General features: G+C 40.9%; 42 protein-coding genes (1 of these 42 running past the window's edge). 18 read left to right on the top strand and 24 right to left on the bottom strand.

The features are described 5' to 3' along the window. Positions 1–930: the end of a hypothetical protein gene (locus tag SHAL_RS11445; protein WP_012277280.1), read on the top strand. 1,497 nt of this gene lie to the left of the window's left edge; the window shows 930 of its 2,427 coding nt (coding positions 1,498–2,427); its start codon lies beyond the left edge, outside the window; its stop codon occupies positions 928–930. Positions 931–1,031: 101 nt separating this feature from the next. Continuing rightward, complete coding sequence (locus tag SHAL_RS11440) at positions 1,032–1,475, top strand: hypothetical protein (RefSeq protein WP_012277279.1); 444 nt, start codon at positions 1,032–1,034, stop codon at positions 1,473–1,475. A gap of 112 nt (positions 1,476–1,587) precedes the next feature. On the opposite strand, the gene SHAL_RS11435 is transcribed toward SHAL_RS11440, so the two are convergent. Further along, complete coding sequence (locus SHAL_RS11435) at positions 1,588–2,778, bottom strand: ParB N-terminal domain-containing protein (RefSeq protein WP_012277278.1); 1,191 nt, start codon at positions 2,776–2,778, stop codon at positions 1,588–1,590. Positions 2,779–2,885: 107 nt separating this feature from the next. On the opposite strand from SHAL_RS11435, the gene SHAL_RS11430 reads away from it, so the two are divergent. Further along, positions 2,886–4,076, top strand: a complete 1,191-nt coding sequence (locus SHAL_RS11430) for a hypothetical protein (protein WP_012277277.1) — start codon at positions 2,886–2,888, stop codon at positions 4,074–4,076. A gap of 440 nt (positions 4,077–4,516) precedes the next feature. Here the strand turns inward: SHAL_RS11430 and SHAL_RS11420 are convergent, their stop codons facing one another. From SHAL_RS11420 to SHAL_RS11410, 3 genes are all read right to left on the bottom strand, one after another. Beyond that, the gene (locus SHAL_RS11420; protein WP_012277276.1) at positions 4,517–5,014 is read right to left on the bottom strand and encodes a hypothetical protein; all 498 of its coding nucleotides are present in this window, start codon (positions 5,012–5,014) and stop codon (positions 4,517–4,519) included. Between the two features lie 42 nt (positions 5,015–5,056). Then, the gene (locus SHAL_RS11415) at positions 5,057–5,755 is read right to left on the bottom strand and encodes an FRG domain-containing protein (protein WP_049763881.1); all 699 of its coding nucleotides are present in this window, start codon (positions 5,753–5,755) and stop codon (positions 5,057–5,059) included. A gap of 278 nt (positions 5,756–6,033) precedes the next feature. After that, positions 6,034–8,250: an AAA family ATPase gene (locus SHAL_RS11410; protein WP_012277274.1), complete on the bottom strand. Its 2,217-nt coding sequence runs from the start codon at positions 8,248–8,250 to the stop codon at positions 6,034–6,036. A gap of 343 nt (positions 8,251–8,593) precedes the next feature. On the opposite strand from SHAL_RS11410, the gene SHAL_RS11405 reads away from it, so the two are divergent. The 3 genes from SHAL_RS11405 (at position 8,594) to SHAL_RS11395 (ending at position 11,117) form a co-directional block, all read left to right on the top strand. Further along, a complete protein-coding gene (locus tag SHAL_RS11405) occupies positions 8,594–9,001 on the top strand; it encodes a LexA family protein (RefSeq protein ID WP_012277273.1) in 408 nt (135 codons plus the stop codon). Positions 9,002–9,003: 2 nt separating this feature from the next. Beyond that, the gene (locus SHAL_RS11400) at positions 9,004–10,257 is read left to right on the top strand and encodes a Y-family DNA polymerase (RefSeq protein ID WP_012277272.1); all 1,254 of its coding nucleotides are present in this window, start codon (positions 9,004–9,006) and stop codon (positions 10,255–10,257) included. Positions 10,258–10,364: 107 nt separating this feature from the next. After that, entirely contained in the window at positions 10,365–11,117 is a 753-nt protein-coding gene (locus SHAL_RS11395; RefSeq protein WP_012277271.1) for an endonuclease, read from the top strand. 305 nt (positions 11,118–11,422) lie between these two features. Here the strand turns inward: SHAL_RS11395 and SHAL_RS11390 are convergent, their stop codons facing one another. The 13 genes from SHAL_RS11390 to SHAL_RS11325 all read right to left on the bottom strand — a co-directional run bounded on the left by SHAL_RS11390 (position 11,423) and on the right by SHAL_RS11325 (position 28,380). Further along, on the bottom strand, positions 11,423–14,470 hold the full coding sequence (locus SHAL_RS11390) for a DEAD/DEAH box helicase (RefSeq protein WP_012277270.1): 3,048 nt from the start codon (positions 14,468–14,470) through the stop codon (positions 11,423–11,425). Positions 14,471–15,156: 686 nt separating this feature from the next. Then, positions 15,157–16,473, bottom strand: a complete 1,317-nt coding sequence (locus tag SHAL_RS11385) for a DUF6602 domain-containing protein (protein WP_012277269.1) — start codon at positions 16,471–16,473, stop codon at positions 15,157–15,159. Between the two features lie 102 nt (positions 16,474–16,575). Next, entirely contained in the window at positions 16,576–17,544 is a 969-nt protein-coding gene (locus SHAL_RS11380; protein WP_012277268.1) for an abortive infection family protein, read from the bottom strand. A 124-nt stretch (positions 17,545–17,668) separates the two neighbouring features. Continuing rightward, positions 17,669–18,418 (bottom strand): hypothetical protein, encoded by a 750-nt coding sequence (locus SHAL_RS11375; RefSeq protein WP_012277267.1) that lies wholly within the window; start codon positions 18,416–18,418, stop codon positions 17,669–17,671. Between the two features lie 59 nt (positions 18,419–18,477). Next, on the bottom strand, positions 18,478–19,158 hold the full coding sequence (locus SHAL_RS11370; protein WP_049763880.1) for a hypothetical protein: 681 nt from the start codon (positions 19,156–19,158) through the stop codon (positions 18,478–18,480). Positions 19,159–19,162: 4 nt separating this feature from the next. Then, the gene (locus tag SHAL_RS11365; protein ID WP_041415980.1) at positions 19,163–19,447 is read right to left on the bottom strand and encodes a 7(1) septoil knot domain-containing protein; all 285 of its coding nucleotides are present in this window, start codon (positions 19,445–19,447) and stop codon (positions 19,163–19,165) included. Between the two features lie 562 nt (positions 19,448–20,009). Next, on the bottom strand, positions 20,010–22,286 hold the full coding sequence (locus tag SHAL_RS11355; RefSeq protein WP_012277265.1) for a DEAD/DEAH box helicase: 2,277 nt from the start codon (positions 22,284–22,286) through the stop codon (positions 20,010–20,012). Further along, positions 22,280–22,990: a hypothetical protein gene (locus SHAL_RS11350; RefSeq protein WP_012277264.1), complete on the bottom strand. Its 711-nt coding sequence runs from the start codon at positions 22,988–22,990 to the stop codon at positions 22,280–22,282. Before SHAL_RS11350 ends, SHAL_RS11355 begins: the two co-directional genes overlap by 7 nt. Before the next feature lie 531 nt (positions 22,991–23,521). Continuing rightward, the gene (locus tag SHAL_RS11345) at positions 23,522–24,394 is read right to left on the bottom strand and encodes a hypothetical protein (protein WP_012277263.1); all 873 of its coding nucleotides are present in this window, start codon (positions 24,392–24,394) and stop codon (positions 23,522–23,524) included. 563 nt (positions 24,395–24,957) lie between these two features. After that, on the bottom strand, positions 24,958–25,173 hold the full coding sequence (locus SHAL_RS11340; protein ID WP_041415978.1) for a hypothetical protein: 216 nt from the start codon (positions 25,171–25,173) through the stop codon (positions 24,958–24,960). A gap of 624 nt (positions 25,174–25,797) precedes the next feature. After that, entirely contained in the window at positions 25,798–26,184 is a 387-nt protein-coding gene (locus SHAL_RS11335; protein ID WP_012277262.1) for a VOC family protein, read from the bottom strand. Between the two features lie 545 nt (positions 26,185–26,729). Further along, positions 26,730–26,933, bottom strand: coding sequence for a nuclear transport factor 2 family protein (locus SHAL_RS11330; RefSeq protein WP_012277261.1), 204 nt, complete (start codon positions 26,931–26,933; stop codon positions 26,730–26,732). 142 nt (positions 26,934–27,075) lie between these two features. Further along, positions 27,076–28,380, bottom strand: coding sequence for a GGDEF domain-containing protein (locus SHAL_RS11325; RefSeq protein ID WP_012277260.1), 1,305 nt, complete (start codon positions 28,378–28,380; stop codon positions 27,076–27,078). A 404-nt stretch (positions 28,381–28,784) separates the two neighbouring features. Here SHAL_RS11325 and SHAL_RS11320 point away from each other — a divergent pair, with 404 nt between their 5' ends. Continuing rightward, a complete protein-coding gene (locus SHAL_RS11320; RefSeq protein WP_012277259.1) occupies positions 28,785–29,192 on the top strand; it encodes a LexA family protein in 408 nt (135 codons plus the stop codon). Between the two features lie 2 nt (positions 29,193–29,194). Next, positions 29,195–30,448 (top strand): Y-family DNA polymerase, encoded by a 1,254-nt coding sequence (locus SHAL_RS11315; RefSeq protein WP_012277258.1) that lies wholly within the window; start codon positions 29,195–29,197, stop codon positions 30,446–30,448. A gap of 196 nt (positions 30,449–30,644) precedes the next feature. On the opposite strand, the gene SHAL_RS11310 is transcribed toward SHAL_RS11315, so the two are convergent. From SHAL_RS11310 to SHAL_RS11300, 3 genes are read right to left on the bottom strand one after another with little or no spacing between them, the layout of a single operon-like run. Then, positions 30,645–32,183, bottom strand: coding sequence for an efflux transporter outer membrane subunit (locus SHAL_RS11310; protein ID WP_012277257.1), 1,539 nt, complete (start codon positions 32,181–32,183; stop codon positions 30,645–30,647). Further along, positions 32,176–35,310, bottom strand: coding sequence for an efflux RND transporter permease subunit (locus SHAL_RS11305; protein ID WP_012277256.1), 3,135 nt, complete (start codon positions 35,308–35,310; stop codon positions 32,176–32,178). The genes SHAL_RS11310 and SHAL_RS11305 overlap by 8 nt, the downstream gene beginning before the upstream one ends. After that, positions 35,310–36,536, bottom strand: coding sequence for an efflux RND transporter periplasmic adaptor subunit (locus SHAL_RS11300; RefSeq protein WP_012277255.1), 1,227 nt, complete (start codon positions 36,534–36,536; stop codon positions 35,310–35,312). The genes SHAL_RS11305 and SHAL_RS11300 overlap by 1 nt, the downstream gene beginning before the upstream one ends. Before the next feature lie 297 nt (positions 36,537–36,833). On the opposite strand from SHAL_RS11300, the gene SHAL_RS22610 reads away from it, so the two are divergent. From SHAL_RS22610 to SHAL_RS11290, 3 genes are all read left to right on the top strand, one after another. After that, positions 36,834–36,932 (top strand): DUF4113 domain-containing protein, encoded by a 99-nt coding sequence (locus SHAL_RS22610; protein WP_083758339.1) that lies wholly within the window; start codon positions 36,834–36,836, stop codon positions 36,930–36,932. A gap of 206 nt (positions 36,933–37,138) precedes the next feature. Beyond that, positions 37,139–38,182: an HlyD family secretion protein gene (locus SHAL_RS11295; protein ID WP_012277253.1), complete on the top strand. Its 1,044-nt coding sequence runs from the start codon at positions 37,139–37,141 to the stop codon at positions 38,180–38,182. Between the two features lies 1 nt (position 38,183). Next, the gene (locus SHAL_RS11290; protein WP_012277252.1) at positions 38,184–39,725 is read left to right on the top strand and encodes an MDR family MFS transporter; all 1,542 of its coding nucleotides are present in this window, start codon (positions 38,184–38,186) and stop codon (positions 39,723–39,725) included. A 9-nt stretch (positions 39,726–39,734) separates the two neighbouring features. On the opposite strand, the gene SHAL_RS11285 is transcribed toward SHAL_RS11290, so the two are convergent. Beyond that, positions 39,735–40,085: a DUF4156 domain-containing protein gene (locus SHAL_RS11285; RefSeq protein WP_041415977.1), complete on the bottom strand. Its 351-nt coding sequence runs from the start codon at positions 40,083–40,085 to the stop codon at positions 39,735–39,737. Between the two features lie 392 nt (positions 40,086–40,477). Between SHAL_RS11285 and codB the strand changes: the two genes are divergently transcribed. Beyond that, positions 40,478–41,743: a cytosine permease gene (gene codB / locus SHAL_RS11280; protein WP_012277250.1), complete on the top strand. Its 1,266-nt coding sequence runs from the start codon at positions 40,478–40,480 to the stop codon at positions 41,741–41,743. Between the two features lie 10 nt (positions 41,744–41,753). Further along, the gene (locus SHAL_RS11275; RefSeq protein ID WP_012277249.1) at positions 41,754–43,049 is read left to right on the top strand and encodes a cytosine deaminase; all 1,296 of its coding nucleotides are present in this window, start codon (positions 41,754–41,756) and stop codon (positions 43,047–43,049) included. 282 nt (positions 43,050–43,331) lie between these two features. Here the strand turns inward: SHAL_RS11275 and SHAL_RS11270 are convergent, their stop codons facing one another. Next, positions 43,332–44,177 (bottom strand): MBL fold metallo-hydrolase, encoded by an 846-nt coding sequence (locus tag SHAL_RS11270; protein ID WP_012277248.1) that lies wholly within the window; start codon positions 44,175–44,177, stop codon positions 43,332–43,334. A gap of 664 nt (positions 44,178–44,841) precedes the next feature. Here SHAL_RS11270 and cmoM point away from each other — a divergent pair. Beyond that, positions 44,842–45,633, top strand: a complete 792-nt coding sequence (cmoM, locus tag SHAL_RS11265) for a tRNA uridine 5-oxyacetic acid(34) methyltransferase CmoM (RefSeq protein ID WP_041416393.1) — start codon at positions 44,842–44,844, stop codon at positions 45,631–45,633. 350 nt (positions 45,634–45,983) lie between these two features. Here the strand turns inward: cmoM and SHAL_RS11260 are convergent, their stop codons facing one another. Together SHAL_RS11260 and SHAL_RS11255 are read right to left on the bottom strand one after the other, a co-directional pair. Then, positions 45,984–46,622, bottom strand: coding sequence for a protein disulfide-isomerase (locus SHAL_RS11260; RefSeq protein ID WP_012277246.1), 639 nt, complete (start codon positions 46,620–46,622; stop codon positions 45,984–45,986). A 193-nt stretch (positions 46,623–46,815) separates the two neighbouring features. After that, positions 46,816–47,862, bottom strand: a complete 1,047-nt coding sequence (locus tag SHAL_RS11255; protein ID WP_012277245.1) for a hypothetical protein — start codon at positions 47,860–47,862, stop codon at positions 46,816–46,818. Between the two features lie 819 nt (positions 47,863–48,681). Here SHAL_RS11255 and SHAL_RS11250 point away from each other — a divergent pair. From SHAL_RS11250 to SHAL_RS11235, 4 genes are all read left to right on the top strand, one after another. Beyond that, positions 48,682–49,146, top strand: a complete 465-nt coding sequence (locus SHAL_RS11250) for a rhodanese-like domain-containing protein (protein ID WP_012277244.1) — start codon at positions 48,682–48,684, stop codon at positions 49,144–49,146. 384 nt (positions 49,147–49,530) lie between these two features. Next, complete coding sequence (locus SHAL_RS11245; protein WP_012277243.1) at positions 49,531–51,900, top strand: peptidase U32 family protein; 2,370 nt, start codon at positions 49,531–49,533, stop codon at positions 51,898–51,900. A gap of 293 nt (positions 51,901–52,193) precedes the next feature. Then, positions 52,194–54,833, top strand: coding sequence for a molybdopterin-dependent oxidoreductase (locus SHAL_RS11240; RefSeq protein WP_012277242.1), 2,640 nt, complete (start codon positions 52,194–52,196; stop codon positions 54,831–54,833). Between the two features lie 351 nt (positions 54,834–55,184). After that, complete coding sequence (locus SHAL_RS11235) at positions 55,185–57,569, top strand: ATP-binding protein (RefSeq protein WP_012277241.1); 2,385 nt, start codon at positions 55,185–55,187, stop codon at positions 57,567–57,569. Positions 57,570–57,671 lie beyond the last annotated feature (102 nt).

The following is a 57,671-nucleotide window of genomic DNA, read 5'->3' as shown; positions in this document are numbered from 1 at the left end:
ATTAACCGCAACACATCTATTTTTACTCGTTATAATCTAAAAACAAAAAATGGCGAATTCACCAAGATTAATACCCATATGCCCCGCCATAATAAAAACACCTTCTTAGCAATAGCAGATGTCTCTGAACATCTACAGGCTATGGTCATGGGTCGTGCTGACATCAAACAAAACGAAAGATACCAGCATCTTGCGATTGAAGAACTAGCATTAACTACGGACATAGTTTCTTACCATCAGGACAATTCCTGTACTGCTATCTCATTGAGTCCAACTGGCGTTGATCAGGTAAAAAACACTGGTATCATTGGCTTAAATCCTGACCTTAAACTTGAAAACGCGCTAGCGCAAAACCTACATACATTTACAACAGAGCGCGACAGAACTTCGTTCATCACTGATATGCTTGATGATATTGATCTGAATATCTTTGAAGAGTTTTCGGATGAACTTGCTGCATTTCAAAACGATAATGAGAAGAGGGATATTATTCGAGCACACTCAGACCTATCCCCATTGGCCTTCGGTAGCTGTATGCGCAAAATTTCTGTAATCGAGTGTCCCTTTAATATTATGTGTCAAGATGGTACCGCCTGCCCGTACCATACTCTAACAGGACGTGCTGATGAGGCTGACAAGGTAGCGTCTTTATTAAAGAGTATTGAATCCGAAATCGAGAAGATCAACTATTTAGAAATCATAGCACGCGACGAGGCGGACGAACTCCTAGAGGTTTTAAACGCTCGGAAAGAGAATGTTAAAATGCTGAGTGAACAAAGTCAGTCCTTTGAAGCTAAAAAAATACCAGTTAATCTACAGGAATATGATGCCAAAAAGAAACCAATTCGGTTAGCGACGTTATTTGCAGTTGAGCATCGAACTAATGAAAAAAGAGCTGTGTTAGAAAAGCTGTCAAAGCCTAGTGAGTAACTAAACTAACGACTAAACAGCAGAAGTAATCTTATATATTGTGTTAGGGAAACGTAGTATTTCCAACACAATTTACTGGAAATTAAAAATGAGGAACTTTTATGGCGGTGCTCCGTGGTAAAGCTCTAGACACTGAGATCGAAAGAGAATTGATTACAATGGTTGCCGAGGGCTATGACCGCAGTCCAATAACACCAACTGATGTCCATAGAAGGCTTGTAAATAAAGGCATTGTTCAAGGTAAGCTGAGCACTCTATCCACCTCAACCAGAAAAGAACTGATTGAGGTGTATAGAAATAAGCAATTTGATGATGTTGGTGGTGCTTATGCATCGAGCCTACGCAAAGGCTCAACGCAAAGTAAAGCAGCCATAATTTCAAAAAATGCACAATTAACCGAGCAAGTTAAGCAAGCTCAAGAGCAATTAGCAATGAACACTAAAGTGCTGTTATCTATAGTAACATCTTTAAAAAATAGTGGTACAGTTGCAAATGTTGAACGCTGTTTATCTCCATACCTAATCCGCGAATTAAAGGAAGATTGATGAGGAAAAAACATCAAGCGGACTCTCGACGTAGAGTTATTTAGGTGAATTCTCTCCAATGAAATTTGAAAAGCATTACTAGGAGAACTTAGAAAATTAGAGCTTACAACTTTCAAACGATTTGTAAATTAGATTGTTTACGAATTTTCGATGGTGTTGGCCCTTTTTTTGCGAATGGATAAGTAAATGCTTCATTAATATTACCGGCACTTTTAGCTGGCATACGGTTACCATCAGCATCTTTCTTGTATCTAGCAACACGACGTACCGCAATTTTGTTTCCTGCAATATCAATGTTATGGTAATGATTCCAACCTTTGAAAATACTACTTAATCGGCAAACGAGTGCATAAGAACTTGATTCCCCAACCTGTGTCTGTAAGAAGTTTCTCACTTGATATTCTATATCCTCCTCACTCTGTATGCCTATTCCTGATATCAATCGCAATAGATAATCCTCCGGTGTAATGGCTATAACGCCTTCATATTTAAGCATTTCCGATTTAATCAGATAATGAGCGAATGCATAAATATGAATTGCAGCTTGAATCTCACGCTTATGCCTCTTTGCTAATTCAGCGACAAAATTGACAGATAAGGCAAGCTCTTCCTTTGCTTCCACATACTCTAGAATTTCAGCTTGCTGGAATGACGTTCCTTGAGTACCACGAAAAGCATAAGGGTTTTTCGTCTGTTCAAAAGATTTCGCCAACATTGCCACTTTGGATAGAATACTTGCATCTACAGTCACTCCCGCCATTTCTAAAACCTGGGCTCTTGATCGAATTTTACCTACATCGATATGTGCGAATGATAAGTCATCTGTTACACCATAAATAATAACTGTGATAAAACCCTTAGATGAGTTTGCGGCTGACTCTAATCGAGTATGACCATTTAGCAATTCTCCATCATCACTAAATACAATTGGTTCACCAGTTAAACACCACCTTTCATCATTCATAGCAGTGGTATATCGTTTAACTTCAGCCTTGCTTATACGTCTATTTTTATTGTTTGGATTAATTACACCTCGACTTGAAAAACGCAAAATATCTCTTGCGACGGACGGTTGTATGTACACGACGTCATATCTAATTGATGTTTTAATTCTCTTTAGGCATGGATATTGCCCTGATTTTTCTTTAAAAATCTCATTCATGTCATCTCGTGAAAGAAACTCTTGAGACCCATCTTTTAGTTCTTTGGAACTACCTAGATATGCTCTTGATACTGGTTGGTACTTTTTTACTAAACCGCATACAAGATCTTCCTCAAACGAATTCACTTTGTCGTTTTCCATCTCACACCTCGAACACCAATTAAAAAACTTATATACTAGTATTGATCGGGGCGCTGCCCCGATCAAGAAAAGATATATAATTTATTTATAATCTGTATAAAATCTAAATGTTAATTCTGGAAAAACAATTGCTTAGTTCAGAGATTGAAGTATTGGGGTTATCGGCAGACCAGAAGTACGGAAATGGTAAATCTATTCTGTGTTTAATCCCTTCTACTGAGGTTCAAAATTACTTTTCTCCATTTGAAAGCCTACCAGAAGACCTCGAGCTTATTTTTTCAGAGTTACTTAATGCAACTAACCAATATAGAATCAAAAGGTTAGAAGAGGAAATTGTTCATGGGTTATGTTCGGAACAATTCAGTACTCCTTTATCACTTACTATTGCTGTAAGTGATGAGAGTTTGTTTTCTAAGCGAAAGGTCCCATTAGATTTAATAAGATACAAGCCTCAGGGAGCATTTCTGGTTGATGGGATTTTGACCTACTGTGCAATCATGAACCTCTTAGGTTATGAATTGAAATTTCCTAATTTCGTCGTAAATCAAAAACAAAAGGAAGTTGATCCCCGCGTAAGACAGATGCTTGCCGGTCATTATCTACATATTACAATTATTTTTGATGAAAAAAATAACTTAGAACAAAGTGATATTTTACGGTTGTGTAAAATATTTAATCAAAGAGAAGTTCAGCTACACTCGGTTAACCTCGCAAGAATAACTAGTGACTCACCCATTAAGGAATTAATTTATCAACTAGAGAAAGAACTTAGGCTAGATAAATTTGGGGGAATGTCTTCAAAAGCCACAAGAGTTACAAAAAGTGATCCGTTCATTACAACTGAATCAACTATGTTGCATATGATTCTAGCCGCGATTGGTGGAAGTAGCCTTAGAATGTCTACTAAAACCATCAATAAGCTATCCGATGGCAGCACCATAGATAGACCTAGACTAGAAAGAATTAAACCCGCCATCATTATTTTTTTCTCTGCGTGGCTAGAGTCTTGCCAAAAACAACTGAAATACAACCGTGACGGTTTTCACTACTCCACACAAATCTGGCAAGCACTTGGCTTGGTTATTCATGACCTAATCGATAATCAATATTCACTAGAAAATCTGAAAAGAGCTGGCAGCTTATTAGGGCAACTAGATTATTCTCGGGATGCAAAACACTGGCAGTATTGTAGCGCTATGATGATTGATATCAGGGGTAATCACTATAAGAATGCAACTAGTGGCGGAAGAACCTTTAGAGAAGGAATAGCCCGATATTTTATTGAAGTAGTCAGTTAGCGCAATAGTTAAAATTTAAGGTAAGACAATTATATTTAAGACTCATTAGAACAACTAACAAGATCAATTTTCTCAGTTTTTTATAACTGCCCTCTCCCGCAGATGAACCAAATAACGCACAGGCTCAGGGGGAGCGCAGCAAAAAAATTCCGCCCGAAAATAAGTCATTGTTATGTGTTAAGTTCTGAAACAGCAAAGACAGCTGATCACTTTTTGGGATAAACAATTCCCAGTAAGCAAATGGAAGTACAAACGAGCCAAGCGCAACTGAAATAATATCTTCTCGATCTAGTTTATAAGAAGTTCCCATATACGAAATAGGTACGCCTTAAATCGCTTCTGGACAAAAACACGTTAGAGCATTTGGTCTACCACAAGTGGCTTAGATAAGAAGAAATATCTCAAATTCGCTCCGAGCCCTTTATCCTTTTATGTGATTGTTAGGTATGCTCAATTACTTCTTGGATATGAATTATATCTGGTGTAATTATTACGATTGAAATATGCCCTTTATCCTCAACTTCATTTTTGTAAGACACAGCTTTTAAATTTCTCATTCTTAATTCATCGAGCAGTTTAGGATAGCCAATTTCATTTACTTTTATCGTTCTCTCTCTATTATCCATCCCAGAGCTTGGTAAATCTCTGAGTTCCTTCCATATTTCAACGAACTTTAAGTCACTGGGAAAATTTTCTTTGAGTGCCCTTGCTAATGATTGAGCTCTATTGGATAACCAGTCTTCGGTTAAAAATAAAATTTCATTTTCGTCAATAGTAATTGAACACTTATGAATAAATGAGGGAGATGAACTTTTATCTTCTTCAATCTTTTTCTTTTGTACCCGTTCTTTAGCCGACTCAAGGCTGCCAAAGTGGGAGAATGGCTCGAATGTATCGATTTTTTGTAACGAGCCATGAAACCAATATTTAATATTCATGAATATCCCTATGTATACCTAACGCCTAGTTGACTTGGTTTGTTATTTGCTCGTGTTCACGTGCGGCATAAACTTGCTCACGTTCATTTTTACTATGTCATATGACAAGCTGTCTAAGTCGTTAAACAAAAATGCCCGCCCTACGCCAATTTTACGTAGCTTCCAACGAATTGATGCCTTAGCTGTATGTGGAATATTGATTCGTTTAGTCACTCGGCTTAGATCTTCTTCATTTGGATTAGGCTGAATAGTAAAAAGTCCATTTTGGTTGCGATAACGAATGTGATCATGAGTTGGCACTACTTCCATTAACTCAGTTATTGCCAAAGGATCTCCCCACGCAGTCATGGTCTCATGGTTAATCAATCGGCTTTGATAAGAGCAATAGACAGCAGCATCAGCCTGAATGCTATTTTCTACTGCAAAAAATAGCGCTACTAGAGGATTAAATGTCCAATCTAGAAGTCGAGTAGGCAATCCATGGTGCTGGGCTAAGAACAGCCATTCAAAGTCATTCTTAGGCGCTGAGCGACTGTACAAAGGCGCACTTCTCTTGAAGTCTCTAAGAAGTTGTTTCTCAAAGCTGAGTTGCACTTGAGGATCTCCTATTCCGAAACGACCTGCCGCAGGTACTAACTTAAAATTAGCAACATCACCAATTCCACGATAAATCTCTGTTTCTTCAAGTGTATTAAATTGAGCCAAATACTGCTCTAATGTTTGAACTGTTACTTCTTGCATCTCAATTTGCCTTATTCCTCTGAGCACATAACGTCTTAGTATTTGTGTGTTGCGCTGTCTGCAAGGCACAAATCGCTTGTTGGACTTGGCCGATGCCACATCCATGTATTTGGTATGCTTTATGCTATAGGAGTTTGCTTTTCTGTGGTAGTCGTTTTTTGAACACCTGTAAGGTAATTGATTGGTCTTCTTTATTATTTTGATATTTCAATAGCACCTCTTTACTGCAAAGCATCATGATAAGTTAATAAGAAAACAAATGACGTGATTCCCTAGAGTTAGGCATAATATGCGTCATAGTGTGGCTTGTCGTTCGTTTCTAAGGCGTTTGTAATGATCTCCCATGCGTTAGTTAACTGCGGCTGCACAGCTTCGGGGAACTGAACGCCTAGCTCCATTGACTTAGCATGGCATTTTTCATTCATGTATTCATACAAAGTATTTGCTTTAACTTCCGCACCTTCAATATCTTTCAGTAGATTAGGTGCTATCTGGTCTTTACCGTTACCCCTGAACTCAGTCAGATTGAATCGGAACGAAAAGTACACTTCCAGTATCTTTCTTACGTACGACTGCACTGCAATAGAATCACAATTCTCTGGTCGTTCTACAGCTTCTTTAACCTTGCTGATCAAGTAAGCATACTCGGATCTGTGGTCTTTAAGTAGCTTAGGTAATGGGTCAATCTTAGATTGGTCGCCTGTACGATTAACTAAGAAGAACTGTGCTCTCTTTGCTGTGCCCGTCTTAGTTCTACTGAAATGGGACAACCACGTTTTTACTAAGTTGAAGAACTCAAAGTTATGCGTAGAAATGAAAAGCTGTTCTACGTGCTCATGACCTAGTTTACTTTTGATAATGCCAAGAACGTTATAAATGTGGTTTGAATCAAGGCTACAGATCGGATCATCCAAATACACGATAGGTTTGATCCCATTTAAGGATTCATCTTCTAACTGTGTAATGAAGTACGCAAATGCTATTGCAGTACGTTCACCATCAGATAAGTGCTTTGCCTCTCGATCTTCACGCATGAATTTATATGTAGCACCTACAGGCTTAATCTTTATATCAGTCTTACCGAAATACTGTCGCAAGTTGTCGTTTAGACTATGCGCTCCCTGTTTAGTGTTATTAAGTTCAGCCTTTATCGCATCGATACGTGCCTGATTAGCGTTGATCTCGTTTTGTGCGGTGACAGCAGCATCTTTAAACGCTTGTATATCAAGCTGTGCTTGCGGGTGATCGTAGTTCTGTGTTTCTTGGTACACATAGTGACGCTTGATTGCTTCAATAGCCTGACGTTGCTCTGTAGAGTGGTTAACAGCACGCTCATTGTGCGCAGTTATTGGTGCGTTGAACTGCTCCATCAAGTCTGTAACTAACGGTAAAGGATAGTCTGATGCGTTAAATGGAAGTACCTCAGACATGTGCTCTTTCTTGTCAGTAAGTAACTTAACCAGTGACGTTTTTAGTTCTTCGACAGAGTCATCGATTGGCTGGATTTGTATTCTTAATTCGTCAAAACCTTTCTGTAGATCTGGATAAAGTTGACTGGTATCTGGAATACTTGATGTGAATGCTTGTGATTGAACCGAAGCGATAGCAACATCAATCCTTTGGCTAAGGTCTTTGTACGCTTCCGAAAAATATGCATTTAACTCATCAATTCTTGCCTGACTAATCGTGTTGTGACAGAACTGGCAGGTGGTGTGTCCAGCGTTACGCTCTATCCCTTCTTCAACCCAACTTCTAAGGCTTTTATCTGCATCCAACTCTGCAATAGTTGTCTGTGTTACTGAGGTCGCCATGATTGATTCAATTTCACCCAAAATATCTTTCATTTCTGGGGTGCTAAGTTTAACTTTAGGTACGCTTGATACAGCACTGGCTCTCGCTGTATCAATGTAAGCACTCATTTGTTCTGGTGTTAGATCATGACTTGCTTCAGCAGATGCAAGCATGGTTCTTACGCTTGAAGCGTTGAATGTAGACCGACCTAGAATACTCAATACCGCAACGTTTCGACCTACTTCAGTTAAACGATTGTTTTTTTCTTTTTCTTTGCTTGCTGCGAATCCTGTGTTTTGATCTCGATTAACTTCCTTTGTAGGGATAACCTCTTCCAATCCTTGAAGTTCTGTTTCTAGTTCGATGTTACGTTCACCTACGATCAACACAGGGCTGACGCTTGATTCATCAAAATTAACGTTTTTAGCGATGTAATCTGAATTGAAAACACGTAGGTTTTCTACTTTTTGTAAGTTGTTACTCTTGATAGAGCTAGCTTCGTGACAATCGACTTCAAAAGATGCCCCTGTGAAGCCTTCTGGTATTTCACCAAGCTGCATTGCAAGGAAAACACGTGAAAGCGTGGTCTTTCCAGAATAATTAAAACCATAGAATAAGTTAAATTGATAGAAAGGTTGACCAGCGTTAGTGTTGGCATCCTTGAAGATACCGAAGTTTTTTATAGACTTTATGTTCTTAAACATGCACATACCCCAAATAGGTGACTCTTCATTCTACTATGCATTATCTAAGATTGGATGTGACTGCTATCAATTTAGTTGCTTAATTTAATAGGGCGTTTGAACTACCAACTGTGAAGCAGTTCTTCCTAGTTGCCAACGCGGAATGGGGCTTAAGTTAGTTAGCGTTGAGCTCCCTAACTCGAAAGTAGACAGACTTGGGCAAAATTTATTCTGAATGATTTTGTCAAAAACGTCTTATACGCCCGATTCCTGAATGTTTAGCCTGAGTTACCTGCAAACTTTATTGTGACTATCAACTAAAAAACGCTATACTGTATAAAAATACAGTGCCTGTTGTTTTTGAATGAATATTATCCCGATTTCCGCCAGTGCTGGTATCACAGGGTTTGAGTCCCCTGCTACCGACTATAGACAGCTTCCACTTAGTCTTGATGAATTATTGATTGAACACCCAAGCTCAACGTTCATTGGGCTCGCCAATGGTGACTCCATGGAAGGTGTTGGCATTTTTGATGGCGATATCTTGATTGTTGATAGGCATGTTGATGTTCGCAATCAAGACATTATCGTTGCTAACTACAATGGCTCATTTGTGTGCAAGATTATCGATAAAGTAAATCGATTGCTTTTGTCTGCTAACGAAGCACACATGAGCACGCCTATTCTCGAACACGATACATTTAGTGTAGAAGGCGTCGTTATACGCTCAATACGCTGTAATCGTAAAAGCCCTATTCTTGAGAATGATTAATCATGTATGCGCTTGTCGATGCCAATTCTTTCTATTGCAGTGCTGAACAGGTTTTTAGGCCTGAATGGCGTAACCGCCCTATTATCGTGTTGAGTAATAATGATGGTTGTATTGTTGCGGCCAACAGATTGGCGAAAGAAGCGGGAATTAAAAAGTTCGGTCCTTACTTTGAAGCCAAAAGGCTGTGTGAGCAAAAAGGTATTATCGCGTTGTCTTCAAACTATGAGCTTTACGGCTCTTTATCTGCATCTATGATGGAGGTGATTGGCCGCTTTGCCCCACAGCAGCATATCTACAGCATTGATGAGTCTTTTTTATCGTTTAAGCACTGTTACCCCGCTATACCATGCCTAACTGAGCACGCATTAAAACTTAGGCGCGCCGTTTGGAAAGAAACAAGGTTGCCTGTTTGTGTTGGAATTGGTGAGACACTGACCTTAGCCAAAGTCGCTAATCATGCTGCAAAAAAACTCCCTGGTTATAATGGCGTTTGTGCCATTACTAACAATGAGCAACGTTCAGCAATTTTAAAAACGATGAAAACCGATGATGTCTGGGGCGTCGGTGGCCGCATAGCCAAAAGGCTCGCAGCAATGAATATTCACAATGCCTATGCGTTGTCGCAAATGAAAGCCGGCATCGCCAGAAAGCAATTCAGTATTGAACTTGAACGAACTGTAAGAGAACTAAACGGTGAAGTGTGCAAGACTTGGGATGAAGCAAGAGCTGACAAGAAACAGATATTTTCAACTCGCAGTGTTGGCAACAGAGTGACTGATTTACCTTCATTATGCCAAGCATTAAGTAAACACGCTTCAACTGCAGCCGCTAAAGCAAGAATTCAAGGTTCACTGTGTAAAAGCATGCTGGTGTTTGCGTCAAACTCACCTTTTGATGAGCATCCAAGCGGGTTTAAGTATCTGCACCATTTTGCATACCCAACAAATGACACTTGCGAACTCATTGAAGCTGCAACTCAGGCTGCAATGGTTAGATTTAATCCCGCTATTCGTTATTACAAAATCGGCGTTGGACTCATTAACTTGTGTAGTGAAGCCAATCTGCAAGGAGATTTATTTGAAGGCGGTAGAAATCCAAGTAAAATGCTGGTCTTGGATAAAATCAACGCCAAGTACGGTACTGACACGTTGTTTCTCGCTGCCCAAGGTATATCGCAGAAATGGGGAATGCGCAGAGACATGCTGACTCCGCAATACACTACACGCTGGAAAGACATTCCTTTGATTAAATGCTAATCAATGTAGGTTCTGATTCATTAAGTTTAATTAAATCATGCTTATTTTTACTATAAAGCCTATGATAGTTAAGGCAAAATCAGCCAAACTATTTTAATCAGAACCTTATGAATATCCGCACACTCTCTATAGCCATTGCAGCACTGCTGCCCTTAACTACGTTTGCCCAGTCCGGCGAAGGCAATACAACCATAAAGTCGTTTAATAAAGCAAAGAAAACACTCGAACGTAAAGTTTATTACGACCATCGTGTAACGCTTTATTGTAATGCAGAGTTTGATAGCAAGAAAAACATCAAACTTTCTCGTGGATTTACAACTGATAAGCATGTTAAACGCGCCAAAAGAGTTGAATGGGAGCATGTTGTTCCCGCTGAAAACTTTGGTCGAACCTTTTCAGAGTGGCGTGATGGCCACCCAAGTTGCGTAAATAACAAAGGAAAAAGTTTCAAAGGCCGTAAGTGTGCCGAGAAAGTAAATCACGATTACCGTTTAATGCAATCTGATTTATATAACTTGTATCCAGCAGTAGGCGCAGTGAACGCTACAAGAGCTAATTACAACTTTGCAATGCTTCCCTCTTCTCGTTCGAGCTTTGGTAGTTGCGAAGTAAAGGTTCATGATAGAAAAGTAGAGCCGACAATTGGCTCAAGAGGCAGAATTGCAAGAACCTATTTGTATATGGAGCAAGCCTATCCACGATACAAAATGAGTAAACAGCAAAGACAGCTAATGACAGCTTGGGATAAGCAATTCCCGGTGAGCAAATGGGAGTGTAAACGAGCCGAGCGTATTGAGAAGATTCAAATGAACAGAAACAATATTGTTTACTCTCGATGTGAAGCTATGGGTTACAACTAGATTTTAAGACGTAGCCATATAATAGATGACTACGACTTAAATTGTTTTTGGACAATTGTGAGTTACGACCACCGACTTGTTTCTAGGTTTCAGATAACTCCTCGTATATCAAAACGTCAAATGCGGAGCAGTCCTCGGTGCAAATCAGGGAGTGAAGTGGATTATCTTTGGGTGCAATTTCACTCTTTTACTACAACTAAAACCAAACGCCCGTTACCAAGAGCCTGCCCGTTAAAATTATATTTTGTAAAATCTCTAGGCAATTTGACCACCTCTCATCATCTATTCCTTAGCTCTTGCCTTAACTATGGTGAAACAAAAACTTTCAACTCAATATCATTATCATGCACAGTCGCTAGCCAACTATTTAATAATTGAAAAGCTTGTAAGGTTTCGCCATTTGCCTCTGAACCTAACTTTAATTGTTGCTCAAAATGGGCAGCCGAAAAGCTATTGGCAGCAATAATCCAAATTTCCTTTTGAACTGCTGTTGAGCGTCTTCTCATTGCAACGGTATCCCACAGCTCATTTAGTTTTTCTAATCTTTCCTGCTCGTTTTGAGCCGTAAAAGTAGCACCTTTGAACACTCTAATTCTTTCAGCAATATTTTGAGCAGATTCTGGAGCAGGCCAAGCCGTATGAAGCCTATTCCAATTTGAAGGCTTCAGTTCAGTATCTCCACTAATTAGCATTTCAATATTTTTTATGGCTTGAGACCCTACTTCAGCAAGTGCTCCTGCTGATGAACGTGGGTTTATTGCACTACCACATTTAACATGAACGAATGCTAACTTGTTTTTTGACGATACAATAAAGTCAGCAGGTTCGGTTCCCATATCCGTGTTAATCAGCAAGTCAGCATCAGGTATGTAGGGAGCGAATGGACCTAGTTCGCTTTTTGTTGGGTTGGCTAAGCCATTAGCTTTTAATTGATCCACTAAATAGAAAATCGAATCACTGCTAAAGCCTCCTTCAACAACCTGATGAGCACCATTTTGATATCCTTTCTCATCTAAGTTTGCGCCAACAAGAGACTCTAGCCCGATAACAACATTGGCAAGGTTGGAAGCACCTAATTCAAAACTATCAGCCACTGGAAGCGTTAATTGATAGAACTTACAATTTGAATAATTTATCCCATTTGCTAAAAGAGCTTTATGTAAGTGCTCGTTGAGAAAATCAGTTATGTCTTGCTGTTCCCCATCTTCAAGTAAGTATGTTATTTCCGTTTCTGGTGCAATTTCTAGATAGGGTTCTTCTTGCTTAAAGTTTACTAAGATTTTACTTTCCTCAACACCATCAACAAGCAACGTACCGTTGTCATAAATTAAATACAAAAACGAATTGTCGAGTGTATATTGTTCCCCTGCTATGAAAATACTTATCGGAGACTCAAACTCTGTTAAATCAAAAATCAAACTGTGAGCTTCAAAATTTTCATCAACAGATATTGGCTTTGCATATGAATGTACTAAGGCATTCTTTATATTAATATTTGCTGATATGACATTATCAATATCTGTAAGCCAATCATTCAGATCACCCAAAGTAAACGATGACTCTTTTTGATCAGAGATTCGCCCAGAATCTGCACCTACATAATAACTACCTCTCTTTTTCTTGAATTGGTCATAGGTATCACAACGCATTGTGGCTAACCGGTATGAAGCATTAGCTTGCATGTCAGCCATTTGCTCTAAGTTTCGTCCTTTTACTGCAATGCTTTCAGGACGTTTTCTAGCAGAACTAATCGATTTACTACTCGCTTCTCTCGTTGAGGCTGATTCACCTAATGACATTACCTTAAGCAATTTATCGAGAGACACAGCAGAGCCGAGTTTCAAATCTTTCTCACCATTAAACCTGCGGCCTCGGCTATCATAAATTGCAACAACGTTATTCGAGAGTTGTTTATACAATGTTATTTCTAATGAAGGCTCAAAGAAAAACTGGTCCGTTAAAAATCGAGACTTATTGAACGCTATTGAGATAACACCATGAATACCAGATTTTGTAGAAAAGACTCTCGCGAGTTCACCAGCATTATTGCAGCGCCAGTATAGATGGTCTGATAAAAGCTGAATGCTGAACCCCTGCGACTGATTTAAAAAACAAATTGATGCCGTAGGGATATTAAGAGAGCGCTCAGGTTCAAACGTATTAAGGTTAAACTTACTAACAAAGCGGTTGCCGTAATAACTAACATCAGGAAATGCTTCTATGTAACGCTCAATCAACTTATTACTGTCCAATGATGCTATGAATCTTTTAACTGAATCAGCACTATCTAGTGAACGATCAAAATTTCTGTAGTTTTGCCACATTTGGCTATTTGCATCGTTTTCAATCTCCAAAATCTTAGGCTCAATATCACCGTACAGACGAACTACTCTCCCGATGGTTTGAACTAGTTCCCGACCACTATTAACTGCATAGGCTAAAACCAATAACTTCGCTTCTGGAATATCGACCCCTTCATCTAGTTTCCGCTGGTGAATAATGACTTGGTAATCAGAACCTTTAAGGTTTGCTGGCACGGAAACTTTTACATTGTCTCGTTCATCTTTAGTAAATCGTTCATGTATTGCTAATACCGAAAAGTCATCGTTTAGCAAATTGTAATAGCTTTTAATATCTTCGAACTTTTCACATTTGATAATGCACTTTGTGCCATCATTAGCCTCTAAGAAATCTGTGATTTTCCCGCTTAATTCAGCTAAAGTAATTGACTCAAAAGTTGGTTCTTTTAAAACACCATCTGCAAGTGCTCTTTCAAAGGTAAAAATATAACTAGCGTCTTCGGTAACGTCGAATTGATACAAGTCATTCCTGTATGGGGTCGCAGTTATAACGACTTTATGAGCATCAATACCGCGTACCAACGTGCTCCATACGGGAGAAGGTTCAGCGTGCCCCTCATCAATAATAATAAGATCAATATCTTGCTTTAACCGCTCAAGTTGAGCAATATCGAAAGTTTGTAGTTTCTGGAAGGTAGAAACATAAATGCCGGTTTTAGAGGTATCATTTACATCACTATAAACAGCCTTGCGCTTGATAACCTCACCTTCAACACGATCACTAAAGAACTTCCCATCTATTTCTTTAAAGAGTTGATCACACACAGCACGTCGATGACATAAAACGAGCACCCGCTTTTGGGTTGCTTTGTGAGAAACAATACTAATTACACCCGATTTACCTGCACCCGTTGGCAAGCTAATAAGGCAAGAGTTCGCGTTTTCATTTAACGGCTTTTTTAAGTAACTTAACGCCGTTTGAATACTTTCTTGCTGGCAGTGTCTTAGGCTTTGCCACAAATCTTCATTAACGATGAAACCACTTACATTCATTTAAACGTCCCTGTTATTCTTGTTTTGAGGCAAGAGCTATAGTTTGCTAGCAAAAGCTACGAAAAAGACCTATTTTATAATTAACACTTAACTCTAGGGAATCCCCAGATAATTTCTCTTATAATCAATATGTAAACACGCATAGTGCTTTTTGATCTAATCAATTTCGCCAGGAACAAACTAGAACAACACCATGCGCAATATTATCATACAGAATCAATCTATGGGGTCGCAATTCCTGACAATTCACAAATAACTTCTTATGTCTCAGATGGTTGTAACTAAGTTATTACTCGATGGCTATCAACTCTCTTTAACGTAACTAGGCCTTAACATTTAAGGCAATCTGGCAGCTATAAGCTCTGCATCAAGCGCCACTGATTTTCGCCCACTTTAGCATTACTAAAACTAAATATGTTGTCTGACATCTCAAACTTGTTATGGGCAAAAGTGTCTTAGAGCAATCACGCTAAGACATATCTGGACAGAAATTGGTTAGAGTCAAAGCTCTTAAAGAGATGACTCTTATTAGGAAAAGTATGGCGAGCTGATACACAGTAACGCCGCGTTCAGTAGTGAGCAACGCTACCACCTTACCTTAACCATTACACCGTAAACACAAAACCCAACGATGGAATGAAAAACGCTATGCGTTGGGAATCTGTCTTAAACGCTTTGTTGAACGTTTATACAAACGCAAATACTGAGATTACAAAGTCTTGGCCTCTCTCTTCCAGCCATAGTTCTAGCATTTGACGGTCTGTTGCAATGACACCACTATGATCATCGAATGAGGCTATATAACTTACTGTTTCAATAGGTCTGATTAAGCCGTTATCATCCATAAAATAACCTGAAGATAAAAGTTCTTCAGTTACTTCGTCAAAAGTTGCACCAAACTTTCCCTCTAACCAACCCGAACTTTCAGCAACATCAAATTGACCTCCACGGATTAACATTAGATTCGTCAACGTAATTGCAGCCTCACTCAGGAAGGAAGGCTCCCAGACAGTTTTAGCTTCGCGTTGTAACAATTTTTCTGATGGTTCATTAGTTCTATACCACCAACCTACTTGCTCGCCTTCTCTGCGACCACTCGCAGTTAATAGAGGAGAAAGGTTCTCTGTTTCTAACGTATCTTTCCATGGCATTGAAACATCAAAATACAATGAGATTTTTGACCAAATAATCTCTAGCATCATACATGCTGGGTTGTGACGAGTAGAAGATACCGCAACCCAATTACTCGCACCTTGTAGTGCCATATACGGAAAACCATTATTTTTCACAAGGCAATAATTGTTCGCTGTTACAAGTGTCGGAAATGACGGTATGCCAAAGCCTATACCATTGCTGTCTTTTTCTTCTGAAAGGATATTAACAAAAGCTTTTCTCAACCCTGATTCAGTTTTATATCCACCATATCCATGAATAATACTTGCAGGCGCATAGCACTCCTGAACAAGAGCATAGAAAAGGATGCCATCTTCGGGCTCTAAGTCATGGATATTATGATACTTCTCCGGTGCAGGTTTACCCGTAATTTGAGAGAACAGCTTTGAAGGTGCTGCTAAATTAGGCTCATAACCATCTTCTATTAGCTTTTTCTCAAAAAGCTGGGCAAATTTTTGTCGTATTTTATTTAGATGCTCAAAAGCATCTTTAAAGTCAGCTTTGTTTAGCGTTTTCTTTACTTCAAAAACACACAATACTAATTCGATATCATAAATATATTGCTCGGTTAAACCGTATTTTTCACCGTCGCCATGTACTAACATACAGTCAATTTGCTCAGTTAACATTTCACCAGCAACAGAAATAAAACCCGATACGACCTTAAGGTTAAGTCCCTTAGGAATAACAAAGTTACTATCTATCCCCTGCCTTGTAATTTCTTCATATGCACTACCTAATGTAGGCATGTGTGGCATCTTAATACCTTCAACTCGTAAGGACTCTGTTGCTATAAATTGTTCTAATATCTCTGATGCTTTTTCTATCATTAGTACTCCAAACTGACCGAAACGTATAACGCCGCCAAAAACAGCGTATAGGTTGGCGTTGTTTTTGGCGGCTTTTTGTTTTGACGAAAACAGTGACTGCTGTTATGCGTCTGCTTGTTTTGCCTTGTTAACTTTCTTTTCGCATTCGCCCAAAAAAACAATATTGGTTGCAGTTAGGTGCAATGTATAGCTAACCATGGTTTCCGATACGTTCTTTATTTCAGAACCTTGCCCATGACCACCTTCTTTATTTCTTACTGTTGGAACCCCACTTTCAAGCAAAGCTCGAAACTGGCTAAACTGCTCTTGCATGTAAACAGGAATAAGATTATTAGTGAGGCAAACATTTATTAATTTTTTTGCGGTGTCATTTTTACCAAACTGCCAGCCATGCTTCTCACATATTGCTTTCATGGTACTTTCAAACGATTTCAAGCAATCTACAAGAGCCTCTTTATAACGTTGACTTCGGTAATGGGAGTGAGCGGATAAGAACTCATCTCTTGCTCCATTAAAAATATTTTCACCTTGTAAAATTGACAGAGTAGGTTTTACTACCTCACTATGAATGAATTGAGAATCAATTCTAATAATCTCGCCAGAAAGGAACTCATAGCCAACGCCTGACTCTTTGAACCTCTGATTTAACTCGTCAATTGCGTCATTTGCTTCTTGTTTGGTTCCTTCTTCATGTGTAAATTGATATTGCTTTCCTTTGACGTGGAACTCAATGAATTTAAATGACAGCTCAATAATATCTAAGCATTCTTCGAAATCCTCAGAGTATAAAAAATAATCATAGACTGCTTCAAAGTGACTTATTCTATGCTTTTGGGATAATGAAAAAACACCGTATTCTTTGCATAAAATCTCGTGAATTTCACGATATACGACTTCAGAATATGTTTCTCCTCCATAGTGACTATTATTTACCCTAGTTCCAATTGTTGCTTTGATAATATGCACAATTTGAACTCTCAATTTATCTGGAATAGAGTCATACAGATAGACATCAGGCACGTCACCTCGGGCTTTTTTTTGCCTTGATGAAAATAAATCGAAAATCGCCATCTTTGTTCCTTGCGATAAAGTTTCACTGAAAGTTAACGCCCGCTTAAGCGGGCAAAAATTGTTAGCTATAATGTGATGCGAAGCGGAACTTAGCCAACTGTTTTAGTTCCGTTTAAAGCGCTTGTTAGCCTAATATTTTGTGTCTTAAGAGGCGGTTTGCAGTGCAGGAATCATAGTACGTAGCTAACTGATAAGATTTCTCTGTAGGGGTTGGAGCACCGAAACTGATAGGCTCTTTAAGAGAAATGATGAAACACAAAAACTCTACAGCACCAATAGTTTTGTAAAAGTTCATTGGTACACCATAATCAACGTCCTTGAATGAACCATGCAAAATTCCGTGCCTATTCGTTTTATCTTCGAAAGTGTACTTGGTTGAGCTAATGTAAAAATTATTTTTTAGGTAATGCTCAAATGCTTCTAAAGCTGGAACAATTTCTCCTACTGCCCCAAGCTCATTATCTATAACGTACTCTCTGCATTTCTTAGCTAAATCAGAAAACAGTGTTCTTGTGCCCTTGTTTTTGCCATTGCTGAACTTCCGCTCTATATCCCATTCTTCAACTAACTGGTTGCTGACTCCCTCAACCACTGGCATTAAGGTTGTCACGGCGGCGTAGTTTAATCCAAGAAAATGCGCTTCAATTGATTCTGAAATAATATCTTTGTAGTCACAGATATGAGGTACTACAGGGTATCTTTCAGTAACCATAGCTGCTTGATTAATACTGGAGTAAAGTCCCTTGAGAAACGGCTCAATATTTGGTTGTTTAGAATCTTTTATTTCTTTTGCGATCGAACTTATATAGCCCATTGTAGAATGAGAAGGTATAAACCAACCAACACTAGTAAATAAGTCTCTATAAAAATCCACCGAACTCTCCATATTAGACTAACGTCGTACTCACCTGCGGAGTCCGGTGCAGCAACTTGTTATGTTTTGTTATCCAGTTCATTAAATACCTGTTCAAAACGCTTAGCCAATGAATCAGGGTCTGCTAGTGATGCAAGCCGCCCACCTACGTGTTTTGCAAAATCTTCCAGTACAACCAAGTTATCATCACTTGGTACTCCCGGTTTCGCTAATTCGTTACGCAATGCTTTAAAAGAGGTAACGGATAGAAGAGACTCTTTGTCTTGGTCTGTAACAGTACCAGCTAAGTTGTGTGCCAGTTGATTTCTGATCTTATTGAGTCGTCTTATACCTTTTGACAACTCCTTAGTTTCTTCTGAGTAGCTCTCGATCAAAGTTATTTTTTGAGCAAAGGTGAGGCGAGCTTCTTTAATGTCACCAAGTTTTGGGTTAAAAGAGAGCAAACATTCGGTCACGAAATGCTCAACAAATAAGTGTGCTCTAAGAATACGGCCAATGGCATCGACATCTTGATTCCACTTTTCAGTGATTTTTTCGAGCTTACCATCCATTTCTCTATTGAGTTTATCTTTGCCCCCTGACAACTCAATAACTCGCTTTGCAACTTGCTCATGGTCGATGTTCAAAATTTCTCCTGAAAAATATAACGCCGTGTTTTGCGGAAAACGAAAGTGGAGGTCGCAGGCCGGAGCTTTTGGTTTTTCGGCGGAAGCGCGTAGCGCTAGAGCGAACAGCAACACCTTATTAGGCTAGCTTTCCTTTTAATGGGTGCTCTCGCATCCAACCAGCTGAATTCTTAGTTTGTACAAAATGTACTAAGAGGTCAGCTGAGGATTTAGTTTGAACCCACCGAATTTTGGTAGTAGCCAAATTTGAACTGTCCACATACCTCCATAGTTCGTCTTTACCTGCCGCAGTGTTTTTAGTATCGACAATTCGAACTAGAAGATCAGCGGCATTTTTTGTGGTTACTTCACACACAGTGATATCTGCAGACGAACGAGTTTCCTTTACTTTTATTAACGCCATTCTATCTATCCCTTAAAGCCTAACAGCTTATTGAATAGCAGCTCAATAAACTGCTGGCTAAAATTAAACTTGCAGCGACTATGCCACGCTAATCCATTGAAATAAAGCGACAAAGTTAACATCACTTCAAAAAAGTTGAATAAGTTGCCCGCAAAACTTAACAAGTTGATGTAGAGGTCTCTACAACGTTTTACCAATCATCATAAATTCAACAAGTTATCCAAAAGTAGAAGTTCATAGAGCATAAAACACCCGTTTTTTGTTCACTTTCCTCACGGATTACCAGCGTGAAATTATAACTGTACATTGTTCTAGTACTTTAAAGTCAGCTCTGACTGCCCAAGACATTAGAAAATATATGGCACTATTGAGTGTTATCCAGTGCATCAGTTTCTCTCGCTAACAAATAATGGGGCAAAGACGTGTTTGTCGAGATCGACGTCAACACGTCCTTGTAGAAAAGTGAGCTAGACGTTACGGACTAGCTCTCCTGTATAAGATTAGTAAATGTATGTAGAAATGGTCAGCAGCTCCACGTTGTCTGTTGATTCCACCTACAGCCTTATGGTAGATACCAGTCTACGAGCTCCCTCACATTATCTGGGGAGCCAATAACATCTGGCTTAAACAAGATATTTTCTTCAGAGATAGATTCTACGTACATTGATATTTCTTTAACCTCTTCTGGAGGAAATCCATACCGTAGCAACAATGTATGAACAGTATCGTTAGTGCCATACTTTAATAGCTCTACCATCTTTAAAGCCTTGGTATCTTTAGTATGATTATGATAAATACTAAAAGCTCCGATAAGCACGTCTGATAAAGAAAATGAGATTACCGTGTCCAAATAATCGTAGGTATCAAATACGACGGCATCGTAACTCACGTCCTTAGATTTTGTATTTTTAAACAGTGGATATTCATTAAATAACCCACTATCTGGTAGTTTATTCGCAGGCTGAGTGAAGTTGGCATCCAAGTTTTGGTTTTTGCCTCTATTTGAAATATAGCTATACCTTATTCCTACAATTTCCTTAAAGCTTCGTCCCTGAATCAAATGAAAGAATATTTCGATTGCAGTATCAAAGACGTTCTTCTCTCCAGAAAACAAAGATCTACCTAGCGAGATTTCATAAATAGCCTTTAAACAGTGTTTTGTAATTAGCCTATTTTCTCTATTATCCCCGCCAAACAGCTTTGATCCAAATCCATCTTCATACATAAAATATAAAACGGACTCCATTAGCTCTAGGGCTTCTTTCGTTGAGAGCCTATCCACTTTAGTTAAAGGAAGATTCATCTCCTCATCAAATGTACCTTCGATTATTGAAGAAATAAGCTCTCTTTCATCATCCAAGCCTTCTATATCTTGTTCGAGAAGTGACTCTTCAGATAAAGTAAATGGTGTATTTAAACGCGATGAAAGTAATATAGGGCTCTTTGTATATACATACCCAAAATCAAACACAGCCCCCTTAGAAAGCCGTCCACTACGTCCTATCAAATTTTTGAATGCTAGTGCTTTGTCTTCTTCATCACCACCCTGCATTCTCATATTGTCTAACCAAACAACATCGAAAGGCATGTTGATACCTTGGGCTAATGTACTAGTAGCAAAGCAAATCTTTGCATGCCCCTGCCTTATAAATTCTTCAATCAGGAACCTCACTTCAAGAGGTACAGAACCATGATGAATGACTACCCCTTTTCTTAGCAAACTAACAAGATTAGAACGATGGTCTTGCTCATTTGCTCCAATCAACAATTCAACCTCTTGAATTATAGATATTGCAGATTCATCTTCAATTAAGCCAAATCGGTCGACATACTTCTGAAAATCATCGATAAAGTCCCCTCGATATAATGATGCTTTAGACACAAAAACCAGAACTGTATAAATACCATTGAAAGCAATTTTCTCGAATTTTCCATTCAGTTGGATACTATTCTTTACATGATGACCTTGCTCTTTATACGGTGAGAAATAGTAGTCTTTCTTGTTACTGTGACCAAATACAAATGCTTTACCAACAGTATTATGAGGGTATGACCGAGAATATGCCTGACTCTCGTCTAACGCGTGCTTCTTCATTTGGGCGTCAGGGTTATCTACAAAAGGATGTGCAAAGACTAGTTTTGCTTCTGGGTAGGCCCTCTTAACTCGCCTCACTAAAACATCAAAAATAACCCCTCTTTCTGCTTCTTCTGATACTTGAGCCTCATCAAAAAAGAATAACGATATATTCAATTTGTCTTTATGTGAAAAAATTTCTCTAGCGCGCTCAGGGGTAAGAACGAAAATTCGTCTCAACTTTCTGCTTGTAAACACACAATCAACAAAGGAAGAGATCATAACCTGCTTATTGTCCTTGAAACGCTCCCTCAAGGTCGCCATATACTCAGCAATAAGTGCTCGAGATGGAACAACTATTACGCTATCTTCTTCTTGCTCAAAAATATAATCCCTTAGAGAAAAAGATTTACCTGCACTGGTTGGCGCTGATATTGAGGTGTATCGATTTTCTTCTACCGCTAATCGCACACTCGCTTGGACTGGTGTAAGCCATTCACCAAATCTTTTTTTGTTTTCTCTTCCAATTCCTGCCAATAAAAAAGAATATAAGTCCGTTGGATTCTCATCTTTATAAAACAATCCAAGAACTGACAACACCTTAGATTCAAAGCGTTTAAAAACTTCAGAATGAAACAGTTTGTAATAGGTTAACGCCTGTATGACTTCACGATCCACTGGGCCATCTTTATGAAGTATTTCTATTAATTCGCCAACACTAGCTTGCGGGCGAGCATCTGCCTTAATGCTTTTAATATCTAACATACAACAACTCCGATAACGTAAGCACATTGAACTTTTTCAAACAGTCCAGACTCCTGAATGCTTTCTATTGCATTATCCATTATTGAATCGTGATCTTTTGAATTTATAGAAAATGCAGCTATGGCACCAAACTTGTCATCATCCAAATTCTCTATAGATTTTTGGGACGCTAAATTGACTAAGTGTACCCGATCCCTAAAATGCTTTTCTTCATTAATGAAGCCTTCTGCTTGGGGTATTGCTTTACCATGAGGGTTTACACTCCCAGAAAATTTTGCCTCACCAAAGTTTATTAGCTGTTCTGTACACTCGGTGTGGAAATCAAAACCTTCATTTTGTTTGAGCTGAGGTTTCCATATCTCGGCGATAGGAAGTGCTATATGATCAAAGATAACTGATAATGAACGAGCTGAACTGATAGAAACCATAACTTCACCAAACTCAGCACCTAATTGATGGTCATCAGAAAACTTCTTAAATATCTCCACTAAAGCATTAGCGGTATCTCTAGCTGTATACTCATAAGTCCTTCTGGTACCTTTATCTAGACCAAGCATCCATGAAGAATCAAGCACTGACGAAGTTAGTTTTTCAGAGATCTTGTCTAAATCGGAAACAGCCACAATACATGCTTTGACGTTGCTGCTGTCGTGGTAACGAGAATGGATACATCCCCATTCTTTATCAATTTTGTCCAAATGCATCACCTTACCAATCTATATGAAAGGTTGCTTCAAAATTGAAACTACAACCGTTCAAAGGTATTTATTATGTGTATAGTAGCATTAGATATTTTTTATAAGCCAATATATTGTTGATTTAAATCATGATTTATATCATTAAATGCGCTTATCAATATCCCATCTAGGAGCCACAGCCATTGGGAAACATCATCGGAAGCACTCTGAAAGCAAAAAATAACAAGAGTCAGGTTTGGCCCTTGACCTCCATTCGCTCAGATGCTGATTGAACTAATTTAGGGGCATAGTGAGTCATTGTTTGCACGCTGACTCAAATGTGGACAGAAATTGGTCAGAGTCAAAGCTCTTAAAGTTATGAGTCTTATTAGGGAATGAATAGCAAGTGGATTTACGGTAACGCTTTGCTAAGCGGCAATAAAATAGTTGGCTAAGATTAGTGAGGTACTAGTACTAGCAAAAGCCAACTGTTTTTGTCCGTTTGAGCAACTTGTTGGACGCGGCTGCGCGCGGCCTATACATATTTGTTATACAAATTTAAACTTGAAGGTTTTTCGCTTTATACTTACGAACAAAGATATATTTCGAGGTTCCGCACCAAATCACAGGTTTCCCTTCGCCATTACCCGTAAAGTGGCAACGACCAGCAACTAGTACGTAAGCCCCGGCCAAATCCTCTAGCTCATCGACATCAAATAAAGATAGAAATTCCTTTGCTATATCTTCAAAAATAGCAACACTTACAGACCGATATTGCCCTCCAGAGTTAAGCCATACTTTACCATCGGGTGATTTTTTAGCAGAAGCAATCGGGCCCCAATAAAACATAGTTTTATCATCGTGTTTATTTTTAACAATATCTTCAAAACCACATACGATATCAGAGACTTGCCCACTCAACATTACATCTTCAGAATTTTTGTAAAAGACTATATTGCTATTTGAACTACGGAATGCAGGACTTTGAACGAGCCTATGAAGAATGCGCCTTAAGGTAAATTGTTGACTAGATTCTCTATTCTTACCTTTAATTATAAATGTACGTCCGCCTTCTCCTTGACCTTCTTTAGGAGGAGCTAAAACATCTTTAACTTCAACCTCTCCGCCTTGCTCTTGATCTAATCGAACAATTATTGTATCCCCTGCAGATACTTGCTCCTCTTCTGAAGTAGCATCATCTCGTTGATCATCTGAAGTTACATATTCGACTTTTAAATTGCATTCTGAATCATGTCTAGCACAGAAATGCGCAGGATGTCCGTGACGGCTTTCTTTCCTAAACCAAGCGAATTCACCACACTCAGCACATAGTAAACTTAATCGCTTTGAATCTAAGCGACTTGGTTCTAGCTGAGAAAAAGGTAATGCTTCCCATACTTTTCCATCACTTGTACATTTAGCGTGTTGCATTCGTTAATTATCCTTAATTCTGAAGAATACGATTATTTGTATAGTGCGCATGCGCATTTAATAAACCAATTTTTTGCTGTGACTTAGCGAAGCAATTGATTTTTAAGCACTCTACCAAAATCATGCTGGATAAACGAGCAAAAAAATGCAAAGTGAGTATTGGTATTAGTGTCTTATCTAAAGTGATCATGACTGCCACCTATCGTTCAGTAAAAATCGGTTAACAGGATCGGCATTGTTGTGACTGCTTATCGCATGTAACTGATAAAATGGTTGGAAAGTGAGGCGAAGATTTGTTGACACATCGAATGGCAAATGCGAGTTAGAACTTAAGCTTTTTATTTTTCGGTTAGGATTTAAATAAGTGTGCGTAAGCTCGGAAACACTATTGGATATCGTGATATACGGGGGTATTACAGATTCTGGTATACCTCTCACTAAGTGCTACAACATTACGATGCTTAAGTCCCAACGAGCCACTAGCATTGCTGCAAGTGGCTTTTTTGAAACTTATATTTTTAAGTAGAATCAAGATACTTCGAGATTTACAGAATTTTAAAACATTAATGATGATGCTTTGGTTTCCCCTCAAGATGCAATTTCTTAGCTTGCTTTAGTACCACTAATACTGCCTTATATTTACTATCATCGATTAAACTCGTGCGTCCTAGGTGGTCTTGAGTAGTTCCCTTTTTTAGCTCGAACTCCAATATCGCTATCTGCTCTTCTATATCACTGATTGACAATGTAAGAACATCTTTTAATTTAAGTAAGTTCATTTTTCCCCTTACATCTACAAAGACTTATTTACATTGTAGTGGTCAATTTGTCATCGAAACAATATAAAACACAAGAAATGGTATTAACTCATCGCCAATATAGTAATAATAAATTTCATAGCAAGGAAAATGAAGTTAATTAGTTTAACTAATGTAAGATTTTGAGGCTGCTCGAATTAAGCTTTTAAAAACAGATACATGCACATATGAGTGTGAAGGTTCATCACAATTCATCACGACGTGATGAAAAGTGTAACTAATGTTCTAAGAGAGTTAGTACAGAGTTTTATGTTTAATTTCTCAGTAATGAAGAATTGTGTTCGCCCTTCGACTATTTAGTTCATGAAGTAATAGCGTCAGATTCGTAACTTAAATGCTCACAACATGCTAGTTCATGAACTAGTATGTTGATACCATAATTAAAATATGAATATAAATGCTATATATACAATGCTTTGCATGGTTAGCATCAGTGTGAACTAGCTATCAAAATCATATAAGTTAAATAGGGTTTATGGATAGATGCCTTTTCTGATTTTTTTCGGAATTGTCACCCAATTTGAGATTCTCTTTCTTCTGATACTTCTGCCCATACCTCTATGGGATCCTTTCCTGTTTATCACACTATTCCCAGGTATTAACATTATTGGAATCATTGAAATCTTTTCTCTGTGGATTCACTACGCAAAATCGATGACCCGTTGGTGCTTGCATAACAACCCAGCGCTCAAACGCTTCAACTACTTGCGCACCAATCGCTTTTAAACGGGTAACTTCAGCGGCGATATCATCAGTCTCAATATCAAGATGTACTCGACTTTCATGCGTTGTTTTTTGAATCAATATATGTGGCTGTTCATCGGGTGCGTTAAGGTGTGAATATCTTGAAGACCAGTCTTCACGGGAACGCACGCATTCAAGTCCTAACGCTTTCTCCCAAAACACGTTCGCTTGTTCGATATCATCAACTTTGCTGTCTATTACCAATGCAGCTAATCTACTTTTATGCATAACACTTTCCTGTGTGATTAATGTCCTACTGAGTATTTATTAATGATTAGTTTCAGTTTGGATTAGTTTCGATTAACAAAAAACTCCATTAAGTCATTTATTATGCCTGATGGATCGATAAAGGCCGCATAAAAGCCCCATCTATTTTCATTTGGAGGATGGAAAGCAAAGCACGATTAAGACCCTCTGCAGTTGTTTTCTTGATTTGCACGGCTCTAAAAACCAGCTGCCTTTTTGAAGTTAAGTGCAGCAGGGACTTTATTCGGTTACAAGCCCCCTACTTTGTTTAACCTTAACTTGTCTCGCTAATCGTAAACAACAAATCCGTGTGGTTTTTAAACTTATATTTTAAGTCTTAGTTCACCACGAGAGCCTCAATAAATTCCTTGAGAGCCGCTAACTATCCATGTGATAGCTAACGGCTTGCTTGGTGCTAGCATGTTTACTAGCGCGTTGTACCCGTGATGAGTATTGGCTGGTTGTGCTAAATAGCGGTATTAGTAGCTGCTATATTAAATAGCCGCTAAATAATCCTTCCTTGCACGTTAGAAGCCAAATTTACCGTTAGTATGTTTCCACTCAGATTGAGCTGGAATCGTTTCGATAGTGTCCCAGTGCTCAACGATTTTACCGTTATCGAGACGGAATAAGTCATAGAAAGCCACATGTTCATTGGCAAAAACTCCTTCACTAATAGAGACAACAAAATTGCCCTCGCCGAGCACTTTATGATTGGTGTCATACTTCATCGTAAGCCCTGCATTAGCCAGCTCTTCGAGCGCCTTACCAAGACCACTTCAAATTAGGAGCTTGATTAGAGTTGCCTGGTCAATTAGTTTACTTAAATCATGCTTGTTCAATGCGATGGTGATAACTTGATTGCATATGCATTCAGCTATTACGATAAATAGTGACTTTATTTCGTCCAGAGTTCTTCGACTCATAAAGAGCTTCGTCAGAAAGATGAAATGCTTCCTGCAATTTCATTTCAGACTGAGAGTAAATAGCACCTATAGATATAGTGACGGCTATATCATTGATGGTTTCATTATTTATTATGCTCAATAAACCATTGGCTTTATTACTAAATTGCTCGAAAGACAGTTCACCATTAAAAATAACAACAAACTCTTCGCCGCCCCATCGAATAGCAAGATCAGTGGATCGCATTGAGGATTTTATTCTGTTAGCCACTTCCGAAATCACAATGTCACCGACAATGTGTCCATAAACATCATTAATTTTCTTAAAATGATCGATATCAATCAAGCATATAGAGCTAACAGACATCTTTTTACTCATAAATCCATCTTTACGATAGAATCCAGATAGCCTATCGATGCTGCTTTCGACATAAAACCGTCTAATGTATACAGCAGTTAAAAAACAGCCGTGTATGACGAGTGTACATATCAAAACTGCTAAACTGTTGTACAGTAAAGACGTTTTTATTGTTAGCCCCACTTTTCGGTCTTCCGTCTTAAGTGCTAAGGATTCGTATATAATCGTACTTATGCTCTGACGGTCTTCATCTGACATTTCAAACCAAGTAAATTCTTCATCATTAAAATCAACTATGAAATCATTTAAAAAATTACTTTTTACATCAATAACTAAAACGGAAAAAACAACACCTTCTAAATAGAGTGGGTAATAAATTGAAAATAACTCTTCATTGGTTCCCTCTTCTATATAAGGACCGAAAACTCTCACTGTTTCAAATACAGTTAAACCACTTCCTTCTAGTGTTTTTTCAATGTTTTCTAATTTTAAAATACGTTCTAGGTAGTTTTCCTCAGCAAAATCCTTATCAAAAAGGTTTATGTACTCCTCTCTAAATGGCCTTGGAATGACATACTCTGGGTATACATTAGCGACCGTCCATAAGTTGCTAGATATGATTGGGTTGATTTTCAATACAGCAAATAGATTATCTATATGCTCAGATAGGTCTCGAATTTTTTTAGCTTCAGAATTTTTTACTATGACCCCCTGTTTTAAATCATTTGATGGTAGAGAAACGTACTTACTGTTAAGGCTGTTTACATTAAAACGGTATATTGCATCACTAATAAAAAGGATGTTAGTTAAAAACTTACTATTTAACTTATTTTTATTAACAGTCAAGAATAAATTAACTATACATATAGAAACAATTAAAGATAAGCAAATGCTGAACGCATTCCTTTTTGTCATGTTATTTAACACCCGGCAATAGTAATAGACTAGAGTCACAACCACAACTCATTGATTAACAAATGCTTCTCATTATTCACTAATAATAAGCTTACATAAATCTGCAGTAATTAAAGCTATTGTAAATAAAACTGTAAGTATTGAAAACCTGTCTTTAAATACCATGTTATTAGAGAAGAATGCTGCGAATAAAGAGCCTTGAGTAGAAATAATGCTAGCAGCTGACTTTTCTGAAGCAGATATTCAGCTGCCCACAGGAATTTACCCTACTCTTACTATACACAGCATCGAGCGATGGATAACCATACTGCAGCAAACTACTCACAGATAGTTGTCATCCTTATTGCGCAAAATGACATAAAACCACTATACTGTACAAATATACAGTTAATTGCTTTTTTAGTATGAACATAATCCCAATTTCTGCCAGTGCAGGTATTACAGGCTTCGAGTCCCCCGCTACCGATTACAGACAGCTACCGTTAAGTCTTGATGAATTGCTGATTGAGCACCCAAGTTCGACCTTTATCGGTCTAGCCAATGGTGACTCAATGCAAGGTGTTGGCATCTTTGATGGCGACATTTTAATTGTCGATAGGCATGTTGAGGTTCGAAACCAAGACGTGATTGTGGCCAACTACAACGGCTCATTTGTTTGTAAGATTATCGACAAGGTGAACCGATTACTGCTATCTGCTAATGAATCCCATATGAGCACGCCCATCCTTGAACACGACACCTTTAGTGTTGAGGGCGTCGTTATTCGCTCTATTCGCTGTCATCGAAAAAGCCCAATCCTAAAGAACGACTAACCATGTACGCACTTGTGGATGCCAACTCATTTTATTGCAGCGCCGAGCAGGTGTTTAGGCCAGACTGGCGTAACCGCCCTATCGTCGTGCTTAGTAATAATGACGGAATGATTGTTGCGGCGAACAGATTGGCCAAAGAGGCTGGAATTAACAAGTTTGGTCCCTACTTTGAAGCACAGAAACTGTGTGAGCAAAAAGGCGTTATCGCGCTATCTTCAAACTACGAGCTCTATGGCTCGTTATCTGCTGCAATGATGGAGGTGATTGGCCGTTTTGCACCGGAGCAGCATATCTACAGTATCGATGAGTCATTCTTATCGTTTAAGCACTGTTACCCCGCGATCCCCTGCCTTACTGAGCACGCCATGAAGCTAAGACGCGCGGTTTGGAAAGAAACTCGGCTTCCGGTCTGTGTGGGGATTGGCACGACGCTAACGCTGGCTAAGGTCGCCAATCACGCGGCTAAGAAAATAGCGGGTTATGACGGTGTCTGTGCCATCACCAGTGATGAGCAGCGCATTGCTATTTTAAAGACCATGAAAACCAATGATGTGTGGGGCGTAGGTAACCGTATAGCTAAAAGGCTCGGTATGATGAACATCCACAGCGCTTTTGCTTTGTCACAGATGAAAACGGGGCTCGCAAGCAAGCAATTTAGTATCGAGCTTGAACGCACAATTCGAGAGTTAAACGGTGAAGTGTGTAAAACTTGGGATGAGGCTCGTGCCGACAAGAAACAGATTTTTTCAACCCGCAGTGTTGGTAACCGAGTCACCGACTTATCATCCTTATGTCAGGCGTTAAGCAAGCATGCTTCAACCGCAGCGGCGAAAGCCAGAACCCAAGGTTCGCTATGCAAAAGCATGCTAATTTTTGCCTCAAACTCCCCTTTTGATGAACAGCCTGGCGGATTTAAGTTTGTGCATCATTTTAGTTATCCAACAAATGACACTTGTGAGCTGATTGAAGCTGCAACAAGCGCGGCTATAGCCAGATTTAATCCCACTATCCGATACTATAAAATAGGTGTCGGACTGATTAACCTATGCAGTGAAGTAAACCTACAGGGTGACTTATTCGAGAGGTGCAGGAACCCAAACAAGATGTTGGTGTTAGATTGCATCAATGCCAAGTATGGCACGGACTCTCTTTTTTTGGCGGCCCAAGGGATCTCACAGAAATGGGGCATGCGCAGAGAAATGCTAACACCGCAATATACTACGCGTTGGAAAGATATTCCCTTGATTAAGTGTTAATCGAGGATTGGCAAAGTTAGCATGTTTTCGGGGCATGCACTGAGTTATAGTCTCTTAGCTATAGTCGCTTAGTTGTAGTCGCAGAGCTTTGCGACTAGCCTCCCGAAATTGGAGGACTAATCGCCCATAAATTTTGATTTTAGCCTCATCAATACTCGAACGATTTAACTCTCTATTTAATTGTCTATTTATTTGATTATTTAGTAAGTTCTTCGACTTGTTGCTCGCCAGTCGTTTTTTCAAGTTCAGTCTTCATCTCATCACTGGTCAGTACTCCACCACCCAGCGCACGATAAAGTGTAATCATCGACAGTAGCTGGTCACGTTTCACCTGACTCAGAGTCAGTTCGGCGCTAAACAGACTTCGCTGAGCATCCATCAAATCCAATGAACTCGAAACCCCATTTCGGTATCTTAACGTTGCTAAGCGCGTATATTCAGTTGATGCCACAACTAATTCCTGCTGAGCGTCAATCGCCAATTCAGAGCGTCTGAAACTGTTCATCGCATCATTCACTTCAAAGTATGCACCGAGCACTGTACTTCTATAGCTGAGCATCGCCTGTTTTGCATCTTCCTGGGCAATATCATATTGAGCAGTGATCTTACCTGCATTGAAAATGGGGGCGGTGATACCACCTAAAAGCGACCAAGTGATCCCTTGGCTATCAAATATGTCACTGAGGCTTTCAGATTCAGAACCATAGCTGCCGCTAATGGTAAATTTAGGAAAGAATGCTGTTTTAGCGACACCGACATTGGCATTGGCTGCAACAAGAGCTTGCTCTGCGGATTTTACATCTGGGCGCTGTGACAACATCTGTGATGGAACCCCCACTGCGAATGAGTCAGGAAACAACGCTCCTTCAGCTTTTAACTGCGCTTCAGTTTTAGGGATAAGGGGATATTTAAATTCCCCCAGTAAAATCCGCAACTGATTGGCCTTTTCACTTCGCTCATAATCAAGATCTGGCAATGTGACTCTGGCACTTTGATACTCCACCTCAGCCTGCCTAACTTGCAGGCCCGATATCACACCATTTTGTTTTCGCAGTCTGGCAAGATCTCGCTCCTTTTTACGAAGCTCGACCGTATTAAGCGATATTTGATAACGTTGCTCAATATCGAGCCATTCATAATAACGACTGGCGACATCACTGATTAAACTGATGGTGGCTAAATTAAGTGCTTCTTGTGAAGAGATGAAATTGGCAAATTCTGCTTCACTCCTGCGACGATTCGCTCCCCAAAGATCCAGTTCCCACGAAACAGTACCCGCAACATAAAAAGTATCTTCTTTAACCGGATCGGTACTGGTCAACGCGCTGTCTAATGCTCGCTCGCCATTTGCATCAAGTCCTACTACGGGAAATAGTGCAGCGTCGGTAACTGTTACCCCCGCTCTTGCCGCTAACAGTCTTGAGCGCACTCCCTCTAAATCGAGGTTTTGATCAAGAGCATGTTCTATCAATACCTGTAGCTCAGGATCGAGATAAAACTCACGCCAATGCTTGAGGCCAACGTTCTGCTCGTCGGTTTGCTGCAACTCGTGGTGAAATTGTTCCGGTATTTCAAGATCTGGTCTCTGGTAATCTGGCCCCATGGCACAACCAGAAAGTAGCAAAATCCCACAGGCGACACAAAATGCTGTGGTGCTAATTCGAAACGAGTTAACACCACCGATTGTCATCTTATGATTGGTATAGGCTTGAGTGATGTTAAGTTGATTAGGCATGAGTCGATACCTCCTCTGTATCGGCTTTGCCGGTGATTTTAGAGCGAACCCAGCCCGCCGTTGTCACAAAAAACAGCGGTACCATTATGATGCCAATGGTTGTCGCGAAAATCATGCCACATAAAATAGGGATAGAGATACTTTGCCGACTGACAGCGCCAGGCCCGACAGAAAACACCAGTGGAAGTACGCCTAGAATGAAGGCTAACGAGGTCATTAAAATCGGTCTAAAACGCATATTAGCCGCCTCAATGGCTGAATCGAGTCGGCTCTTACCTGCTTTATGTAATTGGTTGGCAAACTCGACAATCAATATCGAGTTTTTTGCCGCCATTCCGATCAGTGCGATAAACGCCACCTGAAAAAAGAGATTGCTTTCCATACCGCTCACTAAGGTCCCCACAGATGCACCTAACATCGCAATGGGGGCGATGAGCAATACCGCTATCGGCAGAGTCCAGCTCTCATAAAGCGCAGCGAGAAACAGGAACACAAATACCATCGCTAACGTAACCGCAATAGCCGTTTGATTGGCAGACTGCACCTCTTGATAGGTTATTCCGGTCCACTCATAGCTAAACTCGTCAGGTAGCATGGGCTTTGCCACCCGCTCAATAGCGCGGATCACATCGCCTGAGGCATAACCCGGTGCAGGAGATGCATTAATCGAAGCGCTAGTAAACATGTTGTAGTGCGTGACTGCTGCTGGCCCTACCGAGTAATTAGATTCAGCTAATACACCAATTGGTACCATAGCGCCCGATGAGGAGCGAACATGGTAATCCTCTATTTGATCCGGAAATTGACGATACTGCTCTTCTGCTTGTACTTTCACTCGGTACACTCGCCCAAATAAATTGAAGTCATTAACCGTCGATGAGTCTGTAAATGTTTTAATGGTGCCATAAATATCAGACACCTTAACCCCAATGGCCATGGCTTTAGCTTCATCAACATTAAGGTGTAACTGCGGAATTGCAGATTGCAGCGATAATCCTGCCGTGGCTATCTCAGGTTGCAGTTTTAAGGCTTCAACCAGCTCATCAGCGGTCTCCATTAAGCCTTTAAAGTTACTCCCTGAAGTATCTTGCAGCTCCATTTCAACACCGGAGCCATTACCAAGACCTGGGACTGCCGAGGGTAAATAAATTCTGAATTCAGCCTCGAGCACATCATGCAGTGATTGTTTAATCTCGTTCATCACCTTCTGTACGGTTGCATCATTATCAACGCGATCTGACCAAGGTTTTAGAATGATCTCAAACTGACCGTTTGCTTGATTCGAACCTGAGCGTCTGTTTTCACCCGCTAGGGTAAACGAGTAAGCTATCGCAGGATGAGCAAGCACTGTCGCTTCGGCTTTCTTAAGGACATCTTGAGTACGATTAACCGTTGCCCCATTAGGCAGAGACACATCGATAAAAAATCGACCCTGATCTTCATCTGGCATAAAGCTCGATGGCAGCGAACTCATTGTTAAGTACACACCGCCCACCATTAAGGCAAACAACAGGTAACTGCGTTTAGCGTGCTTGTTGGTTAACACCACCAATCTGACATACTTAGTTGTGGCTGTGTCTAAACGATCATTCATCCACTTGAAAAAGCCTGAGGTCGCTTTATCACCGGGCTTGAGTAATAACGCACAAAGTGCTGGCGAAAGTGTCAGTGCAACTACGGTTGAGATCAGTACCGCAACCGTTATCGCGACAGCAAACTCTCGATACATAATACCGGTGATCCCAGACAAGAAAGACACTGGGACAAATACCGCCGCAAGCACTAGGCTGGTAGCGATAAGCGCACCAGACAGTTCCTTCATAGCAACCTTAGTCGCCTGCGATGAACTCAGCCCTTTCTCATCCATTAAACGTTCAACATTTTCAACCACAACAATGGCATCATCGACCACAATACCAATTGCCAGCACTAGCGCTAACAAACTCACAGTATTGATGGTAAAACCAAAGGCAAGCATTGCGGCTAATGTGCCAATTAATGAAACAGGCACCGCAATGGCGGGTATGAGTGTTGCGCGAATATTCTGTAAAAACATGAACACCACAAGAATAACCAAAATAAGCGCTTCAACTAAGGTTTTTACCACCTCATCTATGGAGTTTTCGATAAACACGGAGGCATCAAAAAAGACTTCCCAATTCATCCCTTGTGGGAATTTTTGCGCGAGCTTTGCCATCTCAGCTTTAACTTTTTTAGTGACTTCTAGCGCATTAGCACCGGGCAATAAGTAAACCTGCAAGATGGTGGCATTGTTACCATTGAGTTGTGACTGGAGTGTATAAGAGGATGAACCGAGTTCAATGTTGGCAATGTCACGCAAGCGAATAATCGAACCATCGGCGCTTGCACGAACAATAATCTCGTTAAACTGCGGAACACTGCTCATTCGACCGGCTGCGGTGATCGGCAGAGTCATGCTCAAGGTGTCTGCATTAGGTTGTGAGCCGATACTGCCCGCTGGCGATTCCTTGTTTTGCGCTTTTATCGCATCGATAACATCTGACGTGGTGAGCCCATAACCCGCCATTGTGTCGGGATTTAACCACACTCTCATTGAATAACTACGCGCACCTGTATTTCTGACTCGTCCCACACCAGGGATCCGTTTTAATGCTGACTGAATATTAATAGTGGCGTAGTTACTAAGATAAATTTCATCATAACGCTCATCTTCAGAGGTTAATGCTAATTTGAGTAGCTCAACAGAGGCTTCTTTAGAAACTGACACCCCTTCTGTTTGCACATCAATAGGCAAGCTACCGGTTGCTTGCTGCGTTGAGTTTTGTGCATCAACAGCGGCAAGATCAGGGTTTGTACCGACATCAAACGTAATCGTGATGTTGGAGCTACCAGAGTTGGTACTCTTAGAGCTCATATAAATCATATTTGGCAGGCCATTAAGCTCTTGCTCTAACGGTGTGGCCACAGATTCTGCCGCGGTAGTGGATGTTGCACCGGGATAGGATGCCGATATTTTTACCTGAGGCGGGGTAATGTAAGGATATTGGTCAATGGGTAATTGAAACATCGCAATTAACCCCAATAGCACAATGACAATAGAGATTACACTGGCAAAAACGGGACGATTAACAAAATACTGTGCCATTAGTTATCCTCCTGTTCCTGCTCAAGCTTTTGTTGCTTCAATGCTTGCTCTTTCTGTTTTACATCCTCTTTTTTATCATACTGCTCGGCAGTTAACGGCTCAGCCAGTTGTCCATGACGGACACGATGCATGCCTTCGACAATGACTAATTCTCCCGCTTTTAAACCACTTTGTACTACTACGCCCATTTCACCTTGATGTTTTATCACAATAAAGCGGCGTTCAACTTTATTATTGGGCAGCACAATCATCACATAGACGCCACCTTGCTCAACTTGAGTGGCTTTTTGTGGGATAACGATTGCATCACTCACTTCACTGAGCTTAATTCTGACATTGGTATATTGGCCCGGCAGTAACTCTTTATCGGGGTTAGGTAGTTCAGCTCTTACCTGAAAAGTACCTGTTTCAGGATTGACAGAAGGATCGGTAAAGCCGACATCACCCAAATACCGGTACTCACTGTTATCTGGCAATGTAATTGTTACGAAACCTTCAACAGCTTTACCTTCTGATTCAGCGGCTTGTTGCTCTTTATCACTGGTCATGCGGCGACGCGCATTAAGATAATCTAACGCCGACATATTAAAGGTGACATAGATAGGATCGACCTGCTTAACCCGAGTTAATAACGATTGGCCACTGCTGCCGACTAACGCACCGATATCAACTTCTGAGCGGCTGACTAATCCACTAATGGGTGACTTAATCTCGGTATAACTGAGTTCAAGTTTTGCTTCTTCAAGCTCGGCTTTACTTGCGGCGACACTGGATTTTGCTTGCGACAGAACCGACAGCGCATTATCGAAATCTAACTGACTGGCTGCATCTTGCTCATACAACGGCTTTAAACGTTCGACATCACGTTGTGCCTTTTCGAGCGCTGATTGCTGGGATTCAACATTAGCACTTAAACGGTTAACCACTGCCACATAAGGACGATTATCGATGCGATAAAGTAGCACCCCTTCTTTAACCGCACTACCTTCAATAAACGTTTTATTTTCAACAAAGCCATCGACTCTCGCTCTTACTTCAACATCCAACGAGGCCTTTGTTACACCGACATAATTGCCATAGAGCGGCACTGTTGCTGTCGATACTCTTTCAACAACGACTAATTTAGGGGTGATTTTCACAGGCTCGTTTTCACAGCCAGTAATGAATGCCACGGATGAAAAAAGCAGTGTTAATTTGAATGCTGTGCTGCTGAGATGACTTGGCATACGTTCGTCCCTAAATGTGCTGTTCACAAATCTCTAATGGTGCTGTTAAAAACAATTAGATGTAATTGAATTCGCACTGGTTATTCTTGTAATGAAGATGTGAGCTCAGTGTATAGTTTATGTGTGCGCCGCAGCAATAGATAACGTAATTAAAATCACGCTCCTTGTAAAAGGAATAGAATTTTAGCCTTAACTATTTAAGGCTGCATTTGAGTGGTGCACTTCTACTTTTAACAAGGGACATTGTTCGATAAATGGCCCGCCTTCGCAAAAAACTGGAAAAGGGCGCTTATTAAGATGGCTAAATGGATCTCGCTGAAATGGGGCATGCGCAGAGAAATGCTAACACCGCAATATACTACGCGTTGGAAAGATATTCCTTTAATAAAATGCTAACCCTAAGCTGAGATTGCTGATAAAGCATGGCATTATTCAAATAACCCAATATTAAATATGGTTAACTTTTATGTTTTTTGAGTCACTTATATTGTTACTACAACAAACTAGGTCTAGTATTTATTGAAACGAATGAGCATCTTGCAGTGCTATGAGTCTTCAAACCCTTCTCGACTAATTGTCGAATAACCAACCTGGTTAAAATTATGAGCGAAAATTCAACACAAGCACAATCCCATCTAATACGTAACCTTATTATCGCAACCATAGCGATTGCCGTCTTAGCCACCCTCAGTTATTTCTATATTCAGCACCAAAAGAACTATCCCAGTACCGATGATGCTTATATACACGCTAATATTATCTACATTGCTCCACAAGTCAGCGGCAAGGTGAGCAGTGTCAATGCATCCGATTATCAAAAGGTTAGTCAAGGTGATTTGTTAGTACAGATAGACTCTGCCCCTTTTCAAGCAAAACTCGATGAAGCCCGTGCTGCCTATGAGATGGCGCTACAAAACAATGCAGCAACAGATGACGCCATACTCGCGGCCAGTGCCAATGTTAAAAGTGCAGTGGCTCAATTATCCGATGCCCAAGTAACTTATAAGCGTACTAAAGACTTAGTTGATAAAGAATTGCTGCCTGAACAGCAGCTTGACGATACACGAGCCAAGCTTTCTGCAGCCGAGCAGAGTGTGATAGCCGCGCGCGCAACCATGGCTCAGTTAATTAAATCTCAAGGTGCGCATGGTAATGCTGCACCTGAAGTAAAAAAGGCAGCAGCTGCGCTCAGTCAGGCCAGTCTATCGCTTTCTTACACTAATATTTTCGCTCCTAAAGATGGCCATTTAGGCAAGTTAAGTGCCCATGCCGGTAGTGTTGTATCCCCGGGACAAGCTATTGTGCCTCTCGTTGTTGATAACACTTATTGGGTTCAAGCAAACTTTAAAGAAACACAACTAGAGCGACTTACCGCCGGCCAAACTGCAACAATCACCCTAGACCTTTATCCTAAGGTGGATTACCACGGCACCATTGAGGCGATTTCACCAGCAAGTGGTGCATCTTTTACCCTGTTGCCGCCTGAGAATGCAACCGGTAACTGGGTAAAAGTTCCACAACGTTTCCCTGTATTAGTTCGCCTAACCAATGAAAGTGAGCACCCTGACTTTCCTCTACGTGTTGGCGCAAGTGCTAACGTAAGCATAGACACGGTTAATAGCCCATCTAAGCAACAAGAGCAGTAACATGAGCGATACTTCAGAGACGATGCCTGATACTGATGACAGTCAGGTAATGAGTGAAAGCAGCCGTAAACTCGTCACTTTAGCGGTAATGCTATCGGCCATCATGGTATTGCTTGATATGACAATCGCCAATGTTGCCCTGCCTCATATGATGGGCGCATTGGGGGTCACATCAGATCAAGTGACCTGGGTACTGACTTCCTATTCTATGGCTGAAGCGATATTTATCCCGCTAGCCAGTTTTCTCGCGCTTAAATTTGGAGTTCGTAATCTACTGCTGATCTCGGTCAGTGGATTTATGATCAGCTCAGCGCTTTGCGGCCAAGCAGATAGCATCGCTGAAATGGTCACCTTTAGGGTGATGCAAGGGGCATTTGGTGCCTCAGTTATCCCGCTTTCTCAGTCGATTATGGTGCAGATCTACCCTGCAAACCAACGCGGTAAAGCCATGGCACTCTTTAGTGTCGGGGTATTACTGGGGCCAATATTGGGGCCTACGCTTGGCGGGATCATTACCGAGAATATGAATTGGCGCTGGATTTTTTACGTTAACCTGCCTATTGGTGCAATCTGCCTTACGCTGATTTACACCTTTGTTAAGCTAGGTGGTAAAGGTAAACCTAAAATTGACTGGCCAATTGTCATCGCAATGACCATTGGTATTGGTCTGCTACAGATGGTGCTCGACCGAGGTAATCAAGAGTCTTGGTTTGAGTCTAATACCATCTTGTTTTCAGCCATCATCAGCGCTATTGCGATTATTTTCTTTGTTGCGCGCTCTTTCATTACTAAGAGTGAGATAGCACCGGTCTGGTTATTACACGATCGTAACCTTGCTATGTCATGCCTTGTGATGGCGGGCTTCTCGATGGGAATGTTTGGCATCACTCAGCTGCAACCCATGATGCTAGAACAGTTATTGAATTACCCGGTAGAAACTACGGGGTTTGCTATGGCGCCAAGGGGTCTTGCATCTGCCATTGTTTTACTTGCAATGGCACGTTACATGGACAAAATCGATGCAAGGCTACTTATCGCTGTAGGTCTGTCACTTAATGCCCTTGGCACGTATTTGATGACTCAATATTCACTTGAAATCGACATCTACTGGATCTTACTACCTAGTATTATACAAGGTGCTGGTATGGGATTAGTTTTTGCCCCATTAAGTCAGCTTGCCTATACAACCTTGTCACCAAAAGACACTATCGGTGGTGCAGTGGTGTTTAATTTATGCCGGACAATTGGTGGCTCTTTCGGCATATCTATTGTGAATACCTATTTTTCAAGGATCCAGCAACAAGAGTGGAACCAGTTAGGAGGCTCACTTTCGCTAAGCAACCCCGTGTTACAGAACGCGGCGCAGATGCAAGGTACCAGCATCACAGACCCTACTTTCTTAGGGCAGCTCCAAAATATGCTGCAGCAACAGTCGACACTCACAGCCTTCGTCTATACCTTTGGCTTCCTGTTAATCTCTTACCTCTGTCTGATCCCGCTTCTTGCACTATTCAAAACTAAGCCAAAAATTGAGACTCAGTAATGCATATATTTAGCGCTCGATACCGAGCGCTTTCTCGCACTTATAAGCGTTGGCAATCATGGTGACTGAGCCACTGAAGCCTAGTGGCTTATATAGATAGAGAGTATCTGCATCGAGTTTGGCGGCCTTGATCCGCATCTCATTTAAGGTGCCCCAAACCATATCCTTGTCTGCGTGTAGCCAGTAATCATAAAAGTGGCCCTGTGATCCAATGACGGTGCCTTTGTGATCACATCCTTGTAGTGCTTGAGTATCATCCCAAAGCACCTTTACGGTGTTGGATTCATCAGTTGGAAAAGTGACGCAAGCACTAAGAGTTGAGCAGATTAGTACGATACCAGCCAATTTTAAATATTTCATGATCATGTGTCGTTCGAGGCAAAAAAGGAGGCGATAATATCGATGTTACCAGCCGTAGGAAATCCCCAGAGATTGCATTTGCGAAGAGGTTAACATTTCGGAGTTTTATCACTCAGCTCACCTGTTTACAGCTTGGTTTAAATGGGAACAAAAAGTTAGATAAGCTACGCTCCCAGCAGATAATCGATAACCTTGAATCGGCATTAAGGTTACGAGGAATTAATCAATGCATCAATTTGTAAGCGAGAACCGTTATTTGCTTGACTCTGTATTCATTATCACTAAAATACGCGCCGTTTGCCCGACGTGTAGCTCTACAGCCCTTGCTTGATCGCAGGTTTAAGCACTTTAGGTAAGCCGTGTATTTTCTTTATTCTATCCAAGGACAATAAATGGCAAGCGATAATAATTACAGTCTAACCCCAGTACCGAACTCGGCACGTAAAGGGGTTCTCTCTCTAACAATGGTGATGTTAGGGTTAACCTTTTTTTCAGCGAGTATGTGGACCGGAGGAACGCTCGGCACCGGCCTCTCTTTTAATGATTTTGTTCTTGCCGTTCTTATTGGTAATTTAATTCTCGGTATTTACACTTCATTTCTTGGTTACATCGGTGCTCAATCTGGCCTTTCTACTCATCTCCTCGCTCGTTACTCATTCGGTTTAAAAGGTTCTTGGTTACCCTCGCTACTTCTCGGTGGCACTCAAGTTGGTTGGTTTGGTGTTGGCGTGGCGATGTTTGCTATCCCAGTACAAAAAGCCACAGGCATCGACACTAATCTTCTTATTATTATCTCAGGCCTGCTTATGACCTTTACCGTCTATTTCGGTATTGGTGCGATTATGATTTTGTCAGCCATCGCAGTCCCTGCCATTGCTCTGTTTGGTGGTTTCTCTGTGCTACAGGCGGTTGATACCATGGGCGGCATGCAAGGCTTAATGGCCGTTGAGCCAGAAAACCCCATTGATTTTAATACAGCGTTGGTCTTGGTTGTTGGCTCATTCATTTCAGCCGGTACTCTGACAGCTGATTTTGTTCGCTTTGGTAAGAATCCAAAAACCGCCGTGTTTGTCACCATGTTCGCCTTCTTCGTCGGTAATTCGTTGATGTTTATCTTCGGTGCAGCGGGCGCGGCGGCGACAGGCCAAGCCGATATTTCAGAGGTAATGATTGCACAAGGGCTATTGATCCCAGCGATTATCATCTTAGGTTTAAATATTTGGACCACCAACGATAACGCTCTGTATGCTTCAGGCTTAGGCTTTTCGAACATTACCGGCTTACCGAGTAAATATTTATCCATTTTTAATGGCGTGATTGGTACCCTGTGTGCACTTTGGCTATATAATAACTTTGTCGGTTGGCTGACCTTTCTGTCTGCCGCAATCCCACCGATTGGTGGCATTATCATCGCCGATTACCTTCGAAACCGCGAAAAATATAAAGACTTTGCCAATGCCAAGTTTTCGACTGTCAACTGGGCTGCAATTAGCGGCGTGATGATAGGCGTGCTTGCAGGCCACTTATTACCAGGCATAGTGCCAATTAATGCCGTGCTTGCTGGCGCCTTCAGCTATCTCTTGATAGATGAAATTCAAGTTCGTATCAAAAAACAAAATTTAGTTAAATCAGATTGTAAAGATGCAACCAATGCATAAGGAAAACTCCATGTCATCAGCAAATATGTTGATCAAAAACGTGACGCTAAACGGCAAAAAAGGCCTTCATCAACTACTCATTGAAGACGGTCAGTTTAAGGCGATAGCACCTATGGCTGACACCATTGAGCTGCCAAGCTCAACGTCGTTAGACGTCATCGATGGTGAAGGTGGCATGGCTGTTCCTCCTTTTTGTGAGCCTCATGTTCACTTAGACACAACCCAAACTGCTGGCGAGCCAAGCTGGAATATTTCAGGCACCCTATTTGAAGGGATCGAACGTTGGTCTGAGCGTAAATCGATGCTGTCTATCGAAGACGTGAAATCACGCGCCAAGCAAACACTAAAGTGGCAGATTGCTAACGGTATCCAGCACGTTCGTACTCACGTTGATGTGTCAGACCCGACGCTTATCGCACTTAAAGCGATGCTTGAAGTGAAAGAAGAGATGAAGCAATGGGTTGATATCCAAATTGTTGCCTTCCCTCAAGAAGGTATTTTGTCTTACCCGAATGGCAAAGAGTTACTCGAAGAAGCGGTAAAGCTTGGCGCTGATGTGATTGGTGCTATCCCACATTTTGAGTTCACCCGTGAATATGGCGTTGAGTCACTGCACTATGTGTTTGACCTTGCACGCAAGTACGACCGCCTTATCGATGTGCATTGTGATGAAATTGATGATGAGCAGTCGCGCTTTGTTGAAACCGTTGCAGCCCTTGCCCACAAATATGAAATGGGTGAGCGCGTAACGGCGAGTCACACAACGGCGATGCATTCATACAATGGTGCTTACGCGTCGCGTCTGTTCCGTTTACTTGGTATGTCGGGCATTAACTTTGTGGCTAACCCGCTTGTGAATATCCACTTGCAGGGACGTTTCGATGATTACCCTAAGCGACGTGGTATTACACGTGTGAAAGAGATGCTAGCCGCTGACATTAACGTCTGTTTCGGTCACGATGATATTTTTGACCCTTGGTATCCGCTAGGTACAGCCAATATGCTGCAAGTACTGCATATGGGCCTACATGTTTGCCAAATTATGGGTTACGATCAGATCAACAACTCACTAGAACTTATCACCAGCAAATCGGCTCGCACACTGAATATTCAAGATCAGTACGGGATTGAACTCGGCAACCCTGGTAACCTGCTGGTTCTTCCTGCTGATAATGGATTTGATGCGGTGCGCCGTCAGGTGCCTGTGCGTTACTCTGTGCGTCAGGGTAAAATGTTAGCTGAAACTAAAATTGCGCAAACGCAAATTCATTTAAGCGAAGTAGAAGACGTGACCTTCCGCCGTTAAGACAACTTGCTTAAAAGGCTAATAGCTTTAGAAAAGTGGTAAATCTATTTGTGCTCAGTAAAACTTGAAGCGTAGATAGGCTTACCACTTTTGATTAAAAAATTTTGCACATCTATAGCCAGTCTCGGTTGCCTGTCGCAATATTCAGCCATTAGCGCTATCTTCGCTTTTCATGCTAAACACCACTTACAGTGTAAGCCTTGTTAAGCCACTAATACTCGTGAACCTATCTGAACGACACAAATCACCGACAAATTTTATCTGATAAGTGATTATATAAAGTCAAATGTTAATGCTACGACCTGTTGGAAAATATTCTAAGCGTTCTCCAAGCACACCTTTCAATATGTTATAGGCTTTCATGCCTGTACAATGTCCAGTGTACAACTTATCTATTGGGTAATTTAACATCAACTTCCCCATTTCTTCGATTTGCTGCTTAGTCCCGCCGATGCTGTTAAAGAGCGGTAATCCGACCAAATGAAAACCACCAACAACGGCTTTGATTTTCGCTGTGGGAAATGAATTAACGGCAGTCTCTATCATATTGAGCACACCACTATGAGCGCAACCCGTAAACACGACAAGCCCATCAGCTTCCTTTATAACTAGCAGTAATTCATGATCAAATGTATCGGGTTTACAACAGCCCTCAGAATCAGTGAAAAGGTATTTATTACCTTTGGGCTTGGGGTATTTATCAACCAAATTAGTGATGATAAAAATATTAGGAAATATCTCCGTTAATTGGTTAACAAAGGTCAAGCGGTTAGTAGCTTTAGTCAGTAACTGCTTATTTATACCTACATTACTTTTAAAACCAAATGCTTTGAAAACATAATTGGCCTTGTCGCATTCCCGGAAATAGACCTGAGCTTTCGAGTTATTGTCTATAAAATGGTTAACGCCATTACAATGATCATGATGACGATGTGAAATCACTGCTGCATCAACAGCTTTGATATCCACGTTCAATAAGGCGGCATTATCACAAAAGGCACTGCTACTCCCAGCATCAAATAATATGCTCTTCCCCATAGTGCTAACGTGAATAGATAACCCTCTTTCTATTGTTAGGTCAGTTCGATGATTCAATCTAGTATTATCAATCAAAGATGTCAGTATCATAATTAAGTCACTTAAAAATATGAATTGGAGCCTTAGCGCTTAACATTCTAATATACAACATGCGCGTTTTATCTTACTGATAATTACATGCTTTTAAAGCTGCACTCAATAGAAATAGGTGAATAGTTCATAGATTATCTAGCTGTAGATAACAGTCAGTTCGCACATGAGGCCTAAAACTTACAGAGCTCTCAATTTTTCTACAGATTGATCGTGCTGGAACTCAGTATGGCCAGAAGAATGAGGTAATAATCAAAAGTAGAATTTTACATGATTAGATATGGTTGAGGCATTAAATAGGAGTATGGGATCTCTTGGTTTCTTAAACATAAAACCAGAAACGCTTAGGATGATCTATGTTGCTTTTTGAACTTGCGCCTCTTACAACGCCATAGTGATGGAATGAATAGATAACTACCTAGATGCATAAATTAAATTATAACCCCGAGATATTTTTAATTACCATTCAACAATATGCATACTTACTCACTTCTCGCATCGAGATATCCGATAATCACATCGGTTTAGTTAGGCTCTCGCAGCAGATATTGTGGTTCACAGTGGTTATTTGTTGCTGCACTGATTTAATTTTATGGCTTGCTGTGAGAGAATTCGCGCCCGCGTAATTTCGCCAACAGATAACGTTCAACGTATGAAGACGACAGTGAAACAAGATAGAAACTTTGATGGTTTAGCCCATAAGTTTGCCGCCAGCATTTACGGCACTGCAAAAGGCGAAATAAGGCAAACGGTTGTTTGGCAAGATATTGAACAGATCTTGTTGGCGCTATCGAAACAACCTAGCAATGCGGCCGCAGAGCTTAGCGTACTTGACGCAGGCGGCGGCCTAGCCCAGCTGTCACAAAAAATTGCTGCACTTGGGCATAATGTCAGCCTGTGCGATCTATCAAGTGAGATGTTATCTCTAGCTAAACAAGATATTAGTGATAATCAGCTGCTAAAGAAGTATCAGTTTATCCATAGCCCAGTACAGAACATTGCCGAACACCTGCAAGTACCTGTTGATTTAATTCTGTTTCATGCTGTGATGGAGTGGCTAGCAGAACCGATTCAAGCCTTGTCTACACTGTGCGAGCAAGTCAAACCTGGCGGCATTATTTCAGTGATGTTTTACAACTATAATGGCCTACTCTTTAAGAATTTAATCTGTGGCAACCTTAACCATATTGAAAAAGGCATGCCCCACCGCAAACGTTTTAAGTTACAACCTCAACAAGGAATAAAGCCTGAGTTGGTATATTCATGCCTAGAGCAAGCAGGTTTTAATATTTTGGGAAAAACCGGCGTTAGAACCTTTCATGACTATATGCAAAATCATGATATGGGAGACTTTAGTTTTGAGCAGATTGTCGCGATGGAGCAAAAGCTATGTCGCCAAGAGCCTTTTCTATCGTTAGGCCGTTATATTCATGTTTATGCGCAAAAATCAGCATAATTACAGCGGCTGCTCTCGCTGAGCGAGCAGAGATTGATAGCGTTTGGTATTAATCTCTATTTAACCTTGTACTGTTAAAATAATCGTAGCAAAAGTTGAGTCAAAGTATCACTTAGAAGAGGTGCTTTATGTATATCGATACAGGGTTAACGTTGAAGTGGATAGGACTGGTAATTTTTTATATCGTGCTCATTCGTATTTGTTATAAATAAACGACTTTATCCAGTGACTACAAGCGCATATAACGGCCATATTGGCGGTTAAATAGCGCTAACAATAACTCTCTGCTAGCGCAAATTTAACGCTTATCTGTTGCGTGATTTGCGCAGTTGTAGGCGCAAGCACTAATGTTAACTGAGTGCCGCTAACTCTTTGTTTGCCGCAGCAACTACATCTTCCGGTTTAGCTAAGTATTGAGAGTGGTCGATAAATATCGCTTCATCGCCTAATGTCATCACGAGTACTGGAAACGCCGAAGTACCAATGGCCTCACCAATCTCTGCAATACCCGCTAAAACACTCTCTGCTTCATGACTAATGGTATCTTTGAAGACTTTGTTTGATGGCGATAATTTATATTGATTGATAATTTTGTCGAAATCTTCTCGATAATTTAATGGGTTAGCCTCAACAAAGTGTTGCTGCTGCAGCGCTTGCAGTAGCTCAAACTCTTTATCGGCTTGTTTTGATTGCACCCAAGACATGAAGTTAGCCGTTTTAAATGAATTCGCTTTATTGCCCGCTTGTTTCAAGTAAGCATCACCGAACGTCACCGGGCTAAGTGCCCTAACCTGGTTGATTTGCGCCATTTTAGGCGCATCTTTGCCATTATAATGCGCGCAGTGCAGTAAGTGAGTCTCTGCAAAGTCGAACGCGTTAATCAGCTCAGCGACAACCGGTGTAGCAGCATAGCTCCATGGACAATGAGAATCATAAATAAAATAAAGCGCTAAAGGTTCGTTTTGAATGTTTGGCTGATTGGCTGGCATTGACGGTTGTCTTGTTAATAAATTCTGTAGCGCCGATCCTAAGGGCTTTAGGGTTTTTATTCAAATATCAATTGCGTTATCTAGGTCAATTTATGCGTAAAAAGCCAATAAAAAAGGAAGCAACTTAACGCGGCTTCCTTTATGGCTGTGTTTACCGAGTGAATATTAACCCGCTAATATTGACGAGCTAACGCTAAACGGCTTGCGCTTCACTAGCGGTATTTACGCCATGCCATTGGTAATGGTTGTTAGGCTTTTTACTGACGATACCGTCATTAAACATTTTGGCAAAAATCTCATCAACTTCTTCAGTGGTAATATTTAGGTACTGACTGACTGCACGTTTGCTGCAATTAATCCTTTTCTGACCCAATGCATCAAGCACTTGTTCATACAATGGCTTTGGCTCTGCTTCTGTTAGCTGTTTAGGCTCATAGTGTGGAATAAAGTCTGACTCATCACTATGCATACGTCGGTAAGCATCGAGCGTAATCGGCTCTAGCTGGTTAGATTGTTGCTTAAACCTTTGTCTAAAGCGATTCTCTTCACCGATTAACCCCACAAAAAATGCAGCAAAGAAATCTAACAAGATAGATAAGAACACCACTAAACCCAGCTGCGCAGTTTCAGCTTTAATGTTCAATGACATTGCTAAGCTTTCAATCAAACCGACTATAGAACCTTGGCTAACAACAGGAAGACTATCTCGCTGAACTGCAAGCTGTTGCTGCTGCTCACGCAATTTATTGTTCTCTTTTTGAATGCGCGTCACGCCAGTGGCAATCCGCTCCATCTGGATGTACTTTTCAGCTGCTACGTTGTTCAGCGCAATCTGCTTATCGATGGCATCAATTTGCATATCAAAGGCATTGACCTTGCTTTGCTGCACATGAACATGCTCTTGCGCCTTATTTGTGGCGCTGTTGATCCCGCCAATCGAGCCACCTATAGAGATGGCTGCCAACACGGCATAAAAGCCAAGCGCTGAAAACATGCCGATAAAATTCTTCCTAGAATAGCGCTCACCGACCTCATACCACGCAAAAAACTTACCGAGTTCAAAAATGACGGCTAATCCACCAAACAGCAACTGCATGACAGGATCATCATCAATAGAGAGAAACAGTAATAATGAAAAGATAATAGAGGCTAAGATTGATGCGCCCGTGAAGCTGTATACGCTCCACATTGCAAACTTGCCTTTTGGAAAACGAACTGCGTGATTTTGATTGTAAAGCATAGTGGACTTCTAATATTAGATTTCTAAGTGAAAATAGGAAGAAAACTCTGAGTATGGATTACTTGAGAATATAAGCATTTAGCTTACACTAATTAAGCCTAATTCTCTTTAAATAATCCTAAAACTAGGATCTTATGCGCATTAATACATCACATATGATATTTATGCTAATTGCTTGTTTATATTTGGCGTAATTTAAACGAGATAAATCTATACAACATGCAAAATGGCGTCTGCTTAATAAAATAGCATTATGACGATGTAGTGGTTTAAGTTTAGTCACTATTTTGGGGCGCGATTTCGGTCACTACGGATGGGTTTTGCTGTTTACTTAATTTACAGTTATTAAATAAACGATTCTTATTATCCTGTCTTACGTTCGTATCGACTTTGAATCGTATGAATATCCATCAAGTTTGAGTTGGGATTTTCCTACTTTTCAATAACGTTAACAAAATCATATATAAAAGATTATGAATACATGGCCTTATGAATTTCTAACTCTGTTCATTAAATTAAACCAATATTCTGTATCCACATGTTTTAAATGGTTTATTTTACGCCGCTTGATTTTGTTTATTTCTCATGTGCTGACTAAAAAATAGCTTTGAGAATGATTTATATATTATCGGTAACTCAAATGTGATTTTGTGCAACAAAATCCTACACGCTTGCTCTCTATAATTAATTTCATTCAAAGTGAACAATTAGTCCCTTGCAACGGATTTCGCTCTGGATTAAATCTATTTAAATAATAACGAGACAAATGTGAGATCTGTGCTGCTAGCCAATACTCACAATAAAACTGGAGAACGGTGTATGAACAAAGTGGTAAATTTAACCTTATTATGTGCGCTATTAGGTCTTAGTGCCCACGCCAATGCTTATGATGCAAAATTGGCTAACAGTTACCACGAGCAATTTAGCCAAGCGACAGGTAAAACGGTTGGTAAAGATATTGGTCTTATTAGTGCAGAAGGTTTCGTTAAGCAACTGCAGCAAAAATCGGACGTTATGGCTATCGATATCCGTACCCCTGAAGAGCGTCAGGTTTTTGGTTTAGCTGTGAAAGATCAGCTAAACATTAGTCTTAATGAGTTATTTTCTCCTGAAAACCTAGCAAAGATCCCAACCGATAAGCCTGTGGTCATTGTGTGTAAATCGGGAGCGCGCGCCATGGCAGCGGGTACTGCGTTACGCCAATTAGGCTATGGTAATGTGAAAGTACTAAAAGGCGGATTTAACAAACTATCAAGCTATGTTGGTCCTAACATTGCTAAATAGCTATTTGTCATAGGCTATTTGGTAAAAGCTATTACTAAAATAGTTGAGTATTGAGAGTTGCGTCTGTAGCTCTCAATACTTGTCACATTCAATACTTATAGCTTTCACTATTAACGACTTTCAAGTCATCTCTTCGCTTCTCAATTAGTATCAAACTATTTATCCCTGATGAATGCCGTTACGCCCAAGTCTACTCATTTCGATATAGCAGATGAGGTGTAAGTGATAGGATCAATATCATAGTTCGTTAAAATACACTTTACTGACATAGATCTCCTTCTTCTGAGGTTTTACAATAGCGGATTATCACTTTTTTCTGCCCGTAGATAACCGCCCCGCCGTAATGACCCGTTTATGGCATTTTTGGCCAGCATTAGGAATACCATGAGAAAACTTGAACTACTCGCGCCAGGTGGTGACATTGAGTCCATAAAAGCGGCTATCGTTGCTGGTGCTGACGCAGTGTATTGCGGCCTTAATAGCTTTAATGCCCGTACGCGCGCCGAGAATTTAGGTTTTGAAGATCTGTATGGGCTTCTGCGTATTGCCCACCAGCATGACTGTCAACTGTTTCTAACTTTAAATATCATAGTGTTAGAGCAAGAGTTACCTGCCCTACTTAAACTGCTTAACCAATTGGTCAATACTGCGATAGATGGTGTTATCGTTCAAGATCTCGGCTTGTTTTACCTATTGAAACAGCACTACCCAACACTGGATATTCATGCATCGACTCAGGTAACGACGCACAATACTGGCCAACTCGAGTTTTTATCTCGTTTAGGCGCATCTAGAGCAAACTTATCAAGAGAGCTTAATCTACCTGAAATCAAACAGATGTCAGACAAGGCTCATGATCTTGATATGCTAACTGAAGTCTTTGTTCACGGCTCAAATTGCATTGGCTTTTCTGGCCTTTGTTACTTCAGCTCAGCCCATGGTGGTAATTCGGGGAACCGCGGGCGTTGCAGTCAGCCTTGTCGAGATCAATATCAAACCACAGATACTGGCGCTCAATATCCGTTAAACCTAAAAGATAACTCGGCTTTTTCAGATCTTGATGCTCTGTATGAAGCGGGTGCCGACTCGTTAAAAGTTGAAGGTAGGATTAAGAAATCTCATTATGTGTACCGGGTGATCGATACATGGCGCAAACAAATCGCAAGGCTTGAGCAGCGTAGCACTATCTCAACCGATAAAGCCCCACTCTATACCGTGTTCAACCGTGATTTTTCTAACGGTTACTTACATGGCGCAGTGGGTAAAAATATGTACATAGATAACCCACGTGATAATGCTGTGCAGCATTTTACTCAACTCGAAAGCCTAAAGTTACTCACAGAGAAAAACGCTTCTGGAACAGTGAATGTCAAAAAGGCACTCTATGATGAGAAAACAGAAATTATTGCTACCGTTGGCGACAAAATAGAACTGCTGAGTTTAGCCAAGCCAATTATTACGCTTACGTTTTATGGTCAAGAAGACCAATCATTGCAGATCACCGTTTCAGTTAGCCCTGCAAACGTGGGGGCTGATACCGAGCAATCTATGGCCGTACGTGAGTTCACGCTTTTATCGGAGGCTAATCTTGCCACATCAGACAAATATGGGCTCAAAGAAGAATTACTAAAACGTTTCACGAGTCTTGGTAACATTGAGTATGCCTTAGCACCAATTTGTTTCGATAACTTATCTGCAAACTTGTTCGTGCCGTTTAAGCAGTTAACCACAATGAAACAGCAGATTGTGACTTGGTTAAATAACGGCCGAGTGCATGTTGAGCCCGTATCCTTGCAGCAAGTTCGTCAACAGATCAATAGTAACAGTTGCGTAAATACAGTCTCAGATGGGATGAATGCTACAGAGCAGAGGCTCTCTACTCATAACGAGCAAGGTACTCAGTTATCGATATTAATTGCTAATAGACGAGATCTTGCGCTCTATCGTCAGTTAAAATCGCAGATTGCACTTAAACAGGTGCAAGTCTATTACTTAGTGCCAGATGCGATAAGCGCTGAGCGTGAGAAGCTAGCCCTTCTGTTTACCCAAGAACCTGAGCTTATTCCTTGGTTTAGCGCCGTTATTATGGAAAAAGATTTTAACGCCGCTAAACAGCTACTCGATGAGGTTAAACCTAAGTCAATCGTGACTAACAATAGTGGTGTTGGCCTTGTGGCCACCGACTTAGGCATTGATTGGGTTGCGGGCCCTTACCTTAATACCAGTAATTCAGTCAGTATGTACAGCTTGCAGCAACAAGGCTGTAGCGGCGCATTTGTCTCTAATGAATTAAATAGAAAACAGATCAAAGCCATAAAAGCGCCTAAGGGCTTTAAGGTGCACTACAGTCTTTATCACCCAATAATGTTGATGATTAGTCGCCAATGTCTGTTTTTACAGTCGAGCGGTTGTGATAAAGCGGTTATGGATGACGAGTGTTTAACGGTTTGTAAGAAAGCTACGTCAATTACCAATATAAAGGGCGTCGATTTTGTGATCGATAAGAAGCGCCGTGAGCATAATGCCTTATATGGCAGTCAACATTTCTACAATCCACAAATATTGACTGAACTACCAGGTTACTTCGATTGCGTGATGTTGGATCTGCGCACAGTGGTGACTAATAGCCAGTTACAGCAAAGTCAGTTTGAAACTGTAATCAAATTTACTGATTTTTTATCATCGCAATCTACGCCAGATTTTGCACTTCTTATTAGCAATACCACCAACGTCCAGTACTTAAAAGGTCTGTAAGACAAGCTCATTCTAGCCACTATCTCCAGTCACTATCTCCAGTCACTAAGTCTAGCGACTAAGAATAACCATGAACTCTTGTGTGTTTACGTTAAGAGTTCATGGTTTACAGTCATAGGGTTAACATTAATTAATTTAAGGTTTTCTGAAAGTTATAACGTTATTGACATAAAGCAAAGATATTTGAAGTTATGACGATATTTAATGCTGCAGCACTTGTTAAATCGACTAATATAAGCCATAACGAATAGCATATTCTTCTACCACCTCAATATATCGAGAGCCTGACTGATATGACATTAACTAGACGTGACTTCATTAAATCTGCACTCGCAAGCACCGTTGCTGCACAAGGACTTACCTTGTTTCCTGCTGGAAAAGTATTTGCAGCCGACACTCAAACTATTCCCCATGCCAGCCATTATGGTCCCTTTAATGCTATCGTCAAAGAGGGAGTGTTGATCGGCGTTCAGCCATTGACAGATATTGACCCCTTCCCGACAAAGATGTTGTTAGAAGGGATCCTAAGCCGAACCTACAGCGACACTAGGGTAAAATACCCAATGGTGCGTAAATCCTATTTAGAGAACCCTTTAGGCGATCATAAGCCACACCTTAGAGGTAAAGAGCCTTTTGTCCGCGTAGACTGGAATACGGCTATGGCTATGGTCAGTACCGCTATTGCCAATACGATAGCCAAGCATGGTAACCAAGCTATTTTCAGCTCATCATACGGCGGATGGTCCCATGCAGGTTTAATGCGTCCCCAGACATTACAAGGCCGCTTTTTCAATTTAGTTGGTGGACAGAGTGCTTGTAGCGGTGATTACAGCGCAGGTGCATCTGAAGTGATATTACCTCATATCATAGGCGATATGGAGGTCTACTCCCCTCAAACTGCATGGCAAGTAATTGAAGACAATACAGAATTGATGTTATTGGTTGGCTGTGATCCCTATAAAACCAATAGAATTGAGTTTAGGGTAGCGGATCATGCTATGCATAAGCACTGGCAAGCCTTTGCAAAAAAAGGGATTAAGTTTGTTTCTATAAACCCTCAACAAACCCAAACAGACAAAGCCATGGCTAGCGAGATGATCAATATTCGCCCCAACACCGATGTCGCACTGTTTACCGCTATGTCTTACCATATATACAAATCTGATTTGTATGATAAAGCGTATCTAGATAAATACACCGTTGGCTTTAAACAATACCTTGATTACCTTAAAGGCACTGCTGACAACACAGCTAAAACCCCCGAGTGGGCCGAGGCGATAACCGGTGTGAGTGCTAAGCAAATTCGTGAATTGGCTGAAGAGGTAGTAAAGAAACGCACGCAAATTTGTGCCGGATGGTCACTACAGCGAGCACAACATGGAGAGATGATCCACTGGGCTATTATCAACTTTGCGGCTATGGCGGGCAAAATTGGTAAACCGGGTGAAGGCGCAGGTTTTAGCTGGCATTATGGTAATGGCGGCATGCCGCAATCAGGTAAAAAGATGCCTGCAGGTTTATCGCAAGGCAGAAACCCAATAACCGCGCGCTGCCCTGTGGTATTGATCTCTGAAATGTTGAATAACCCTGGCAGCAACTACACTCGTAATGGCCAAACCCTGACATTTCCAGACGCTAAGCTAATCTATAATGCGGGTAATAATTTACTGTCCCACCAGCAAAATACTAACGAATTAATCCAAGCCCTAAATAACAATGTTGAAACCATCATTAATCAAGATCCTTGGTGGTGTGCCTCCTCAGTTTATGCCGATATTGTTCTGCCAAGCACAACAACACTTGAACGCAATGATATTAGCTCTGGCGGTACCTATTCCAACAACAAGATCTACGCCATGAAGCAAGTGCTCGAGCCTGTAGGTGAAAGTTGGAATGATTATGAAATCTTCTCTGCATTGGCAAAAATATTTAATGTTCAGCAGCAATTCACTCAAGGCAAAACATTTATGCAGCACCTTAAGGATGCGTATGCTGCGTCTGATGCGAGCGATAGCTTTGACAGCTTCTGGGATAAAGGTGTCACTCACCTCAGTACACCGAAAGCGGCGACTGACTGGGTTCGTCACCGTGATTTTTATCTAGATCCAATAAAACATCCACTGCACACACCATCAGGTAAAATTGAGCTTTATAGTGAGCAGATTAAGTCATACCAGTTGCCTGACTGCCCGCCTATGCCTGAATGGATCCCTCCTGCCGAATGGCTTGGCAATGCGAAACCCGAGCAAGTCCATGTTTTAAGCCCTCACCCATGGATGCGCTTACATTCGCAGATGGCCAATGCTGACGTTAACAGCTATGAGTCCGTGGATGGCCGCCAATTTGCGTTAATTAATAAAGATGACGCTGCACAGCGTGGCATTAAAGGTGGAGATTTGATTGAGGTTTACAATGACCGCGGGGCGCTATTAGCGGGGGCGAAGATCGCCGACAATGTGATGCCAGGTGTTATTTATATCCATGAAGGGGCTTGGCTTCAATTAGATAACAAGGGCCGCTGTAATTCAGGCTCAATTAACATGTTAACTTCTGCTCGACCATCAAGCGGATTAAGCCAAGGCACGAGTGCAAATACCTGCTTGGCGTCCTTTAAAAAGTGTTTAGATCCAGAGTCACCGAATAAAGCTTATCAGCCTCCCAAAATTGAAATCCCTAAGACCCCGTTTGATATAAGTAGTTTGGGACTGGCCGCGGCCCTGAAATCGATAAAGTCTGTCAAACAGCAAACTCAGAGTAAAGGTGAAAAGATCTTCTATCATGCATGCACTATGTGCCATTCGGCGCCAAACCCTGCAGATCATAGTTATAAACAGTGGCAAGGTATTACTCGTAGTATGTTCCCAAGAGCTGGATTAAACCCAGATGAACAGGCTGAGGTACTTAAGTTTTTGAAACAGCATGCTAAACAGTAAATCTGTATTGCCTATGCCCTATGCTTGTATTTGGTTTAATTTAATTAAGAACAAAGACAGCAATTAGCTAAAATGGATGTATTAGCCCTCATTACTCATTGAGGGCTTTATCATTGCGCAGATTAGCGCTCGCAGTGCCTTTGAATATGAATTTCGATAAAAGTCTTTGAAATTGTCATCTTTTTTATGGGTATGACACCAGTAAATGCAGTGATAAAATCTGTTGCGGTTATTTATTAGCCGTTCAATACCGCTTTTTGATTAATAATTACCCTAACAGCAAATAATTGCAGAAATATGTTATCTAACTGTATAGAGTAAAATTATTGACCGTCATTAAGAGGACGTATTATGCCAATAAAACCTCTCAGCAGTACCAAGCTTTATCGCGCATCGACGCTTAACAAGCTCTCATTAGACTGCAAGTCGACAAAACACCTCGAACCATTAGACGAAATCGTGGGTCAAGCCCGTGCTCAACAAGCCGTAGAGTTTGCTCTATCGATGAAAGAGAAAGGCTACAATATTTACGCGCTCGGTCGAAATGGCCTCGGAAAACGCACCATGGTGCTGCGCCATCTGAACCGTCAAGCACCAAATTCTAACGGCCGCACCTTATACGATTGGTGTTATGTGGTTAATTTTGACGACACTCGTAGTCCAAAAGTCCTTAAGCTGCCAGCTGGAATGGGCTTGAGCTTTAAAAAGGATATCGAAAAACTCATGTCAAAACTGCTAAAGGCCTTACCTTTAGCGTTCGACAATGAGATGTACTATAGCCGCGCCGATAAATTAAAAAATCAACTTGCTGCAAAACAGGAAGAAGCCTTGGTCTTGTTGACCGAAAAGGCTAAGAGTCATTCGGTCGGCCTCTCTGTTTCACCGCAGGGTAACTATGAATTGGTTGCATTAAATGGTGAAGAGCCTCATACCGAAGAGAGCTACTTAGCACTTTCAGCGAAAGATCAAGATGTGATGCAGGGAGCGATTTCAGCATTGGAAGCGCAACTTCGCGGTATCGTTAGACAAATAACGGTTTGGGAAGAAGAGTATTCTGAAAAGCAACAAAAGCATGATGAGCAAGTCGCCGAAGAAGTGCTTTCTCATGCTTTGACTGCGCTAAAAGAGCAATATAAAGATCAAGCAAATGTTAAAGCCTATATTAAGGCGATGCATAAAGACATCATTGATAATCTGGATATCTTCCTAGAAGAGAGCGAAGAGCAAGCTGCCCTTGCCTACGCCTCCATGAGTAAGAAGATGCCGAGGCGCTATCAGATCAACGTTCTAGTGTCGCAAGAGTCGCAATTACAGCCGATTATTGTCGAGGAAACGCCGAACTACCACACCATTTTTGGCTATGTAGAAAACGCGACTTATAAAGGAACGGTATTTACTGACTTCTCGCTGATCCGCCCCGGCAGCTTGCATAAAGCCAATGGCGGCGTTCTCATGATAGACGCAGTAAAAGTCCTTGAGCACCCTTATGTTTGGGACGGGCTAAAGCGCGCACTGCGTTCACGTAAGTTGAGTTTGACCTCACTGGAACGTGAAGTGACCCTATCCGGCACAATATCCCTCGACCCTGAGGCTATTCCCTTAGACGTTAAGATCATTTTGTTTGGTGATTTTGCGACCTATAAGTTATTGCAGCAATATGACGCCGAGTTTACTGAACTGTTTAGGGTTACCGCCGATTTTGAAGATAGAATGCCACGTAGCGATGAGTCCGAGGCTCATTACGCTCAGTTTATCTCGAGTATAGTGCACAGTAATAAAATGCTGCACTGCGATAAGAAAGCGATTGGGCGTGTTATTGAATTTAGCTCTAGACAAGCCGACGATCAAAACATGTTGTCGCTGCACTCCGTTGATATTGCCAATCTATTACGAGAAGCTAACTATTGTGCGCATGCAGTGAATTCAAACATGATCAGGGTAAGCCATGTAGAGCAAGCGTTAGCGAATAAAGAGAAACGAATTTGCCGCGCGAAAGATGATTTCATGCAAAGCTTTATTAATGGCACCACCTTGATTGATACTCATGGAAAGACCGTTGGCCAAGTTAATGGGTTATCGGTGATGTCGACCACAGATTATCAATTTGGTGCGCCGAGCCGGATCACCGCAACCACCGCTTTTGGTAAAGGACGCGTGTTCGATATAGAACGCAATGTCGAGCTTAGTGGCAGCATTCACTCTAAAGGCGTGATGATTTTAACCGCGTACATCGCATCCATTTTGGGTAAGACTGATAAAATACCGCTGTCGACGCACTTAACCTTTGAGCAGTCCTATGGCGGCGTAGATGGAGACAGTGCAACCATGGCTGAGTTGTGCGCTATGTTATCTTCATTCTCTGGGCTTGGTCTACGCCAGGATATCGCCATAACGGGGTCGATGAACCAGTTTGGTGAGGCTCAGCCTATTGGAGGAGTTAACGAGAAGATTGAAGGTTTCTTTGACGTGTGCAAAATTAAGGGCCGTAAAGATACCCAAGGCGTGATTATTCCCAAGTCGAATATCCATAACTTAATGCTACGACGGGACATTGTTGATGCTGTTGAAAAAGGTAAATTCCACATTTGGGCGATCAGTCATGTTGATCAAGCAATTCAATTGCTGACGGGTGCTAAAGTGGGGATAGTAAATGACAAAGGAGAATACTCAAAAGGCAGCGTTCTAGGGCTTGCCCAAGCAAGGCTTAATGAGTTACGTAAAAAAGACACTAAATAGTCACCTTCAGCTAACGCTATCACGCTAGTGAAAATAAAAAAGGCCGAACTAATATTCGGCCTTTTTTATCAATGGTATGTAAAACGAGTTTGCTAATGCAAA

Source organism: Shewanella halifaxensis HAW-EB4 (assembly GCF_000019185.1).
Lineage (GTDB): Bacteria > Pseudomonadota > Gammaproteobacteria > Enterobacterales > Shewanellaceae > Shewanella > Shewanella halifaxensis.
This window is presented reverse-complemented; position numbering and strand designations above follow the sequence as displayed.

Coding starts and splice junctions, on each gene's coding strand:
- SHAL_RS11440 (WP_012277279.1), top strand. CDS start 1,032: ATGGCGGTGCTCCGTGGTAAAGCTCTAGACACTGAGATCGAAAGAGAA.
- SHAL_RS11435 (WP_012277278.1), bottom strand. CDS start 2,778: ATGGAAAACGACAAAGTGAATTCGTTTGAGGAAGATCTTGTATGCGGT.
- SHAL_RS11430 (WP_012277277.1), top strand. CDS start 2,886: ATGTTAATTCTGGAAAAACAATTGCTTAGTTCAGAGATTGAAGTATTG.
- SHAL_RS11420 (WP_012277276.1), bottom strand. CDS start 5,014: ATGAATATTAAATATTGGTTTCATGGCTCGTTACAAAAAATCGATACA.
- SHAL_RS11415 (WP_049763881.1), bottom strand. CDS start 5,755: ATGCAAGAAGTAACAGTTCAAACATTAGAGCAGTATTTGGCTCAATTT.
- SHAL_RS11410 (WP_012277274.1), bottom strand. CDS start 8,250: ATGTTTAAGAACATAAAGTCTATAAAAAACTTCGGTATCTTCAAGGAT.
- SHAL_RS11405 (WP_012277273.1), top strand. CDS start 8,594: ATGAATATTATCCCGATTTCCGCCAGTGCTGGTATCACAGGGTTTGAG.
- SHAL_RS11400 (WP_012277272.1), top strand. CDS start 9,004: ATGTATGCGCTTGTCGATGCCAATTCTTTCTATTGCAGTGCTGAACAG.
- SHAL_RS11395 (WP_012277271.1), top strand. CDS start 10,365: ATGAATATCCGCACACTCTCTATAGCCATTGCAGCACTGCTGCCCTTA.
- SHAL_RS11390 (WP_012277270.1), bottom strand. CDS start 14,470: ATGAATGTAAGTGGTTTCATCGTTAATGAAGATTTGTGGCAAAGCCTA.
- SHAL_RS11385 (WP_012277269.1), bottom strand. CDS start 16,473: ATGATAGAAAAAGCATCAGAGATATTAGAACAATTTATAGCAACAGAG.
- SHAL_RS11380 (WP_012277268.1), bottom strand. CDS start 17,544: ATGGCGATTTTCGATTTATTTTCATCAAGGCAAAAAAAAGCCCGAGGT.
- SHAL_RS11365 (WP_041415980.1), bottom strand. CDS start 19,447: ATGGCGTTAATAAAAGTAAAGGAAACTCGTTCGTCTGCAGATATCACT.
- SHAL_RS11355 (WP_012277265.1), bottom strand. CDS start 22,286: ATGTTAGATATTAAAAGCATTAAGGCAGATGCTCGCCCGCAAGCTAGT.
- SHAL_RS11350 (WP_012277264.1), bottom strand. CDS start 22,990: ATGCATTTGGACAAAATTGATAAAGAATGGGGATGTATCCATTCTCGT.
- SHAL_RS11345 (WP_012277263.1), bottom strand. CDS start 24,394: ATGCAACACGCTAAATGTACAAGTGATGGAAAAGTATGGGAAGCATTA.
- SHAL_RS11340 (WP_041415978.1), bottom strand. CDS start 25,173: ATGAACTTACTTAAATTAAAAGATGTTCTTACATTGTCAATCAGTGAT.
- SHAL_RS11335 (WP_012277262.1), bottom strand. CDS start 26,184: ATGCATAAAAGTAGATTAGCTGCATTGGTAATAGACAGCAAAGTTGAT.
- SHAL_RS11330 (WP_012277261.1), bottom strand. CDS start 26,933: ATGAAGTATGACACCAATCATAAAGTGCTCGGCGAGGGCAATTTTGTT.
- SHAL_RS11325 (WP_012277260.1), bottom strand. CDS start 28,380: ATGACAAAAAGGAATGCGTTCAGCATTTGCTTATCTTTAATTGTTTCT.
- SHAL_RS11320 (WP_012277259.1), top strand. CDS start 28,785: ATGAACATAATCCCAATTTCTGCCAGTGCAGGTATTACAGGCTTCGAG.
- SHAL_RS11315 (WP_012277258.1), top strand. CDS start 29,195: ATGTACGCACTTGTGGATGCCAACTCATTTTATTGCAGCGCCGAGCAG.
- SHAL_RS11310 (WP_012277257.1), bottom strand. CDS start 32,183: ATGCCTAATCAACTTAACATCACTCAAGCCTATACCAATCATAAGATG.
- SHAL_RS11305 (WP_012277256.1), bottom strand. CDS start 35,310: ATGGCACAGTATTTTGTTAATCGTCCCGTTTTTGCCAGTGTAATCTCT.
- SHAL_RS11300 (WP_012277255.1), bottom strand. CDS start 36,536: ATGCCAAGTCATCTCAGCAGCACAGCATTCAAATTAACACTGCTTTTT.
- SHAL_RS22610 (WP_083758339.1), top strand. CDS start 36,834: ATGGCTAAATGGATCTCGCTGAAATGGGGCATGCGCAGAGAAATGCTA.
- SHAL_RS11295 (WP_012277253.1), top strand. CDS start 37,139: ATGAGCGAAAATTCAACACAAGCACAATCCCATCTAATACGTAACCTT.
- SHAL_RS11290 (WP_012277252.1), top strand. CDS start 38,184: ATGAGCGATACTTCAGAGACGATGCCTGATACTGATGACAGTCAGGTA.
- SHAL_RS11285 (WP_041415977.1), bottom strand. CDS start 40,085: ATGAAATATTTAAAATTGGCTGGTATCGTACTAATCTGCTCAACTCTT.
- codB (WP_012277250.1), top strand. CDS start 40,478: ATGGCAAGCGATAATAATTACAGTCTAACCCCAGTACCGAACTCGGCA.
- SHAL_RS11275 (WP_012277249.1), top strand. CDS start 41,754: ATGTCATCAGCAAATATGTTGATCAAAAACGTGACGCTAAACGGCAAA.
- SHAL_RS11270 (WP_012277248.1), bottom strand. CDS start 44,177: ATGATACTGACATCTTTGATTGATAATACTAGATTGAATCATCGAACT.
- SHAL_RS11260 (WP_012277246.1), bottom strand. CDS start 46,622: ATGCCAGCCAATCAGCCAAACATTCAAAACGAACCTTTAGCGCTTTAT.
- SHAL_RS11255 (WP_012277245.1), bottom strand. CDS start 47,862: ATGCTTTACAATCAAAATCACGCAGTTCGTTTTCCAAAAGGCAAGTTT.
- SHAL_RS11250 (WP_012277244.1), top strand. CDS start 48,682: ATGAACAAAGTGGTAAATTTAACCTTATTATGTGCGCTATTAGGTCTT.
- SHAL_RS11245 (WP_012277243.1), top strand. CDS start 49,531: ATGAGAAAACTTGAACTACTCGCGCCAGGTGGTGACATTGAGTCCATA.
- SHAL_RS11240 (WP_012277242.1), top strand. CDS start 52,194: ATGACATTAACTAGACGTGACTTCATTAAATCTGCACTCGCAAGCACC.
- SHAL_RS11235 (WP_012277241.1), top strand. CDS start 55,185: ATGCCAATAAAACCTCTCAGCAGTACCAAGCTTTATCGCGCATCGACG.